Source organism: Amycolatopsis sp. Poz14 (genome assembly GCF_006704225.1).
Lineage (GTDB): Bacteria > Actinomycetota > Actinomycetes > Mycobacteriales > Pseudonocardiaceae > Amycolatopsis > Amycolatopsis nivea.
On the sequence record NZ_JACLHD010000001.1, the window covers coordinates 735,700 to 793,090 of the forward strand.

General features: G+C 69.4%; 55 protein-coding genes (2 of these 55 running past the window's edge). 30 read left to right on the forward strand and 25 right to left on the reverse strand.

The window, feature by feature from the left end; translation table 11 throughout:
• The 3 genes from FKO37_RS03710 to FKO37_RS03720 all read right to left on the reverse strand — a co-directional run.
• Positions 1–505, reverse strand: the 5' portion of a protein-coding gene (locus FKO37_RS03710; protein WP_240014466.1) for a transglycosylase domain-containing protein. It extends 1,826 nt beyond the left edge of the window; 505 of the gene's 2,331 nt are visible here — the first part of the coding sequence; it begins with the start codon at positions 503–505; its stop codon lies off the left edge, out of view.
• A 536-nt stretch (positions 506–1,041) separates the two neighbouring features.
• Positions 1,042–3,960 (reverse strand): transglycosylase domain-containing protein, encoded by a 2,919-nt coding sequence (locus tag FKO37_RS03715; RefSeq protein WP_238603733.1) that lies wholly within the window; start codon positions 3,958–3,960, stop codon positions 1,042–1,044.
• A 70-nt stretch (positions 3,961–4,030) separates the two neighbouring features.
• Positions 4,031–4,432: a DUF5318 domain-containing protein gene (locus tag FKO37_RS03720; protein ID WP_043831456.1), complete on the reverse strand. Its 402-nt coding sequence runs from the start codon at positions 4,430–4,432 to the stop codon at positions 4,031–4,033.
• 244 nt (positions 4,433–4,676) lie between these two features.
• On the opposite strand from FKO37_RS03720, the gene FKO37_RS03725 reads away from it, so the two are divergent.
• Both FKO37_RS03725 and FKO37_RS03730 read left to right on the forward strand, forming a co-directional pair.
• Positions 4,677–5,234, forward strand: coding sequence for a PadR family transcriptional regulator (locus FKO37_RS03725; protein WP_037716279.1), 558 nt, complete (start codon positions 4,677–4,679; stop codon positions 5,232–5,234).
• A 66-nt stretch (positions 5,235–5,300) separates the two neighbouring features.
• Positions 5,301–6,389, forward strand: coding sequence for an inositol-3-phosphate synthase (locus FKO37_RS03730; RefSeq protein WP_238603734.1), 1,089 nt, complete (start codon positions 5,301–5,303; stop codon positions 6,387–6,389).
• A 64-nt stretch (positions 6,390–6,453) separates the two neighbouring features.
• Here FKO37_RS03730 and FKO37_RS03735 read toward each other — a convergent pair whose 3' ends face one another.
• Both FKO37_RS03735 and FKO37_RS03740 read right to left on the reverse strand, forming a co-directional pair.
• Positions 6,454–7,311 carry an SAM-dependent methyltransferase gene (locus FKO37_RS03735; protein ID WP_238603735.1) on the reverse strand — a complete coding sequence of 286 codons (858 nt, stop codon included), beginning with the start codon at positions 7,309–7,311 and terminating at the stop codon, positions 6,454–6,456.
• A 107-nt stretch (positions 7,312–7,418) separates the two neighbouring features.
• Positions 7,419–8,057, reverse strand: a complete 639-nt coding sequence (locus tag FKO37_RS03740) for an HAD family phosphatase (protein WP_238603736.1) — start codon at positions 8,055–8,057, stop codon at positions 7,419–7,421.
• A gap of 85 nt (positions 8,058–8,142) precedes the next feature.
• Between FKO37_RS03740 and FKO37_RS03745 the strand changes: the two genes are divergently transcribed.
• From FKO37_RS03745 to FKO37_RS03770, 6 genes are all read left to right on the forward strand, one after another.
• Complete coding sequence (locus tag FKO37_RS03745) at positions 8,143–8,628, forward strand: MarR family transcriptional regulator (protein WP_238603737.1); 486 nt, start codon at positions 8,143–8,145, stop codon at positions 8,626–8,628.
• Positions 8,625–9,845, forward strand: a complete 1,221-nt coding sequence (locus FKO37_RS03750) for an MFS transporter (protein ID WP_037809052.1) — start codon at positions 8,625–8,627, stop codon at positions 9,843–9,845. The genes FKO37_RS03745 and FKO37_RS03750 overlap by 4 nt, the downstream gene beginning before the upstream one ends.
• 160 nt (positions 9,846–10,005) lie before the next feature.
• Complete coding sequence (locus FKO37_RS03755; RefSeq protein ID WP_238603738.1) at positions 10,006–12,087, forward strand: PhoX family phosphatase; 2,082 nt, start codon at positions 10,006–10,008, stop codon at positions 12,085–12,087.
• Positions 12,088–12,141: 54 nt separating this feature from the next.
• Positions 12,142–13,539 carry an SdrD B-like domain-containing protein gene (locus tag FKO37_RS03760; protein WP_238603739.1) on the forward strand — a complete coding sequence of 466 codons (1,398 nt, stop codon included), beginning with the start codon at positions 12,142–12,144 and terminating at the stop codon, positions 13,537–13,539.
• Between the two features lie 79 nt (positions 13,540–13,618).
• Positions 13,619–15,301, forward strand: coding sequence for a hypothetical protein (locus tag FKO37_RS03765; protein WP_238603740.1), 1,683 nt, complete (start codon positions 13,619–13,621; stop codon positions 15,299–15,301).
• 52 nt (positions 15,302–15,353) lie between these two features.
• On the forward strand, positions 15,354–16,031 hold the full coding sequence (locus FKO37_RS03770; protein WP_238603741.1) for an SDR family oxidoreductase: 678 nt from the start codon (positions 15,354–15,356) through the stop codon (positions 16,029–16,031).
• A 2-nt stretch (positions 16,032–16,033) separates the two neighbouring features.
• Here FKO37_RS03770 and FKO37_RS03775 read toward each other — a convergent pair whose 3' ends face one another.
• From FKO37_RS03775 to FKO37_RS03785, 3 genes are read right to left on the reverse strand one after another with little or no spacing between them, the layout of a single operon-like run.
• Positions 16,034–17,341, reverse strand: a complete 1,308-nt coding sequence (locus FKO37_RS03775) for an amidohydrolase family protein (protein WP_238603742.1) — start codon at positions 17,339–17,341, stop codon at positions 16,034–16,036.
• 30 nt (positions 17,342–17,371) lie between these two features.
• The gene (locus tag FKO37_RS03780; RefSeq protein ID WP_037809045.1) at positions 17,372–18,025 is read right to left on the reverse strand and encodes a response regulator transcription factor; all 654 of its coding nucleotides are present in this window, start codon (positions 18,023–18,025) and stop codon (positions 17,372–17,374) included.
• A complete protein-coding gene (locus FKO37_RS03785) occupies positions 18,022–19,824 on the reverse strand; it encodes a sensor histidine kinase (protein ID WP_037809044.1) in 1,803 nt (600 codons plus the stop codon). The genes FKO37_RS03780 and FKO37_RS03785 overlap by 4 nt, the downstream gene beginning before the upstream one ends.
• 187 nt (positions 19,825–20,011) lie before the next feature.
• Between FKO37_RS03785 and FKO37_RS03790 the strand changes: the two genes are divergently transcribed.
• The gene (locus tag FKO37_RS03790) at positions 20,012–20,707 is read left to right on the forward strand and encodes an ABC transporter ATP-binding protein (RefSeq protein ID WP_037809043.1); all 696 of its coding nucleotides are present in this window, start codon (positions 20,012–20,014) and stop codon (positions 20,705–20,707) included.
• Positions 20,704–22,974: an FtsX-like permease family protein gene (locus tag FKO37_RS03795; protein WP_238603743.1), complete on the forward strand. Its 2,271-nt coding sequence runs from the start codon at positions 20,704–20,706 to the stop codon at positions 22,972–22,974. Before FKO37_RS03790 ends, FKO37_RS03795 begins: the two co-directional genes overlap by 4 nt.
• 797 nt (positions 22,975–23,771) lie before the next feature.
• Here FKO37_RS03795 and trmB read toward each other — a convergent pair.
• The 8 genes from trmB to FKO37_RS03835 form a co-directional block, all read right to left on the reverse strand.
• The gene (trmB, locus tag FKO37_RS03800; protein ID WP_078870286.1) at positions 23,772–24,479 is read right to left on the reverse strand and encodes a tRNA (guanosine(46)-N7)-methyltransferase TrmB; all 708 of its coding nucleotides are present in this window, start codon (positions 24,477–24,479) and stop codon (positions 23,772–23,774) included.
• A 20-nt stretch (positions 24,480–24,499) separates the two neighbouring features.
• On the reverse strand, positions 24,500–24,994 hold the full coding sequence (locus FKO37_RS03805; RefSeq protein ID WP_220507610.1) for a hypothetical protein: 495 nt from the start codon (positions 24,992–24,994) through the stop codon (positions 24,500–24,502).
• 218 nt (positions 24,995–25,212) lie between these two features.
• On the reverse strand, positions 25,213–25,956 hold the full coding sequence (locus tag FKO37_RS03810) for an ABC transporter permease (protein WP_043831715.1): 744 nt from the start codon (positions 25,954–25,956) through the stop codon (positions 25,213–25,215).
• Positions 25,953–26,861 carry an ABC transporter ATP-binding protein gene (locus FKO37_RS03815; protein ID WP_238603744.1) on the reverse strand — a complete coding sequence of 303 codons (909 nt, stop codon included), beginning with the start codon at positions 26,859–26,861 and terminating at the stop codon, positions 25,953–25,955. Before FKO37_RS03815 ends, FKO37_RS03810 begins: the two co-directional genes overlap by 4 nt.
• A gap of 155 nt (positions 26,862–27,016) precedes the next feature.
• Complete coding sequence (locus tag FKO37_RS03820) at positions 27,017–27,763, reverse strand: ABC transporter permease (protein ID WP_037809034.1); 747 nt, start codon at positions 27,761–27,763, stop codon at positions 27,017–27,019.
• A 28-nt stretch (positions 27,764–27,791) separates the two neighbouring features.
• On the reverse strand, positions 27,792–28,727 hold the full coding sequence (locus FKO37_RS03825; RefSeq protein WP_238603745.1) for an ABC transporter ATP-binding protein: 936 nt from the start codon (positions 28,725–28,727) through the stop codon (positions 27,792–27,794).
• Between the two features lie 235 nt (positions 28,728–28,962).
• Positions 28,963–29,619 (reverse strand): response regulator transcription factor, encoded by a 657-nt coding sequence (locus tag FKO37_RS03830; protein ID WP_009085178.1) that lies wholly within the window; start codon positions 29,617–29,619, stop codon positions 28,963–28,965.
• Positions 29,616–30,824 carry a sensor histidine kinase gene (locus tag FKO37_RS03835; RefSeq protein ID WP_134664411.1) on the reverse strand — a complete coding sequence of 403 codons (1,209 nt, stop codon included), beginning with the start codon at positions 30,822–30,824 and terminating at the stop codon, positions 29,616–29,618. The genes FKO37_RS03830 and FKO37_RS03835 overlap by 4 nt, the downstream gene beginning before the upstream one ends.
• A 166-nt stretch (positions 30,825–30,990) precedes the next feature.
• Here FKO37_RS03835 and FKO37_RS03840 point away from each other — a divergent pair, with 166 nt between their 5' ends.
• From FKO37_RS03840 to FKO37_RS03900, 13 genes are all read left to right on the forward strand, one after another.
• Positions 30,991–32,535 (forward strand): dynamin family protein, encoded by a 1,545-nt coding sequence (locus tag FKO37_RS03840; protein WP_037809030.1) that lies wholly within the window; start codon positions 30,991–30,993, stop codon positions 32,533–32,535.
• Positions 32,536–32,567: 32 nt separating this feature from the next.
• A complete protein-coding gene (locus FKO37_RS03845; RefSeq protein ID WP_037809029.1) occupies positions 32,568–33,161 on the forward strand; it encodes a hypothetical protein in 594 nt (197 codons plus the stop codon).
• 79 nt (positions 33,162–33,240) lie between these two features.
• A complete protein-coding gene (locus FKO37_RS03850; RefSeq protein ID WP_037809028.1) occupies positions 33,241–33,720 on the forward strand; it encodes a hypothetical protein in 480 nt (159 codons plus the stop codon).
• Positions 33,721–33,727: 7 nt separating this feature from the next.
• Positions 33,728–34,330 carry a TetR/AcrR family transcriptional regulator gene (locus tag FKO37_RS03855; RefSeq protein WP_078870285.1) on the forward strand — a complete coding sequence of 201 codons (603 nt, stop codon included), beginning with the start codon at positions 33,728–33,730 and terminating at the stop codon, positions 34,328–34,330.
• 69 nt (positions 34,331–34,399) lie between these two features.
• The gene (gene grpE / locus FKO37_RS03860; protein ID WP_199817334.1) at positions 34,400–34,864 is read left to right on the forward strand and encodes a nucleotide exchange factor GrpE; all 465 of its coding nucleotides are present in this window, start codon (positions 34,400–34,402) and stop codon (positions 34,862–34,864) included.
• Positions 34,861–36,687 carry a dynamin family protein gene (locus tag FKO37_RS03865; RefSeq protein WP_238603746.1) on the forward strand — a complete coding sequence of 609 codons (1,827 nt, stop codon included), beginning with the start codon at positions 34,861–34,863 and terminating at the stop codon, positions 36,685–36,687. The genes grpE and FKO37_RS03865 overlap by 4 nt, the downstream gene beginning before the upstream one ends.
• 7 nt (positions 36,688–36,694) lie before the next feature.
• The gene (locus FKO37_RS03870; RefSeq protein ID WP_107050912.1) at positions 36,695–37,246 is read left to right on the forward strand and encodes a hypothetical protein; all 552 of its coding nucleotides are present in this window, start codon (positions 36,695–36,697) and stop codon (positions 37,244–37,246) included.
• A gap of 96 nt (positions 37,247–37,342) precedes the next feature.
• Positions 37,343–38,041 carry a hypothetical protein gene (locus FKO37_RS03875; protein ID WP_037809024.1) on the forward strand — a complete coding sequence of 233 codons (699 nt, stop codon included), beginning with the start codon at positions 37,343–37,345 and terminating at the stop codon, positions 38,039–38,041.
• Between the two features lie 437 nt (positions 38,042–38,478).
• Positions 38,479–40,299: a phosphoenolpyruvate carboxykinase (GTP) gene (locus FKO37_RS03880; protein ID WP_037809023.1), complete on the forward strand. Its 1,821-nt coding sequence runs from the start codon at positions 38,479–38,481 to the stop codon at positions 40,297–40,299.
• 87 nt (positions 40,300–40,386) lie between these two features.
• Positions 40,387–41,280 carry a TIGR03621 family F420-dependent LLM class oxidoreductase gene (locus FKO37_RS03885; RefSeq protein ID WP_051728649.1) on the forward strand — a complete coding sequence of 298 codons (894 nt, stop codon included), beginning with the start codon at positions 40,387–40,389 and terminating at the stop codon, positions 41,278–41,280.
• Positions 41,277–41,882: an ABC transporter ATP-binding protein gene (locus FKO37_RS03890; protein ID WP_037809432.1), complete on the forward strand. Its 606-nt coding sequence runs from the start codon at positions 41,277–41,279 to the stop codon at positions 41,880–41,882. Before FKO37_RS03885 ends, FKO37_RS03890 begins: the two co-directional genes overlap by 4 nt.
• Positions 41,876–43,144: a DUF6297 family protein gene (locus tag FKO37_RS03895; RefSeq protein ID WP_107050911.1), complete on the forward strand. Its 1,269-nt coding sequence runs from the start codon at positions 41,876–41,878 to the stop codon at positions 43,142–43,144. Before FKO37_RS03890 ends, FKO37_RS03895 begins: the two co-directional genes overlap by 7 nt.
• A 46-nt stretch (positions 43,145–43,190) precedes the next feature.
• Complete coding sequence (locus tag FKO37_RS03900) at positions 43,191–43,766, forward strand: EndoU domain-containing protein (protein ID WP_037809021.1); 576 nt, start codon at positions 43,191–43,193, stop codon at positions 43,764–43,766.
• 4 nt (positions 43,767–43,770) lie between these two features.
• Here the strand turns inward: FKO37_RS03900 and FKO37_RS03905 are convergent, their stop codons facing one another.
• The gene (locus FKO37_RS03905) at positions 43,771–44,484 is read right to left on the reverse strand and encodes an SDR family oxidoreductase (protein WP_037809020.1); all 714 of its coding nucleotides are present in this window, start codon (positions 44,482–44,484) and stop codon (positions 43,771–43,773) included.
• A 76-nt stretch (positions 44,485–44,560) separates the two neighbouring features.
• Here FKO37_RS03905 and FKO37_RS03910 point away from each other — a divergent pair, with 76 nt between their 5' ends.
• Positions 44,561–45,406 (forward strand): LysR family transcriptional regulator, encoded by an 846-nt coding sequence (locus FKO37_RS03910; protein WP_037809019.1) that lies wholly within the window; start codon positions 44,561–44,563, stop codon positions 45,404–45,406.
• A gap of 87 nt (positions 45,407–45,493) precedes the next feature.
• Here the strand turns inward: FKO37_RS03910 and FKO37_RS03915 are convergent, their stop codons facing one another.
• Entirely contained in the window at positions 45,494–45,763 is a 270-nt protein-coding gene (locus tag FKO37_RS03915; protein ID WP_037809018.1) for a helix-turn-helix domain-containing protein, read from the reverse strand.
• A gap of 304 nt (positions 45,764–46,067) precedes the next feature.
• Here FKO37_RS03915 and FKO37_RS03920 point away from each other — a divergent pair, with 304 nt between their 5' ends.
• Both FKO37_RS03920 and mctP read left to right on the forward strand, forming a co-directional pair.
• The gene (locus tag FKO37_RS03920) at positions 46,068–46,346 is read left to right on the forward strand and encodes a DUF3311 domain-containing protein (RefSeq protein ID WP_037809017.1); all 279 of its coding nucleotides are present in this window, start codon (positions 46,068–46,070) and stop codon (positions 46,344–46,346) included.
• Positions 46,343–48,007 carry a monocarboxylate uptake permease MctP gene (gene mctP / locus FKO37_RS03925; RefSeq protein ID WP_037809015.1) on the forward strand — a complete coding sequence of 555 codons (1,665 nt, stop codon included), beginning with the start codon at positions 46,343–46,345 and terminating at the stop codon, positions 48,005–48,007. Before FKO37_RS03920 ends, mctP begins: the two co-directional genes overlap by 4 nt.
• A gap of 7 nt (positions 48,008–48,014) precedes the next feature.
• On the opposite strand, the gene FKO37_RS03930 is transcribed toward mctP, so the two are convergent.
• Entirely contained in the window at positions 48,015–48,665 is a 651-nt protein-coding gene (locus tag FKO37_RS03930) for a hypothetical protein (RefSeq protein ID WP_037809013.1), read from the reverse strand.
• Positions 48,666–48,747: 82 nt separating this feature from the next.
• Here FKO37_RS03930 and FKO37_RS03935 point away from each other — a divergent pair, with 82 nt between their 5' ends.
• Positions 48,748–49,323, forward strand: coding sequence for a peroxidase-related enzyme (locus FKO37_RS03935; RefSeq protein ID WP_037809430.1), 576 nt, complete (start codon positions 48,748–48,750; stop codon positions 49,321–49,323).
• Here the strand turns inward: FKO37_RS03935 and FKO37_RS03940 are convergent.
• From FKO37_RS03940 to FKO37_RS03960, 5 genes are all read right to left on the reverse strand, one after another.
• Complete coding sequence (locus tag FKO37_RS03940; RefSeq protein ID WP_037809011.1) at positions 49,311–49,598, reverse strand: hypothetical protein; 288 nt, start codon at positions 49,596–49,598, stop codon at positions 49,311–49,313. The two genes, FKO37_RS03935 and FKO37_RS03940, sit on opposite strands and share 13 nt — an antisense overlap.
• A complete protein-coding gene (locus tag FKO37_RS03945) occupies positions 49,599–50,528 on the reverse strand; it encodes a bifunctional helix-turn-helix transcriptional regulator/GNAT family N-acetyltransferase (protein WP_037809429.1) in 930 nt (309 codons plus the stop codon).
• Between the two features lie 261 nt (positions 50,529–50,789).
• Positions 50,790–50,939 carry a hypothetical protein gene (locus FKO37_RS03950; RefSeq protein WP_162836041.1) on the reverse strand — a complete coding sequence of 50 codons (150 nt, stop codon included), beginning with the start codon at positions 50,937–50,939 and terminating at the stop codon, positions 50,790–50,792.
• A gap of 256 nt (positions 50,940–51,195) precedes the next feature.
• Positions 51,196–52,386: an ATP-binding protein gene (locus tag FKO37_RS03955; protein ID WP_037809009.1), complete on the reverse strand. Its 1,191-nt coding sequence runs from the start codon at positions 52,384–52,386 to the stop codon at positions 51,196–51,198.
• Between the two features lie 130 nt (positions 52,387–52,516).
• On the reverse strand, positions 52,517–53,275 hold the full coding sequence (locus tag FKO37_RS03960) for a MerR family transcriptional regulator (protein WP_238603747.1): 759 nt from the start codon (positions 53,273–53,275) through the stop codon (positions 52,517–52,519).
• Between the two features lie 185 nt (positions 53,276–53,460).
• Between FKO37_RS03960 and FKO37_RS03965 the strand changes: the two genes are divergently transcribed.
• A complete protein-coding gene (locus FKO37_RS03965) occupies positions 53,461–53,967 on the forward strand; it encodes a DoxX family protein (protein ID WP_009085133.1) in 507 nt (168 codons plus the stop codon).
• Positions 53,968–54,021: 54 nt separating this feature from the next.
• Here FKO37_RS03965 and FKO37_RS03970 read toward each other — a convergent pair whose 3' ends face one another.
• Positions 54,022–55,311: an acetyl-CoA C-acetyltransferase gene (locus tag FKO37_RS03970; protein WP_037809004.1), complete on the reverse strand. Its 1,290-nt coding sequence runs from the start codon at positions 55,309–55,311 to the stop codon at positions 54,022–54,024.
• Positions 55,312–55,406: 95 nt separating this feature from the next.
• On the opposite strand from FKO37_RS03970, the gene FKO37_RS03975 reads away from it, so the two are divergent.
• Positions 55,407–56,741, forward strand: a complete 1,335-nt coding sequence (locus FKO37_RS03975) for a 3-oxoacyl-ACP reductase (protein WP_238603748.1) — start codon at positions 55,407–55,409, stop codon at positions 56,739–56,741.
• Between the two features lie 3 nt (positions 56,742–56,744).
• Positions 56,745–57,391 carry the 5' portion of a MaoC/PaaZ C-terminal domain-containing protein gene (locus FKO37_RS03980; protein ID WP_238603749.1) on the forward strand. 193 nt of this gene lie beyond the right edge of the window, so 647 of the gene's 840 nt are visible here — the first part of the coding sequence; the start codon lies at positions 56,745–56,747; its stop codon lies off the right edge, out of view.

The following is a 57,391-nucleotide window of genomic DNA, read 5'->3' on the forward strand; positions in this document are numbered from 1 at the left end:
CCTTGCCGGTGAGCTGGTTGAACGCCGCGCGGAGCAGACCGGTGACGTCGAAGCCGGAGTTGGTCTCGAACGTCGAGTCCTCGGTCGCGATCACCGCGTGCTTCACCACGTCCGGGATCTGCGCCGGGGTGAGGATCTGCCGGTTGCCGCCGGGAGGCACGTCCTTGCCCATCGGGCTGCCGTCGGCGTAGAGGTAGGTCACGGCCTGGTTCTGGCCCTGCGCGATGCTCTGCGGCGAGGGCACGTCGACCATGAAGTAGGTGATCACGAAGGCGATCGCCGGGATCACGATGAAGATGCCGACGAACGCGTACGCACAGCGCCGGATGATCTTCCAGCGTCTCTTTTTGCGCTGCGCGGGCGTGCGGCCCTTCTTGTCCAGGTCTTCCGCCGGATACCCGTCGTCCGGGTCGAGCGGACCCTCGTCGCGGTACTCCGCGTCCCGGTAGCCGTCGTTGCGATAGCCCGGATCGCGGTAATCGTCCTCGATCATCCGGTGGGTCATCAGCTCCGGCTCGCGCTGCGGCGGCGGAACCGGGCGGCGGCCCGGAGGCGGCGGGCGGCGGCCGGGCGGCGGCGGAGAACCCGCCGGACCGGTCGGGCCGGCGGCGGGACGCTGCGGGCCGCGCGCCCACGGCGGCGGTCCGGGCTGGGACGGAGGTGGTTGACGCCGCGGGTCGGGATCCCGGTCGGGCCAGGAGCGGCTGCGGTCGTCGTTCACTGCGGATCCTCTTCTCGGACACGGGCAGCCTGCGGACGCAGAAGGCCCTCTGATGACCAGACGCGGCAACCCCGGTCGAGGTTCACTCTCCTGGCCGATCCCCTTCGCGGGGGAGGAGACCGTCGGTGAACCTACCGCACCCCCAGCCGGGCGGTACCGGCAAAAAGAGGCTCCTCTCCGCGGTGGAGAGGAGCCTCTTTTACTAATCCGACCAAAAGTAGGCCGACCCCGCAGCGGCACGTAACCGTTGCAGCGAAGTCATTCGGCCGTGGCTGTGGTCGGATTAGTAACGATCGGCACAGTCGGGGTTCGGGCGCGGGTCAGCCGGTGCGCCGCGGCGGTTCGCCGTTCACCACAGGACCGCCGCCGCTGCCGGGGTTGCCGCCGTCGGTGCCGCCGCCGAAGATGCCGCCCGGTCTGGTCGGGCTGGTCGTCGTCGAGGACGGCGGATGCGACGAGCTGGTCGGCGGTGCCGACGACGAGGACGTCGTGGACGGCGGCGGAGCCTGCTCGCTGGACGTCTCGCGCGGCGGCGGGGGCGCCTTGCTCGAGGTGACGACCTCGTCCGCGTCCTTGCCGATCGGCTGGACCTTGTCGAACTTCTCGCCCGGCTTGTCCTTCAGGTAGTTCGTGAGGAAGTCCTGCCAGGCCGGCCCCGCGACCGTCTTGCCGTAGATCGGCTTGCCGTTCTTGTCGTGCAGCGGCTTGTTGCCGTCGCCGCCGACCCAGACCGCGGCCGACACCGACGGCGTGTACCCGACCATCCAGGTCTGGGCGTTGCGGTCCCGGTACGAACTCGGGTCGCTGTCCTTCGGGTCGTACTGCTGGGTACCGGTCTTGCCCGCGCACTCGTGGCCGCTCGGGCACTTGAGGTGCGATTCGGCGATGACCGGGATGAGCGCGTCGGTCACATTGCCCGCGATCTGCTTGCTCTTGTCCGCGCTGTCGTCGAACGCGGGCTTTCCCTGCCCGTTGGTGTCGTCGAAGATGACCTCGTCCTGGGAGTTGGTGAGCTTCGCGACGAAGTGCTGGTCACGGCGCAGGCCGCCGGAGGCGAACGACGAATAGCCGGCGGCCATGTCCTCCGGGGTGACCGAGGTGGCACCACCGCCGAGGGCGATGTTGGCGTCGCTCGTACCGAGCTTGGCCTTGCCCTTCGGGGCGGGAATCACGCCCGCCTCCTTCGCGGCTTCCGCGACCCTGGCCGGTTTCGTCCAGTTCAGCACCATGTCGTAGAACACGGTGTTCGCCGAGACCTCCATAGCCTTCTTGACCGTGCACTGCGGACCGCAGCTGGCGCTCTCGCCCGCGTTGCGGACCACGCGCCCGCCGAGTTCGCGGTTGTTGGTGCCGTCGAAGGTTTCGCCGAGCCCCTTGCCCATTTTGAGCCAGGCGGTGAGGTCGTAGGCCTTCATCGACGAGCCGGGGTTCTGCGGGGTGTTCGCCCAGTCGGTGGCGAGCACGTCCTTGCCCGCGTCGTTCTTCACCGTGGTCGGCCCGCCGTAATAGGCGAGCACGCCCCCGGTTCTCGGGTCGACGGCGACCAGCGCTCCCCGGAGGTTCTCGTCGGTCTGGCCCTCCATGTTGTCCTGGACTGCCTGCACCGCAGTCTTCTGTGCGTTCGGGTCGATCGTGGTGTAGATCTTCGCGCCCGTGGAGTACAGCTTGTCCTCGTCGTAGCCCTTGTCTTTCAGCTCGTCGAGGATGCGCTGCTGGATAAAGTAGTCCAGGGTGCCCGCGTTTTCCTTTTTCTGCGAATCGCGCGGGATCATCGTGGGAAGCTGCGCGGCCTTGCGGTCGGCGGGCGAGAGCCAGTGGTTGGCCACCATCTGGTCCATCACGTAGCTCCACCGCTTCTGGACGTACGCGGTGTCGCGGTCGCGGCTCGGGCCCTGGATCATCCCGGCGAGCAGCGCCGCCTCGGAAGCGTTGAGCTGGCTGACGTCCTTGCCGAAGTACGCCTTCGACGCGGCGGCGATGCCGTTCGAGCCGCGGCCGAAGAAGACGATGTTCAGATAGCCGGTGATGATGTCCGATTTGGACGTCTCGTTGTTGAGCTTGAACGACTTCGCCAGTTCGGTCCATTTACGCGTCAGCGTCGGGGCGTCGTTCTTGGTCGCCTGCTTGATGTACTGCTGCGAAATGGTCGAACCGCCGCCGGTGCCGCCGGTCGCCTGGTTGAAGACCGACCGCAGGATCGCCATCACGTTGAAGCCCGAGTTGGTCTCGAAGGTCGCGTCCTCCGCCGCGTACACGGCGTGCTTGACGACCTCGGGCACCTGGTTGGGCTGCAGCAGCTCGCGGTCGCCGCCCTCCGGGACTACCCGGCCCATCACCGATTTGTCGCCGTAATAGAAGGTGATCGGCTGGCTCTGCTTCGCGAGCACTTCCTGCGGCGAGGGCACGTCGACGGTGAAATAGGTGATCACGAACGCGATCGCGGGCACCACGACGAACAGGCCGAACATCGCGTACAGCACGCGCCGGACGATCTTCCACCGGCGTTTGCGGCGCTGCATCGGCGAGAGCGGGATCTTGGACTTCTTGCCGTCCTCCTCGCCTTCCGGGTCGTCCTCGAAGTCCGCGTCGTCCGAGTACTGCGCGAGGCGGGTTTCCTCGTCGTACGGGTCGTAGTGGTCGTCGTCGTACCGGTCGTCGTAGGGGGCGTAGCCGTTGTGCGCGGCGTGCGTGATCAGGTCCGGTTCGCGCTCCGCTTCCGGATAGGACGGCGGAGGCGGCGGCGGGACCCGGCGGCCTTGCGGCGGCCGTCCGCCGGGCGGCGGCTGCCGGAAGCCCTGGGTGGCGTTCCCGTTGGGACCGCCGTTCGGGCCGCCATTGGGACCGGGGCGTCCGGCAGGCGGCTGGCGACGCGGAGGGGGCGCGCCCTGTCCGTCGAGGATCTGCGACGCACGGGTGCCCGAACCGCGGTCCTGCGGGCCGGGGCCCTGGGGCGGACGGCCTTGCGGCGCGCGGTTCTGCGGCAGGCGCTGCGGACGGCGCGGTTCGTCGGCGGGCCACTGCGGACCGCCTTCGTCGCCGCTCGGCCATTCGGGACCGGCTTCGGCTCGCGGGGCGCGCGGCGGGCGCGGGCCGCCCGCGGGGGGACGGCGAGGCGGTGCGGGGCGCCGGGGCGCGTCGTCGGCTGGCCAGGCGGGACCGGGGTCCTCCTGCGGTCGCCGGGCACGGCGAGGTGCATCTGGCTCCTGGCTCGGCCAGGAGCGGTTGCGGTCGTCGTTCACGAATGGGCCTCCGAAGGCAGCACTGTCTGCACTGGCGCCGCCCCGCGTTCTGCAGCGGTTGTGGTACTCGTCACTGCCCGGCAGTCCTTCGCGGCCGGGTCGGCTGGGGCTCTCCCGTGCCGAGGACATAGGACAGGACCAGATGGTTCCAATGGCACGTCCGGCACACCTCTACGTCATAGACGGTGAACTCCCCGAAAATCCCCGACATCCGGGCGAGCTCGGCGGGGGTGCGTGCCGATCCCGAGACGTGCTTCAGCTCGTCGCCGTACACCCAGGAGACGAGGTGCAGCGGAGCCCGGCGGCACATCGGACAGGCCCGGTCCTCGGGTCTGCCGTGGAATTTCGCCGCGCGGAGCAGGTACGGGCTCGCGTCGCAGACCTCGTGGTCTCCGACGCGCCCGGAGCGGACGCCGGCCAGCAGCGCACGGCGCTGCAAGGCGTAATCCACAACCTGCCGCTGGTTTCGCACGAGGACAGAGTACGGGCTCTTGCTGTGTCCGCGGTGCCCCCTGCTTTCCCGCACCCTGGGCGACCGTTCGGACACGCCGAAAGTTAGATAACGCTCTGATCACGGATCGGCGGGCGGATGCTGGTCGCGGGTTACTTCCGCCACTTCGATGTATCGGCGCGATATAATCGGCGAGTAGGTTGGCTGAGCCGGTCCCGGTGATCAACGAGGCTGGCCGCGGCGTATTCCCGGAATGGGGTGTGGTGTGCTCGAACTCGCGATCCTCGGATTGCTGCACGAGGCGCCCATGCACGGGTACGTGCTGCGCAAACGTTTGCACGAGACGCTCGGGATGTTCCGGACGTTCTCGTACGGCTCGCTGTATCCGACCTTGCGTCGGCTGCTGCGGGCCGGTTACCTCGTCGAGGAGTTCGACGAGGCGGACGACCGGGCGTGGTCCCGGCGCGGCCGCCGCGTCTACAAGCTCACCGCCGAGGGCAAGGAACGCTTCGCCGAACTGCTCGGCGACGCGGGACCGCAGACGTGGGACGACGAGGGATTCGGCGTCCACCTGGCGTTCTTCTCGCGGACACCGGCCGACGTCAGGATGCGAATCCTGGAGGGCCGCCGCCGCCGCGTCGAGGAGCGGCGCGAAGGCTTGCGGGACGCGCTGGCCAGGGCCGAGGAGAAGATCGACCGCTACACCCGCGAGCTGCACCGGCTGGGGCTGGAGTCGAGCGAGCGGGAGGTGCGCTGGCTCAACGAGCTGATCGCGCACGAACAAGCCGAGCAGCGCGGCCCGGAGCAGCCGGGACCGAGTTGAGCGGCGGGCCGCAACGGGGCGGCAGACCTGCAGATGCAAGTGAATGAGATTGAAGGAGAAACCGGCATGGGCGAGAACCGCCGCGTTCGGGTGGCCATCGTGGGCGTCGGCAACTGCGCCTCGTCGCTGGTCCAGGGTGTGCAGTACTACCGCGACGCGGATCCCGGTGCGCGCGTCCCCGGTTTGATGCACGTCCAGTTCGGCGACTACCACGTGCGCGACATCGAGTTCGTCGCCGCGTTCGACGTCGACGCGAAGAAGGTCGGCCGGGACCTCTCGGAGGCGATCTCCGCCAGCGAGAACAACACGATCAAGATCGCCGACGTGCCGCCGCTCGGCGTCACCGTCCAGCGCGGGCACACCTTCGACGGCCTCGGCCGCTTCTACCGCGAGACCATCGAGGAGTCCGACGAGGCTCCGGTCGACATGGTCGCCGCGCTGCGCGACGCGCGGGTCGACGTGCTCGTCTCCTACCTTCCCGTCGGGTCCGAAGAGGCCGACAAGTTCTACGCGCAGGCCGCGATCGACGCGAACGTCGCGTTCGTCAACGCGCTGCCGGTGTTCATCGCCTCCGACCCGGAGTGGGCGAAGAAGTTCGAGGACGCGGGCGTCCCGATCGTCGGCGACGACATCAAGTCCCAGGTCGGCGCCACCATCACGCACCGCGTGCTGGCGAAGCTGTTCGAGGACCGCGGCGTGCAGCTCGACCGCACGATGCAGCTCAACGTGGGCGGGAACATGGACTTCCTGAACATGAAGGAGCTCGAGCGGCTCGAGTCGAAGAAGATCTCGAAGACCCAATCGGTCACGTCGCAGGTGGACCGCGAGCTCGGCAAGGGCAATGTCCACATCGGACCGTCGGACTACGTGCAGTGGCTCGACGACCGCAAGTGGGCCTACGTCCGCCTCGAGGGCCGCGCGTTCGGCGACGTGCCGCTGAACCTGGAGTACAAGCTCGAGGTGTGGGACTCCCCCAACTCGGCGGGCATCATCATCGACGCGGTGCGCGCGGCGAAGATCGCCAAGGACCGCGGCATCGGCGGCCCGATCCTGTCCGCCTCGTCCTACTTCATGAAGTCGCCGCCGGAGCAGTACGACGATTCGACCGCCCGCGACGCGGTCGACGCCTTCATCCGCGGCGAAGTGGAGCGCTGATCCCAGCCTGACCGTCCGTGAAGGACTCCTTGCGGGAATGCCTGCAGGGAGTCCTTCTCGGCGTTTAGGGCAGGTCGGCGGTGACCAGTTCGGTTTTGGTCATGGCGTCGCCGAGCGGGTCGGGCAGGTGTTTGCCGTAACTGGCGGCGAGGTCGCCCGCGCGGTCGACGGTCGTCTGCCAGCCTTGCCGGGCGAGCCATTCGACCGGGTTGCGGCGCGGTTCGGTCGAGAGCACGTCGTTCACGTCGAGGCCGAGCCGCGCTCCCGCGTCCGAGGACCGGATGGTGTCGAGGATGTCGGTGCTGCCGAGGTCGGGAATGTGCTCGATGCCGATCCGGCTGCCCGGCGCGCTGCGGGCGTGCACGAGGTCGAACAGCAGCTCCTCCGCCCGCGGGGGCAGATACGGCAGCAATCCCTCGGCGATCCACACTGCCGGGCGGCCGCGGTCGAATCCGGCGTTTTCCAAGGCGGCGGGCCAGTCCTCGCGCAGGTCGGCTCCGATCGTGTGGCGGCGGCAGCGCGGGGCCGCGCCGAGTCCGTCCAGGACGTCCTGTTTGAACGCGAGCACTCGCGGCTGGTCGACCTCGAAGACGTCGCGGCCGGACAGGTCCAGCCGGTAGGCGCGGGCGTCGAGCCCGGCCGCGAGGATCACGACCTGCGGTGCGTCCGTGCCGGTGACCACCTCGTCGAAGAACCGGGACCGCACCGCGAGGTACGCGGCCATCGCCATCCAGAGCGCGTCGTCGACCGGTTCGACCGGCATCGGCCGCGGCGGATTCGCGGCGCGGACGAACTCCGCCGCATACGGGTCTTCGATCAGCCGATCCGGGGACACCGTCGCGATCGCCCGGCCCGCCGCGACCCCGAGCGCGGTCAGTCCGACGCTGCTGACGATGTCCCAATCCTGGTCCGGTGCAGCCATGTCCACCCCTTGCGCCGATCTTGTTGGCAGGCGTTCAGGATGGCACTGCGCGACCGGTCGGATACCGGCTGCGACCGATTTGGGGTTATTTGCCGCTGTGGGCTGCGTCACTCACGGAGCGCGGCGGGCAGCGCGGCCAGATTCGGCAACACCGTGGCGTCCCGCAGCGCCTCCGGGTCCGGCGGGAAATGCGGGTTCGGCACCGCGAACACCTTCATGTCCGCCGCAAACGCCGCGCGCAGGCCGTTGGTCGAGTCCTCCACCGCGGCGCAGCGGGACGCTTCGACGTTCAGCAGCATCGCCGCGCGCAGATAGACGTCCGGCGCCGGCTTGCCCGCGGCCACTTCCTCGCTCGACACCGCGACCGGGACCAGCGACGTCAGGTCGCACGCGGTCAGGAACGAGTGGATCAGCACCGGCGGCGACGAACTGGCGATCGCGACCGGCCAGTGCCGGGAGATCTCGCGCACGACCTGGTCCGCGCCGTCGATCACCGGCGGCCGGTCGGCGTAGCGGGCGGCCATCTCGTCGATCACGGTGCGCGCGATCTCGTCCGGGGTGAGCTGCGCGCCCAGGGTTTCCACCAGGTAGTTCGCCCATTCCGGCGTGCTCATCCCCTGCTGGGCGCGGGTCGCCCCGGGCCGCCAGGTCCCGCCGTGCTCGGCGACTACCGCGCGGCGCACCTCGTCCCACGTCGTCTCGGAGTCCACCAGTACGCCGTCGAGGTCGAAGATCACCGCATCCACTGGTCCAGCCTAGGGGTCCTGGACTGGACCACCTTGTGAGCCGAATTACTTCGCCACCCTAACTAATTTTTGTTAGCCTAGCTAAGTGACTTCCTCGATGGGCGATCTGGCGCAACGGCTGCGGCCGGTGGTGTTCCGGCTGTACTACCTGGTGCGCCGCGAATCCGCGCAGCTGCTGACCCTGACCCAGGGGTCGGTGCTGTCGGAGCTGGTCGGCCGGGGACCGAGCCGGATGAGCAGGCTCTCGAGCCTCGAGCGCGTGCGGATGCCGTCGATGACCGACGTCGTGCGCAGGCTCGAACGGCTCGGCATGGTGACCCGCCGTCCCGATCCCGACGACGGGCGCGCCGTGCTCGTGGAAGCCACCCCGGAAGGCGAGCGGTTCTACGCCGAGATGATCGCGGGCCGGGAGGCGGAGCTGCGGGCGCGGCTCGACCGGCTCGACCCGGACGAGCGCGCCGCCATCGACGCCGCGCTCCCCGCGCTCACCAAGCTGATCGCCGACTTCCACCGTGACGACCCCGCCGCGGAACTCGCTGTTATGTCTGAAGGAGGAACTGATCCGCGATGAGCGCTGAGCACCACTCGAGCCTGCTGGACGCGGTCAAGGGCCAGCCCAAACAGGTGTGGATCACCGCGTTCGCCGCGGTCATCGCGTTCATGGGCATCGGCCTCGTCGACCCGATCCTGCTGTCCATCGCCAAGGGGCTGAACGCTTCGCCGTCCCAGGTCACGCTGCTGTTCACGTCGTATCTCGGCGTGCAGGTGATCGCGATGCTCTTCACCGGCGCGATGTCCGCCCGGTTCGGGGCCAAGCGGACCGTGCTGGTCGGGCTGACCCTGATCGTCGCCGCGACCGCGCTGTGCGCCGCGGCGGGTTCGATCGAACAGCTCGTCGGCCTGCGTGCGGTGTGGGGGCTGGGCAACGCCTTCTTCATCGCCACCGCGCTGTCGGTGATCGTCGGCGCGGCGACCGGCGGCCAATCCGGCGCGATCCTGCTTTACGAGGCCGCGCTCGGCGTCGGGCTCGCCGTCGGCCCGCTGCTCGGGGCGCTGCTGGGCACGATCTCGTGGCGCGGTCCGTTCCTCGGCACCGCCGTGCTGATGATCGCCGCGCTGGTGCTGTGCTCGATCTTCCTGAAGAGCGACTCGCACGAGAAACGCGAACCGATCAAGCTGCTCGACCCGATCCGCGCGCTCAAGCACCCCGGTCTGCTGCGGACGTCGATCGCCTCGGCGCTCTACACCGCCGCGTTCTTCGCGGTGCTCGCCTGGTCCCCGTTCGTGCTCGGCTGGAACGCGATCGCGGTCGGCCTGATCTTCTGCGGATGGGGCCTGTGCGTGGCGATCGCCGGCGTGGTGCTCGCGCCGAAGATGGCCGCCCGCTTCGGCGAACGGCACGCGGCCGCGCTGGCGGTGACCGGGTACACCGTGCTGATGCTGGTGCTCGCCATCCCGAGCAAGCCGGTGGTGGTCGTCGGGATCATCGTGTCCGGGCTGGTTTCCGGGCTGCTGAACACGCTCTTCACCGGGACCGCGATGTCGATCAGCGACGCGCCGCGGCCGGTCGCGAGCGCCGGGTACAACTTCTGCCGCTGGTTCGGCGGCGCGATCGCGGCGACGCTCGTCGGGCACGTCGCCGAGTGGATGGGCTGGGAGCAGGGTCCGTTCCTGGTCGCCGCCGTGCTCTGCGTGATCGCCGCCGTGCTGCTTTCGCAGCGCGAGAAGAAGGCCGACCCACACACCGTGCCGAAGGAGGCCGCGCTCGTCGGCGACGAGGAGTTCTGAGCCGTTTCGCGACACTCGGCGATCGCCCCCGGACTGTCTGTTCGGGGGTGATCGCCGTCTTTGCGCGAATACATCCGCCGTTAACCTTTTGGTCTGATTCAGGGGGTTTTCGCCGCATACGGTCGCCGGGTTCCCACCGAGAAGCGACCCTGGAGGCCCCGTGTCCCTGGAGCCCGGACGACTGCTGCCCTTGTTCACCGCGCATTCCGGCGGCCGGTCACCGATCACCTGCGAGTACCGCTGCGGCAACGCGTGCGCGCACGAGGCCCCGAACCCGACCGGCAACGAATACTTCGGCGACATCGCCAAGGGCGTCTCGCGGCGCGGCGTGTTCAAGGCAGGCGCGGTGATGGCCGCGGCCGCGGGCGGGTTCGCCGCGCTGTCCGGCACCGCCGCCGCGGCCACGCCGAGCCAGGCTCCGGCGCCGTTGGCGAAGGGCCGCACCGTGCCCGGCACCGACTTCACGCCGGTGCCGCCGAACAAGCTCGACGCCGTCAGCATCCCCGACGGGTACGCCCAGCACGTGGTGATCCGCTGGGGCGACCCGGTGGTCCCCGGCGCGCCGAAGTTCGATTTCCGCAAGCAGACCGCGGCCGCGCAGGCCAAGCAGTTCGGCTACAACAACGACTTCGTCGGCCTGATCCCGCAGGACCCGCTCGGCCTGCGCAATCTGCTGGTGGTCAACCACGAGTACACCACCGAGGTGCACCTCTTCCCGGCCGATCAGTACGACCCGGCCAACCCCACCGAGGAACAGGTGAAGATCGCCTGGGCGGCGCACGGACTGTCGGTGCTGCAGACCCTGCGCGACCCGATCGGCGGCGCGCTGCGCACCGTTCCGAGCCCGCTGAACCGGCGGATCACGCTCGACACGATTTTCGAGGTGCGCGGTCCGGCGGCCGGTTCGAAGTACCTCAAGACGTCGGCCGACCCGTCCGGCAAGCGCGTGCGCGGCACGCAGAACAACTGCTCCGGCGGCGTCACGCCGTGGGGCACCGTGCTGTCCGGCGAGGAGAACTTCCACCAGTACTTCGCGCACGCGGACAAGGTGTCCGACCCGGCGCAGGCCGCGCGGCTCAAGCGGTACGCGATCGGCACCGGCGAGAGCACGCGCAAGTGGGAGCGCTTCGACCAGCGCTGGGACGTTTCGCGCGAGCCCAACGAGCCCAACCGGTTCGGCTGGGTCGTGGAAATCGACCCGAACGACCCGCATTCCACGCCGGTCAAGCACACCGCGCTCGGCCGGTTCAAGCACGAGGCGGCGAACGTCAAGATCACCGCGGACGGCCGGGTCGCGGTGTACTCCGGCGACGACGAGCGGTTCGAATACATCTACAAATTCGTGTCGAAGGGCAAGTACAAGAAGGGGCATTCCGCGCTCGCCCGGCGGCACAACTCGGCGCTGCTGGACGACGGAACCCTGTACGTCGCGAAGTTCTCCGGCGACAGCCCGGGCGAGATCGACGGTTCCGGCAAGCTGCCCGCCGACGGCGAGTTCGACGGCACCGGCGAGTGGATTCCCCTTGCCAGCGGCGACAAGTCCTTTGTGGACGGATTCACCGCGGAGGAGGTCTACGTGTTCACCCGCCAGGCCGCCGACCGCGCCGGGGCGACCAAAATGGACCGTCCGGAGGACATCGAGCCGAACCCGGTCAACGGCCGGATCTACGCCGCGCTCACCAACAACTCCGACCGCGGCGCGGCGGGCAAGGCGGGTCCGGACGAGGCGAACCCGCGCACCCGCAACAAAAACGGGCACGTTCTCGAATGGGACGAGGACCGCGGCGACTCGGCCGCGACCCGGTTCTCCTGGCGGCTGCTGCTGGTCTGCGGCGACCCGGCCACGGCCGACACCTACTTCGGCGGTTTCCCGAAGGACCAGGTCAGCCCGATCTCGTGCCCGGACAACGTGGCCTTCGACCCGCACGGCAACCTGTGGATCTCGACCGACGGCAACACCCTCGGCGCGAACGACGGCCTCTTCTCGGTCCCGGTGGCCGGGCCGGAGCGCGGGCACGTGAAGCAGTTCCTGTCCGTGCCGGTCGGCGCCGAGACGTGCGGTCCGGTCGTCACTGAGAACCTCGTGCTCGTCGCGGTGCAGCACCCCGGCGAGGACGCGCCGAGTTCGGCGAACCCGACCTCGCACTGGCCGGACGGCGGAAGCTCCCAGCCGCGGCCCGCGATCGTTTCGGTCTGGAAGAAGGGCGCCTTCGGATTGCCGGGCCGGATCGGGCACCGGTAACACTTTGGGGTGTTTCTTACCGCCGATCGGGCTTGCTGGGTCTAGCTTCACCGCGTGAGGCGGGCAAGGAAAGTCGCGATCGGACGCACGGCGGGCGCGGCGGCGGGCACTGCGATGCTGGTCGGCGCGCTCGCCGTCGTCACTCCCGGGTCGGCCCCCGCCGAGGGGGCTCCGGAGTGCGGCGGCATCGCGGCCAACCCGAGCGTGGAGGACGCCGGTTCGCCCGGCGGAGCGCCGCGCGGATACCTGTTCAGCCCCGCCGCGCCGGTTCCGCGCAGCACCCCGCCGGACCGGGTGCCGAAGCTCGTCACCAGCACCGCGCACGCGGTCGACGGGCACGTCAACGCCCAGATCCAGACGCCGGACGGCCGGGTCAGCTCGGCTGCCCAGCAGGTGAAAGCGGTGCCTGGCGGGCAATACTCGCTGTCGGTGTGGGCGGGGACGGCGCAATCCGGCCTCGGTTCGCGCGCGAGCGCGACCACCGGGCTGCGCTTCGCGGACCGCACTGGGCGCGTACTGGCGGAGAAACCGCTCGCGGTCACGCACGACGTCGCGTCCGACGGCAGGCTCGCGCAACAACAACTGCCGCCGTTCACCGCGCCGGACGACACCGCGGCGGTCTCGTTTTTCGCCAGCACCAACCACAACTGGGTGCTGTGGGACTGCGTGCACGTGGCCCTCGCCGCGTTCGCGGTGAAGATGGAGGTGCGGAATCCGGCGGACGGAACGTGGGGCCCGTCGGCTGCCATCCCGGCCGGCGACACCGCGCACTTCCGCATTTCCGTCTCCAACACCGGGTCCCAGCCGCTCACCGGATTGCTCGTGAAGGACCCGTGGTGCTCCAGTCTTCCCGGCGCGTTCGACCTCGCCGCCAACGCGTCGCGGGAACTCACCTGTGACCACCCGAACCTCACCGAGGACGACAACGGGCACGTCAACACCGCGAAGGTCACCGGCACCGGTCCGGGCGGCCCGCTCGCCGAGCAGAAGGCCACCGCGACGGTCACCGTCACGCCACAGCCCGCGGTCGGCAAGATCGGCGACCGGGCGTGGAAAGACCTGAACCGCAACGGCACGCAGGACGACGACGAACCCGGCTTCCCGGAGCTGCCGGTCACGCTCAAGGACGGCGCGGGCGGCACCGTCGCCACCGCGCGCACGAATGCCGACGGCAGCTACCTGTTCGATCAGCGCAAGGACGGCACCTACCAGGTGTGCTTCGACATCTCGAAGCTGCCGGACGGGCTCACCGTCACCCAGCGCGGCGCGGGCGCACCGGGTCTGGACTCGGCCGTCGACCCGGCGACCGGCTGCACCTCGCCGTTCACCCTCGGCGGCAAGGAGCGCGAGCGGATGGACCTGGACATCGGCCTCGCCCCGCCGGCGCCGACCGTCCCGCCCGCGCCGAGCGGACCGCCGATGCCGACCGCCTCCGCCTCGGCCGACCGCTGACGGCGACCGCGCGGCGTCGCTTCCCGGCGGATGCGAGACTGTGGCTGCACGTCACGTCTCGGGGAGGTCTGGACCAATCATGACCGCGGCCGCCGGCCTGCCCGCCGACCCGCTCCCGTGGTACCGCCGCCCGATGACCTGGACGTGGGCCGCCGCCGGGGCGGTTCTCGTGCTGTACACGGTGCTCGCCTGGCAGCGCCGGTGGATGAGCGACGACGGGCTGCTCGTGCTCCGCACCGTCCGGCAGATCCTCGCCGGGAACGGTCCGGTGTTCAACGTCGGCGAGCGCGTCGAGGCGAGCACGAGTCCGTTGTGGACCTGGCTGCTCGCCGGAATCGGCACGATTCCCGGACCGCCGCTCGAATGGATCGCGGTGATCACCGGCCTGCTGTGCGCCGTCGGCGGCCTGTTCTTCGGCCTCGACGGTGCCCGTCGGCTCTACGCCGGACCCGTGACTCCCGCCGGTGCTCTGATCGTGTGCGCGCTGCCGCCGTTCCGCGATTTCGCGACTTCCGGGCTGGAAACGGGACTGGTGTTGCTGTGGCTCGGACTGAGCTGGTGGCTGCTGGTGCGCGGCAAAACGCCGGTCGCCACGGCGATCGTGCTCGGACTCGGCCCGCTCGTCCGGCCGGACCTGGCGTTGTTCAGCATGGTCGGCTTCGTCGCCCTGGTGCTTTTGCTCCGCCCGCGATGGCTTGCCGCATTGGGCTGGCTCGGCGCGGGAATCGCGATTCCGGTGGCGTACCAGGTGTTTCGGATGGGCTACTACGGGCTGCTCACGCCGAACACCGCGCTCGCGAAGGAAGCGGCCAATAGCGACTGGCCACGCGGTTTCGCGTATCTGGCTGACCTGATCAGCCCGTACGTGCTGTGGATTCCGTTGCTGTTGCTGGTGATTGCCGCGATACTGGTGCGCCGGTCGCGGATCCTGTTGCTGACTCCGTTGATTGCCGCGCTGTTGCTCGCGCTGTACGTCGTGCGTGTCGGCGGAGATTTCATGCACGGCCGGATGTTGCTGCCCGCGTTGTTCGTGCTGCTGCTTCCGGTCATGGCGATCCCGCTGACCCGGAAGACCATCGCGTTCGTCGCCGGGGTCGCCGCGTGGTCGGTAGTCGCGGGCGGCTGGCTGCGCGTGCCGTACGAAGGCACCCACCAAGCGGTGAGCGTCACCGACGAACGCGGCTACTGGGCCTGGGCGACCGGACACGAACATCCGGTGCTGGCGACGGATTACCTCGGCCAGGACATCATCCGCCACGCCGTCGACGCGGTGCAGGCGACGAAGCAGCCAGCTGTGCTCGTTTACAGCTACGGCGACGTGAAGCAGTGGTTCCGCTTCCCGACCACCCGGCCGTACGTGACCATGGCGGCCGACAGCATGGGTGCGATCAGCAACATCGTGTCGCTCGACGTGCGCATCCACGACGGCTACGGCCTGGCCAGCGACCTGGCCGCGCACTCGTCGTCGATCCCCAATGGCCGTCCCGGACACTCGAAGTGGCTGGTCGCGGCCTGGGAAATCGCCGAAGCCGGGTACGGCGACTACGCCACCGACGGCGAGATCCGGATGTTCCAGCCCGCCGAGATCGACGCCGCCCGTGTCGCGCTGCGCTGTCCCGACGTGCAGAACATCCTGGCTTCCACCCGCGAACCGCTCACCTGGAGTCGGTTTATCGACAATTTCACCGGCTCGTGGGACCGAACGGAGATCCGCTACCCGCGCGATCCGTGGGCCGCGGTCCGCTGCGCCCCGGCGAAGTGATCGCCGACTCCCCGGGCTGGCGATTCAGCGGCGGACGCCTACCGTGGCCGGTATGACCGACCTTCCGCTCGCCCTGATCACCGGTGCCTCGCGGGGCATCGGCGCGGCTATCGCGCATCAGCTCTCCCCGACGCACCGTCTTCTCCTCGGCGGCCGCGACACCGACGCACTCGCGAAGGTGGCCGAGGAACTGCCCGGCGCCGAGCCATGGCCGGTCGACCTCACCGACGCCGCTTCCCTGGAAGCCGCCGCCAGCAAGATCGACCGCCTCGACGTGCTGGTCCACTCCGCGGGCGTCGGTAAGATCGGCACGGTCGCCGACGCGCCGTCCTCGGTGTGGCGCACGAACCTTGAGGTCAACGTCATCGCGGTCGCCGAGCTGACCCGCCTGCTGCTGCCCGCCCTCCGCAACGCCAACGGCCACGTCGTGGTGATCAACTCCGGCGCCGGTTACACCGCCCGTCCCGGCTGGGGGCCTTACGCGGCAAGCAAATTCGCCGTCCGGGCCTTCACTGACTCACTCCGCGCGGAAGAACCGGGCCTGCGCGTGACGTCGGTGTTCCCCGGCCGCACCGACACCGATATGCAGCGCGAAGCCCGCGCCCAGGAAGGCGGCGAGTACGAAGCCGAAAAGTACCTGCGCCCGGACTCCGTGGCGACGGCCGTGCTCACCGCGGTGACCGCCACCCCGGAAGCCCACTTCACCGAGATCCAGGTCCGTCCTCGCTGAGGTCAGGCCCGCAGCCGGGCGGCGGTGTCGGCCACCGCCGCCTGGACCTCGCGGCGGTCGACCCGCGTCGGTTCGGCGTCGGCGACGACCTGCTCGCCCGCGACCCACACGTCGCGCACCCGGCGCGACCCGGCCGCCCACACGAGGTTCGCCAGCAACTGCTCGTCCGGCACGTCGAGACCGGCGGCGAAGGCCGGGTCGTCGAGGTCGACGTGCACCAGGTCGGCCCAGCGCCCCGGCTCCAGCGCGCCGAGGTCGGGGCGGCCGAGCGCTTCGGCACCGCCGCGGGTGGCCATCAGGAACACGTCCTTCGCGGTCACCACGGTCGAATCGTCGTTGGCCAGCCGAGCCAGCATCGCGGTCAGCTGAAGCTCTTCCCACAGGTCGATGTCGTCGTTGGACGCCGGACCGTCGGTGCCGAGCCCGATCGCGACCCCGGCCGCCCGCAGATCCTTGATCCGCGCGATCCCCGAAGCCAGCTTCGCGTTCGACCCCGGACAGTGCGCCATCCCGACGCCGCGGGCGGCGAAGATCGCGATGTCCTCGTCCGACAAATGCACCGAATGCGCCGCCAGCGTCCGTCCGTTGAACATGCCCAGCGAATCCAGCAGCTTCGGCACCGACCCGTGCTCCTTGCGCTGCTCCAGGTCCTCCGCGGCCGCCTCGGCCACGTGGATCTGCACCAGCGCCCCCCGGGCCGCCGCGGATTCCGCGGTAGCGCGCAGCCCGTCCGGGTTCAGCATGTACGCCGAATGCGGCCCGTAGCCCAGCTCGATCCGCTCGCCGGGACCGAACCGCAGCCCGTCGGCGTCGATCCACCGGTCGATCGCCGCGAGCGTCGCGCGCCAGTCCAGTCCGGGCAGTTCGATCACCGGCGGCGCGACGAGCACCCGGCCACCGGTGGTGAGCACCGCGTCGACGAGCTGCTCGCCCTCGAAATACATTTCCGCGCTGGTCGTCACGCCGTGCCGGAGCATTTCGACCGAGCCCAGCAGCATGCCGGTGCGCACGTCCGCGGGCTTCAGCTTCGCCTCGGTCGGCCAGATGATCTCGCGCAGCCAGCGCAGCAGCGGCAGGTCGCCGCCCATGCCGCGCAGCAGCGTCATCGGGCTGTGCGCGTGCGAGTTCACCAATCCCGGCAACAGGATTCCGGTCAGCCGGGTCACCTCGCCGGCGAACTCCGACGCGGTCGAAGCCGGTCCGACGAACGAAATCCGGCCCTCGTCGTCGACATCGACGACGGCGTCGCGGAGCAGCGAGCAGGACGGGTCGGCGGGCAGAACAACCGGGGCGTGGAATCGACGCGACATAACGAGATAGTACGGGCGTCCCAGTAGCGGTTAATCGACTACGCCGCTACGCCAGGCCCAAGCCGCGATTTCCACTCGGTTGCGCGCGCCGACTTTGCCCTGCACCGAAGCCAAATGCGTCTTGACCGTCGACAGCGACAGGAACAGCTCCGCGCCGATCTCGGTGTTGGTGAGCCCGCGGGCGGCCGCCTTCACCACGTCCAGTTCGCGCGCGGTCAGCGGCTCCGACGGCGCCGGGGCCTCGCGCTTGGCGGTGGTCCCGCCGTCGAAATGCTTCAGCAGCCGCACGGTGATCTGCGGAGACACCAGCGCGTCGCCGCGGTCGGCCGCGCGCACCGCCTCGATCAGCAGGGCCGGTCCGGCGTCCTTGAGCAGGAAGCCGCTCGCGCCGTTGCGCAGCGCGGTGTGCACGTATTCGTCGAGGTCGAAGGTGGTGACCACGACGACCTTCAGCGGGTCGGCGACGTCCGGGCCGGCCAGCTGGCGGGTGACCTCCAGCCCGTCAAGGCCCGGCATGCGGATGTCGAGCAGGCAGACGTCCGGGCGCAGTTCGCGCGCCTTGGCGACCGCGGAGATCCCGTCCGGCACGTCCGCGACCACCTCGATGTCGTCCTGGGCGTCCAGGATCATGCGGAAGCCCATCCGCACCATTTCCTGGTCGTCCGCGATCAGTACCCGGATCACCTGTCTGTCTCCCCGTTCGCCTCGAGCGGCAGCCACGCCTCGACCCGCCAGCCGCCGTCCGGCTCGCGGCCTGCCGAAAGCCTGCCGTGCAGCAACGCGACGCGTTCGCGCATGCCGACCAGACCGTATCCGCCCGACCCGCCCGCCGGACGGTGAGTCTGCCCGGTGCCGTTGTCGGTCACCCGCAAGTGCAGTTCGCCGTCGACGACCTCGGCCAGCACGAGCGCCTCGGTGGCGTCCGAGGCGTGCTTGCCGACGTTGGTGAGCGACTCCTGGATCAGCCGCAGCGCGGACCGGCCGACCTCGTGCGGCAGGTCGGCCGGAAGGTCGAGCCGCAGCTGCGTCGGGATGCCGTGGTTGCCCGCGTCGACGAGTTTGCGCAGGTCAGCGGCCAGGTCCGTGGTCGCCTGCTCGTTGAACTCGCCGGAACCGGCCTGTGCGTCGCCGCGCATGCTGCGGACCAGGCGGCGCATCGCGGCGAGCGCCTCGACGCCCGCGTTCTCGATCCGGCCCATCGCCTCCAGCGCGAGCTCCGGGTTCTTCTCCCCCATCATCCGCGCGGCCTGCGCCTGCACGACGATGCCGGTCACGTGGTGCGCGACGACGTCGTGCAGTTCCCTGGCCAGCGCCATCCGCTCGGACGTCTGCGCGTCGGTGACCGCCGATTTCACCACCTGCGCGCGCTCGGAATCGCGCGAACGCAGGTAGAGGCCGATCGCGATGGCGATGCCGAGCAGCAGGACCGCGACGGTGGCGAGCATCCCGAGCGTGATCGGGTCGGTGAGCAGCCGTCCGGTGCGGTACTGGCTGAAGTTCAGCACCGCGCCGACCGCGACCACGCCGGACAGCAGCACGATCCGCGGCCAGGCCCGCGCGAGCGGCACCGCCCGCACCACGTTCACCACGACGCCGAAGGCGGCCACGATCTGCGTCGGCGGGATGCCGCCGAGGAGCTGGTAGCTGTGGCTGGGGTGCAGGAACGGCGTCGCGAGCGCGGAAAGCAGCAGAAGCCCGGCCACCACCAGGATCGAATCGCGTGGCCGGCGCGGCGACAGGGTGGTCACCGCGGCGGCGCCGATCGAGCAGGCCAGCAGCGGGAACCCGCGGCTGCCGCTTTCGTAGGTGTAGCCGAATTCGATCAGCACGCCGATGCTGAGCATGCCGATCAACGGCCACTGGCCGCGCACCAGTTCGGTGAACCGGTGCATGCTGCGCAGGCGTTCCGCCGTCGCCGGATCCCGTTCGCGGCGCGGGCGGCCGACCACCCCGGTGAGCACCGCCGCGACGAGGAACAGGAAACCGAAAAGCAGCGCCTGCACGATGGCGCTGCCGTAGAGCCTGCCGTCGTATTCGCGGCCGAACACCGCGGTGAGCGCGCCCATCACCAGCGCGCAGATCACCGCGAAGGCGACCCCGGGCCGGGCCCGGCGGGCGAGGAAATAGACCATTTCTACCCCGGCCACGACCTCGGTGATGGTGAGGTTCGCCAGCACGCTGGAGTAGGTCGGGATGTGCAGATAGCGGATGGCGAAGGTGCAGAACATCAGCGTCAGCGCACCGAATACGCCCGCGACCGCCGCGCGTTTGCGGGCCCAGAACGCGCACGCCGCCATCACGAAAATGCCGGGGAAAAGACCGAGATCGACGAACCTCGGGCCCACGTTGTCGAGTGCCGCGTCGGTCACGAACACGAGGTCGAACGCCAGCGCGCCGAACAACACGAGCACGGACATGTCGAGGCGGCGGGCGAGTTCGGTCGCCCGCGCGGCGAACGTTTTCGACGGCGGGGTGTGCGGCACACCGTGACGGTAGATGATCCGCGGCCTCGCGCACCTTGGCCACGTGGTTCGTCGCCATCGGCCGATCGGCCGATGGCGGGCCCGCGGGTACCGGCCGTCTGCCCGAAGTGGACACCCGCCCGGATCCGCGAAGCTGCTTTCCGTCGCAGCCGAAGACGCATGACGGAGACAGGGAGAGAGCTGGCGGATGACGAATCCACAGTGGAGCGCCGGACCGGTGTTGTCGGGGCGCGGGCTGGTGAAGCGCTACGGGCAGCAGCACGCGCTGGCCGGAATCGACATCGACGTCCAGCCGGGCGAGGCGATCGCCATCGTCGGCCCGTCCGGCTCCGGCAAAACGTCGCTGCTGCACGTGCTGGCGGGCATCCTGCGCGCCGACAGCGGCGAAATCTGGTTGCAGGGACAGCGGATCGACCAGTTCGGCGAAAAGCGGCGCAGCGAACTGCGGCGCACCGAATTCGGTTTCGTGTTCCAGTCCGGAATGCTCGTGTCCGAGCTGACCGCCGAAGAGAATGTCGCACTTCCGTCGCTGCTGGCCGGCGGAACTCGTGGCGAAGCCATTGCCGCGGCACGGGAATGGCTCGGCAAACTCGGCTTGGCCGGCAAGGAAGCGCGCCGTCCCGGAGAGCTTTCCGGCGGCGAGGCGCAGCGCGTGGCGATCGCCCGCGCGCTCACCCACCGGCCGAAGGTGATCTTCGCCGACGAGCCGACCGGCGCGCTCGACACCCGCACCGGCCGCGAGACGATGGACGCGCTGCTGGCCGCCGCGCAGGCGTCCGGGGCCGCGGTGCTCGTGGTGACCCATGACCGGGAACTCGCCGAATCGATGCCGCGCACCGTAGCGATCCGCGACGGCCTGATCGCGACGAGGCTCGCGGCATGAACCCGTTCCAGCTCGCCCTGCGGGTCCTGCGCGGCGACCGGCGGACCCGCACCTCGGCGATCCTCACCGCGGTCGGCGTCGCCGTCGCGACCGGGCTCGTCCTGCTGCTGGCGACCCTGCCGTACGCCACCCAGGCGCGCGAGCAGCGGGCGCTGTGGCAGAGCAGCGGCCGCTACGACTCCGGCCAGCAGAACGCGCTGCTGGTCAACTCGTCCAAGGACTACTTCGAGGGCAAGCAGGTCGCCCGCGTCGACATCGCGGTGACCGGCCCGGCCGGCTCGCTGCGCTTGCCCCCGGGCATCCCGCAGCTGCCCGGCCCCGGCGAGACGATCGTGTCGCCCGCGCTCGGGAAACTGCTCAACACCACCCCGGCCGACCAGCTCGGGAACCGCTTCGGCAAACCGGTCGCCGCGTTCGGCGAGGAGGCGCTGCGGTACCCGGAACAGCTCGTCGCGCTCGTCGGGCACAGCCCGCAGGAGATGCGCCCGTACGGGCACAAGGACCAGCCTGGCCAGGACGCTTTCCCGGCCACGGCCTTCCCGACCGGGCAGGGGCATCCGGACGGCCTGCTGACGGTGTTGTCCTGGGTCGGCATCATCGTGCTGCTCGTGCCGAGCCTGGTGCTCGTCGCGTCGTCCGCCCGGCTCACCGCGGCCCGCCGCGAACAACGGCTCGCCGCGATCCGCCTGGCCGGTGCGACCCCTGGTCAGGTGACCGCGATGGTCGCCGCCGAAACCGGACTGTCCGCGGGCGTCGGGGCCTTGCTCGGCTTGCTGCTGAGCCCGGCACTGCGCGGGTTGGCCACGTTCGTGCCGTGGGACGGCGGAACCTGGCTGGCCTCGGACTTCGCCCTGCCGGTGGGACTGACCGTGCTCGCCGTGCTGCTGGTCCCGCTGCTCGTGGTGCTCGCCGGGGTGCTCGGCCTGCGCCGGGTCGTGCGCACGCCGCTGTTCGCGACCGGCGGGCACACGGTGAAGCCGTTGCGCTGGTGGCGGCTGCTCGCGCTGCCCGCGGCCGGATTGTTCTTCTTCTACACCGTTTTCGGCGCACGCAGCGGGGGCAGCGGCAACCTGGTGCTGTTCGGCCTGCTGCTGGTGGTCGCCTCGGCGATGGTGGTCGGACCGTGGGTGACCTCGGCGGTCGGCGGCACGTTCGTCCGGATCTGGCGGCGGCCGTCGTCGCTGCTGGCCGGACGTCGGCTGCGCAACGACCCGAAGGGCTCCTACCGCGCCTCGGCCGGGATCGTGCTCGCGGTGTTCACCGGGTCGATGGCGCTCACCCTGCTGCCGTCGATCGAATCCCTCGCCGGCGGCGGACGCCAGTACGTGGACTCGGCGCTGTACGTCGACGTCACCGCGGACCGGGCTCCCGAAGCGATCGAGCGAACCAACGCCACGCTCTCGAAGGCGGGACTGTCCGAACGCGTCATCCCGGTGGCCAGCGTCTACGTGATGCAGGGCGAGGGGAACTACCAGTCGATGCAGCGTGCATACGTCATGACCTGCGCCGACGCCGCCAAGCTGACCCGGCTGGGGATCACCGAACAGGACTGCAAACCGGGCGTTGGCCTGTACGCCCCGTACCAGCTGGACACGAACAACCTGCGAGTCGCGCGGTACGGCGGCGAGGACAGCACGGGCACCCCGCTCGGCGCGGTCAACCTGGGCACGTATCACCCGGAACGGCACAACAACTTCGGCGAATACGTGATCGACCCGTCCGCGGTGCCGGCCGGGGTCAAACCGAGCCAGGTCACCCTGGTCGTGCCGACCGCCGAGACCGACCGAGAGAGCGTGCGAACCGCACTGGTGCCCAACGCGGTCGGAGCGGAGATCGGCAGCCGCGAGCAGCACCTCTACGGACAGCAAGTGCAGCTCAGCGACCTGCGGCGGGTCACCGTGATCGGCCTCATCGCAGCAGGCATCCTCGCCGGCTGCAGCGCCGCAGTCGCGACGGCGGGATCGGTCATGGACCGCCGACGAACGTTCGGCGCCCTGATGGCGGCGGGCACACCGGTGCGAGTGCTGTCCCGTGCGCTGCGAATGGAAGCCGCCTTACCCGCACTCGTGGCGACCATCGGCGCCGGTGTGGTGGGCGTCGCGGTCGGACTGGGGTTGTTCATGGCAACCATGGAACGGGGTTCGGTCGTGTTCAGTCCGTGGATCGCCGCACCGGTGGTGCTGGGCATCGGGGTCGCCCTGCTCGGCGCGTCGGTGTGCACGCCCGCGCTGAAGCGAGTGCAAGCGGAGCCACTGGCCGACGAATAGCTGGCCGCCGCCCCTCGTCGGGGGAGGGGCGGCACCGGGGGTGAAGGAAACGAAGGGCCGTCACCGGGGATGGGAACCCGGGGGCGGCCCTTCGTCGCTTTCCTGCTGCTTCGCTCGGTGGGCTGGTTACGGCTTGCTTCGTCTGCCGCGATGACTTCGCCTGCTTCGCTGCTTCGCGGTTCTCGGGCGCTTCACCGCCGCGGGCCGTTTCGCCGCTTCGCCAGCCTCGCGTGCTTCGCGATGCAGCGGGCGTTTGCCAGCATCGCTTGCTCCGCTGCTTCGCCCGCGCGGCCTGCTTCGCTGCTTCGCCGATCTCGGGCGCTTCACCGCACAGCCGATGCTCGCCAGCGTCGCGTGCATCGCTGCTTCGCCGCCGCGGGCCGTTTCGCCGCTTCACCAACTCCGCGCGTTCCGCCGCTTCGCGGTCTAGCGGAGCTTCACAACATCGCCGCCGTTCGCCAGCTCCGCCCGCGCGGCCAACTTCGCCTCGCCGTCCGCCCCAATGCCGCATTGGGTGCGCTCAACGCAACGAACGCCACATTGGGTGCATGCGACGCACCCAATGTGGCATTGGGGCGCTTTGGACCCGGCCATCCCCGCCAGCCTCAGCCCCGCCAAGACTCGCCAGCCCTGGCCCAGCCCCGTCCGCGCCCATCAGAAAGACCGACCCGAGCCCATCCCGGCACCCAGCTGAAAGACCAGCTCGAGCCCCGCCCGCGCCCAGGTGAAAGACCAGCCCGAGCCCAGCGCAGCGCCCAGGCGAAAGACCAACCCGCCGCCAGCCCTCTCCCAACGAATCAGCGCTTCTCAAAGATCAAATCGTGCGAAACCCGCCCCTCCCGGTCCGCTCGTTGTTCGAACTTCGTCACCGGCCGCCATTCCGGCCGAGGGGCCCACCCGCCAGGCTCGTCGGCGTACCGGTTCCGCAGCGCAGGCTCCGCCGAGCAAACCTCCAGCATCTGCTCCGCGTAGTGCTCCCAGTCCGTCGCCATGTGGAACGTCCCACCCGGAGCCAGCCGCGACGCGATCAGTGCCACGAATTCCGGCTGCACGATCCGCCGCTTGTGGTGGCGCTTTTTCGGCCACGGGTCCGGGAAGAACAGCCGCACGCCGGACAGCGTGTCGGGCGAGACATGCGACGTCAGCAGGACCACCGCGTCACCGTGCATGAGCCGCAGGTTCGTCACTCCGAGCTTCTCCGCGCGCAGCATCAGCTGCCCGAGCCCGGGGTCGTACACCTCGGCGGCCACGTAGTTCAGCTCCGGCGCGGCGGCGGCCAGTTGCGATGTCGTCTCGCCCATGCCGGAACCGATCTCCAGCATGACCGGCGCTTCGCGGCCGAACCATGCCGTGAAGTCGACTGGTCCGGGAGGCAACTCCGACACCGTCCGGCCGAGTCGCGGCCAGTGTTCTTCCCAGGCTCGCTGCTGGCCGACGGTCATCCGCCCGCCGCGTTTGACGTAGCTGACCACGCTGCGCAGCCGTGGCTGGTCCTCGTTTTCCACCCGGACAACATACGGGCGCGTCAGCGGACCGCTTCGAACTCCCCGAGCCGGGAGCGCAGTCCGGCGAGTCCGGCGACCGCGACCGGCTCCGGTGCGCGGGCAGAGTGCGCGGGCAACACGTCGATCCAGCCGTCGTGCCGGTCGGTGTTCAGCACGGTCGTCGGGATGGAATGGCCGGACTTGCCGCGTTCGGACGGCATGAACTCCCAGTACCCGGATTCGCCGTCGGCCGCCCACGGGACGAACTCCCAGCCCATCCGCTTGCCGAGCAGCTGCGCCACCCGGTCTTCGATGCGGAAGCCGAGTTCGCGCGATTCGAGCCGTCCGCTCGCGACCGCGCGCAGCCACCACGGCGCGGGCAGTGCGTCGTCGGCTCCGCTCGCCCGCCGGTACAGCCCGAGCACCGCGTCCTCGGGCGCGCGGTGCACCCACGCCTGGCGCAGTTCGGCGGGCCGGGTCGCGGGCAGCGCGAACCGAGGCAGTTCGATCGCCTGGGACCATTCGAGGTCCAGCATCGGCTCGAGCCGAGGGGTTGGTACCGCAGCGTCGCGGGAAACGAGATTCTGATCAACGTCCACCGTCACGGTTCACCTCCGGAGAGCTGAGACGGGGCTCTGCTGTGAATATCCGTGGCTTTCCGACAGTATGTCCGCTCCCTGTGAGAGAAGCCACACCGGTTTACGCGAATTTAATCCGATTGCCTGCCGCGCAATCGGGAATGTGCACGTGCAGGTCAGGCGTCGCGCCGATTCGCGGTGGCCACGCCCGCGGCGAACAACACCACGCTGATCGCCGCGAAATACGCGAGATAACCCCACGGTCCGAAAGGCGGCGACAGTTTCAGCGTCGTCCTGGTGAAATCGCCACCGGCGAACTGCGAGGCCGCGTAGAACGGCATCCACTGGTAAAGATCGCTGCCGATCTTGGGGATCAGCAGCACCAGGCCCTCGACCAGCTGGGTCCACACCAGCACGATCGCCAGGGCCAGCGCGGAACTGCGCAGCAGCAGTCCGACGCCGACGCCGAGCAGTCCGGTGAGCGCGAAGGTCAGGATCTGGCCGAACACGATGCGCCAGTCCGCTCCGGAGTGCAGGCTGAGGTCGGCGTCCGGGCGCACGAGATGCGCCATGCCCCACGAGCCGACGCCGGCGAGCAGGCCCAGTGCCGCGCACGTCGCGAACGCCACGGCGCCCTTGGCGAGCAGCGCGGGCGTCCGCGTCGGCACCGCCTGGAAGGTGAGCCGCAGCGTGCCCCAGTTGAAGTCGGCCGTCGCGGCGAGCACCGCGAGCACTAGCGCGACCGTGCGGCCGGTGCTCGTGGCGAGCTGGGTATTGCTCACGTCCGCGGTGATTTCGGCCCCGGAAAGCCCGAGGAACAACGCGGTGAACGCGATCGGCGCGGCCACCGCGATGAGCGCGCACCACCACGGCGCGCGGGTGCTGAAAAGCTTGATCCGTTCCGCCCGCAGCACATTCACCGCGCACCTCCACTGGTGAATTCGGCCGCCTGGCCGGTCAATTCGAGGTAGGCGTGCTCGAGCGAACCGGCCAGCGGGCTCAGCTCGTGCAGCGTGGCGCGCGCGGCGAAAGCGAGTTCGCCGATCGCGTCACTGTCCATTTCGGACACCAGGAACGCACCGGAATCCTCGGTGAAAACCGCGCGCGCTTCGGTGAGCGCGGTGCGCAGCGCGTCGGCGTGCGGCGTGCGCACCCGGACCCCGCGCGATCCGGCGCGCTCCACGAAATCGGCCATCGTGCCCTGATAGATCAGCTGGCCGCGGCCGATCACCACGAGATCCTGCGCGGTCTGCTCCATTTCCGGCAGCAGATGGCTCGACACGAACACCGTGCGGCCTTCCGCGGCGAGCCCGTGCAGCAACTGGCGGACCCAGTGCACGCCTTCCGGGTCGAGGCCGTTGACCGGTTCGTCGAACAGCAGCACCCGCGGGTCGCCGAGCAGTGCGCTCGCGATGCCGAGCCGTTGCAGCATGCCGAGCGAGAAGGTGCCCGCGCGTTTGCGTGCCACCGCGGACAGCCCGACAAGCTCCAGCACCTCGTCGGCACGCCGGTCCGGCAGCCCGTTCGTCGCGGCCAGGAAGCGCAGGTGCTGCCGGGCGGAGCGGCCCGGATGCCGCCATGTCGCGTCGAGCAGCGCGCCGACCGTCCGCAGCGGATCGGACAGCTGCCGGTACGGCTTGCCTTCGATGTGCGCGGTGCCCGTGGTGGGCGCGTCGAGCCCGAGCAACAGCCGCATCGTGGTGGATTTGCCTGCCCCGTTCGGACCGAGGAATCCGGTGACGCGACCGGCCTCCGCGGTGAATGTCAGGTCCCGCACCGCGACGGTGTCGCCGTAGGACTTGGTGAGTCCAGTCGCTTCGAGCACGCCGCCCCCCTTCTCGTGGCACCGAACTCTACCGAAACGGAAAGATCCGGGCCGCCCCCCGAATGGCGACCCGGATCTTGTTCCCCTTTTCCCTTTTTCCCCTTGTTCGGCTCCGCCGGCCCCCGCCTGACTCGCCCGAACGCCCCTGTGGGTCTTTACGCGTCGCGCTTCTTCGCGACGCCGATCGCGATGGCCAGCAGCACCACGGCCACCCCGGCGAAGTAGGCCAGCGAGCCCCACTGCGACAGGACCGCGTCCGGCATGCCCGGTCCGCGCGAGGAAGCCGAACCGCCGAGGAAGCGCTCCGCGACGTTGAACGGCATCCACTGGTGGATCTTCGGGCCGATCGTCGGGATCAGCTGCACGAGGCTTTCCACCGCCAGCACGTAGATCAGCAGCAGCGAGAGCGCGCCTGCGCTGTGCCGGATCAGCGTTCCGACGGCGACCGCGATGACCGCGGCGAAGGCGAACACGACGCCGACTCCCGCGACGTTGATCCAGTCCGCGGAGGTGTGCAGCGCCACCGAGTCCGACGGGCGGATCGCGTAGCCGAGCGCCCACGCGCCGAAGGCGGCGATCTCGCCGATCACGAGCGACAGCAGCGCGACGACGGTGGCCTTGGCGACGAGCACCGAACCCCGGTGCGGCACCGCCTGGAACGTGGTGCGGATCGTGCCGAAGCGGTACTCGGTGGTGACCGACAGCGCCGCCAGCACCATGATCACCGCGATGCCGAACTGGTGCCCGGCCTGGGTGTTGGCGACCGAGATCGTTTCCCCGCTCGGCAACGCGGTGGCCATGAGACCGGCGAAGCCGACGGTGAGCGCGACGGCGATGAGGGCGCACCACCACGGCGACCGGGTGGTGAAGAGCTTGATGCGTTCGACCGCGAGCAAAGTCATGAGTTTTCTCTTCCCAACGAGAGTGTGGTCAGCGGATGGCCGCGGCCTGCTGCGCCTCAGCTTCGAGCCCGGTGTGGTACTCGACGGAGTCGCCGGTGATCTGCATGAAGGCTTGTTCGAGCGAGCCGGTCTGCGGGCTCAGCTCGTGCAGCACAAGGTTCGCCGAAGCGGCGATCTCGCCGATCTTCGAACTGTCCATTCCGGACACAATGAGCGCTTCGCCGGAATCGGTGACCTGTGCGCTGGCGGAGATCAGCTGCTGGCGCAGCGCCGGAAGCTGCGGCGAGCGCACCTTCACGGTGTTTTCCGCGGCCCGCGCCACGAATTCCTCAGTGGTGGACTGCGCGATCAGCTGGCCCTTGCCGATGACCACGAGGTCGGTCGCGGTGAGCGCCATCTCCGAAAGCAGGTGGCTCGACACGAACACGGTCCGGCCCTCTGCGGCGAGGCGCTGCATGAACTTGCGGATCCAGAGGATGCCCTCCGGGTCGAGGCCGTTCACCGGCTCGTCGAACAGCAGCACCTCCGGGTCGCCGAGGAGCGCGGCGGCGATGCCGAGCCGCTGCGACATGCCGAGCGAGAACCCGCCCGCCCGCTTGCCCGCGACGCTGGTGAGGCCGACGGTGTCGAGCACCTCCTCCACCCGCGCGGCCGGGATCCGGTTGGACCGGGCCATCCACTGCAGGTGGGCCCGCGCGGAGCGGTTGGGGTGCACCCATTTCGCGTCGAGCAGCGCACCGACCGTGCGCAGCGGGTCCTTCAGCTCGCGGTAGAGCTTCCCGCCGATCCGGACCTGGCCCGCGGTCGGGTTGTCCAGGCCGAGGATCATGCGCATGGTCGTGGACTTGCCGGCGCCGTTCGGGCCGAGGAATCCGGTGACTTTCCCCGCTGCCACGCTGAACGACAGGTTGTTCACCGCGAGCGTGCTCCCGTAACGCTTGGTGAGACCTGTTGCCTCGATCATCCCCTGCTCCCTCTACGGCGGTGCTAACGGAATTCATCCTGTCTCAGCGCGGCCGTTTTCGCGTCATCCTGTGGATCGAACCGGCTACCCGACCTGAGTAGTACTCAATCGTGTCGCAGGGTGGAGCGCGATGGGGGATGCCCCTGAGCCGACCCTGAACTTTCCCCCGTACGCGCGGACCCCGCTGCGAAATCCGCGGCGGGGTCCGGTGTGGACAGTGTCCGAACGGGACGGTTCAGCCGATCCCGGGACGGGCGAGCCCGGTCTCGTACGCGAGGACGACCGCCTGCACGCGGTCGCGCAGGTCGAGCTTCGACAGGATCCGCCCGACGTGGGTTTTCACCGTAGCTTCGGAAAGGAACAGGGTTTCGGCGATTTCGACGTTCGACATGCCTTTCGCGATCAGCACGAGCACTTCGCGTTCGCGGTCGGTCAGCACGTCGAGTTCGGCCGGATCGCGCATTTCCGAACCGCCCGAGCCGACGAACCGGTCGAGCAGCCTGCGCGTGACCGAGGGCGACATCACCGCGTCGCCGTCGGCGACCGAACGCAGCGCGGACACCAGGTAGTCCGGCTGGGTGTCCTTGAGCAGGAAGCCGGACGCACCGCCCTGCAGCGCGGCGTAGACGTACTCGTCGAGGTCGAAGGTGGTCATCACGAGCACCCGCGCGGTGCCGGCCGCGACGATCTGTTTCGTCGCCTCGACGCCGTCGAGCACCGGCATCCGCACGTCCATCAAGACGACGTCGGGCCGCAGTTCGGCGGCCATCCGCACGGCTTGCGCGCCGTCGCCCGCCTCGCCGACCACGTCGATGTCGGCCTGCGCGCCCAGCACCATCCGGAACCCGACGCGCATCAGTTCCTGGTCGTCGACGACCACCACTCGGATCACGAGTTCAACCTAACCGGCAGCACCGCTCGCACCTGCCAGCCACCGCCGGCGGCGGGGCCCACCTCCAGTGTCCCGCCGTACACGTGCGCCCGCTCCCGCATCCCGATCAGCCCGTTCCCGCCCGCGACCGACAGCCGCGGCGCAGGCTGCCGAACCGTCGCCGCCGTCGCCGACCCGGTCGCTCCATTCGCGCCCACCTGTTCCAGCCGCCGCGCCCGGCCCGCGCCGTCGTCGCGCACGAGCACCTCGACCTGGTCGCCGGTCCGGTGCACCCGGACCGCGGCGCTCGCCCCGGCCCCCGCGTGCTTGAGCGTGTTGGTGAGCGATTCCTGGACGATCCGGTAGATCCCGAGCGACACCCCGGCGGGCAGTTCGTCCAGTCCGTCGCCGAGGGCGAGGTCGACCGGGACGCCCGCGGCGCGCATCCGCTCGGCGAGGTCGCCCAGCGCGGTCGCGTCCGGCTGCGGCACCCGGGGTTCGTCGTCGCCGCGGTCGTTGCGCAGCACGTCGAGCAGCCGGCGCAGTTCGCCGAGCGCGCCGCGACCGGTTTCGGAGATCGTCCCGAGCGCGCGTCCGGCCAGCTCCGGATTGGACTTCAGGGCGAGCGCCGCGCCGTCGGCCTGCACGACCATCACGCTCACCGAATGCGCCACCACGTCGTGCAGTTCCCGGGCGATCCGCCCGCGCTCCTCGGCCACCGCGATGCGCGCGGCCTGGTCGCGTTCGGTCTCCAGCAGATGCAACCGGGCCTCCAGTTCGCGCTGGTAGGCGCGGCGGGCGTACATGAATTCGCCGAGCAGCCAGCAGAAGGCGATGGTGAAGGCGCTGAACACCAGCTGCGCCAGCATCGACGGCTCGGGCTTGACGATCGCGGTGACGATCATGGCCACCACGAACGCGCCGCCGTAGAGCAGGCCCTGTTTGCGTCCGACGTAGACCTGGACCGAGTAGAGGCTGATCGCGAGCGCGGCCAGGCCGGACACTCCGAGGTCCAGCGCGCCGTGCGCGTACGAAATGACGTACACGATGTACGCGGCGAGGACCGGCCGTTTGCGGCGGAAGACCAGCGGCGCGACCACGGCGAGGTCGATCGGGATCGCGAGGTACCACTTCGGGCCGGGCAGTTCGGGGTCGAGGCTGTTGGTGGCGAACACCAGGATGTCGAACGCCGCGAGGAACAGCGCGAGCAGCGAGTCCCCGACCATCGGGTGAGCACGCATCCAGAGGCTGAGCCGTCGCACGACTCAACAGTAGGTCGCGACCCGGGCGGCCGCGTCGGTCCCGGGTAGCACCTTCGGTGCGACCGAAGGATGACCGGCATGCGACGATTCCTGCTCGGGTGAGCGAACGAGCCGGAAGGGGGCCGGGGCGGTGACGGCAGCGGCGGAACGGGGACGACTCGCCGGCCCACTGTCCGCGTCGGTGGCGGAGCTGTGCCACCGGCTGCGGTCCCAGGTGTCCCCGCGCACCGCCGCCGGGTTCGCCGAGGTGCTGCGACGGCTCGGCGCGCCGTTGCAGGTCGCGGTCGCCGGGCGGATCAAATCGGGCAAGTCGACGCTGGTCAACGCGTTGATCGGGCGGCTGGTCGCACCCACCGACGTGGGCGAGTGCACGCGGCTGGTGACGCGGTTCCAGTACGGCACCGTCGACCGGGTCGAGGTGGTGTTCCTCGACGGCCGCAAGCAGGTGCTGCCCTTCGCCGCGGACGGTTCGATCCCGGCCGAGCTCGGCGTCGACATCGCCGAGGTCTCGCACCTCGAGGCCTACCTCACCAACGCGGTGCTGCAGGACATGACGGTGATCGACACCCCCGGCCTCGGCTCGCTGGACGCCGCGTCGGTGTCGCGGACCGAACAGCTGCTGGGCGCGGCCGAGCAGGACGAGGGTTCCGACGACCTCGACGACACCTCGCGCAACGCCGTCGCGGGCGCGGAGGCCGTGCTTTACGTGGTGACCCAGGGCGTGCGCGCGGACGATCAGCAGGCGCTGGCCGCGTTCACCGCCGCGACCGCGAGCCGGGACGCGGGGCCGGTCAACGCGATCGCCGTGTTGAACAAGGCGGACACGGTCGTCGCGGAAACTGTCGAAGGCTCCGGCGGAGACGTCTGGAAGGCCGCGCAACTGCTCGCCGAGAAGCAGGCCGCGACGCTGAAGCCGCGTGTCGCGGACGTGCTGCCGGTGATCGGCCTGATCGCCGAATCGGCCGAGTCCGGCGGGTTCACCTCCGCCGACGCCGAAGCGCTCGGCCAGCTCGCCGCGCTCGACGACGACGTCCTCGAAACGATGCTCATCGCGGCCGACATCTTCACCAGCTGGGAGTGCGACATCCCGACCGGAATCCGGTTGCGGCTGCTGGAGAAGCTCGATCTCTTCGGAATCCGCTGCGCGGTCGACGCGATCCGCGCGGAACCGGAGATCACCGCGGGAGCGTTGCGCCGCAAGCTTCTCGACATCTCCGGTCTCGACGCGGTGCGCCGCCGGCTGTCGATCGTCTTCGCCGCGCGCGCGGACGGGATCAAGGCCGCGGCCGCGCTGGCGTCGGTGACCGCCCTGGCGCACGCGTCCGGCGACCCGGGCGAACGGCAGCGCGTGCACGACGCGATCGAGGTGCTGCTGGCCCGTCCGGAAGCGCATCAGCTGCGGCTGCTGGAAGCGTTGACGCTCGTCGCCTCGGGCGCGGTCGAGATGCCGGAAGACCTGGCGGAAGAGGTGCTTCGGGTCGGCAGCAACGCCGACCTCGGCGCGCAGCTCGGCCTTCCCGGTGCTTCGCGGCCGGAGCTGGCGGCACACGCGCTGGAACGCGCCGGCTGGTGGCGGTCTTTCGCGTCGTTCGGCGCGACTCCGGCGCAAAGCCGCGTGGCCCACGTCGTGCACCGCGCCTATTTCCTGATCTGGCAACAGATTCGCGAACAGTAAACAACCCGTCCGCGACGCGTAGGCTGAATGTCGTGCGGCTGGAGGACACCACCTCGTGGCGGGTGAACTGGGGGAGCGACCACGACGTCGACGTGGCGTTGTTCCTCCGGGACGTGCTCGCGCTCTCGATCGCCGACGGCCAGCTGCTGCCGCCGGTCGAACCCGCCGTCCCGGTCCACGTCCCGCCCGCCCTCGACCGCGCGGCGGTGCAGGCGCAGTGGGAACCGTGGTGGAACGGCCTGCTGACCTTCCTCCGCGAGCGCGGTTCCGCCCGCACCCGCCGGAAAAGCCCTGCTCCCGGCGACGGTTCGGCGATCGACCTCGCGGCCCAGCACTTCGCCCCGGCCGCCGCCGAACACTTCGCCGCGGCCCGCCGCCCGGTCTCGTCCGGCTTCCACCGTCGCCAGATCCTCGCGAGCGAACGGATCGGCCGGCTCGTCCGCGAAACCGAGGTCGAGCTGGGCCGCCGCGCGCGGCCGTTCCGGCTGTCAGTGCTGGAGATCCCGGTCGCGGGCCGGGTGTGGCTGCGGACAGCTGAGCACCAGCTGCTGGTCTCGTCCCAGCTGGCGGCGGACGTCCCGGCGCTCGACCAGGCGATGCGCTCGCTGATCCACGAACTCGCCTGACCCTCGCGCAAACGCTTGCCCCAGGGGTTTCGCGCACCCTGTTTTGATAAACCGAGCACTCGGTCTAATAATGGTCCCCATGGAGACAGTGGTCGACGAACCGGCGTGGGTGCGCCGCGGGTCCTGGCTGGTCTGCCCGGTCGCCGGGGCACTGCTGGGCTGGGGCGTGCAGGCGCTCGCCGACTGGATCACGTCCTTGCCGTGGTTCCCGGTGCAGGGCCCGTTCCGGCTGCTGCATTCGGTGCCGCAGCCGTGGCGGCTGATCGGTGCGGTCGTCGTCGGCCTGCTGCTCGGGGTCGCGTTCGCCTGGTTCTGGGCTTGGGACCGGCTGATCGTCACGGTGTCCGCCACGCGCGTCACGCTCGAACGGCGTGAGCGGCGCCGGCGCATCGACACTCCCCTCACCTCCGTGTTCGTCGACGACGGCAAGCTCGTGCTGCTCGGCGAAAACGACCGGGAAATCGCCAGGGAGAAGACAGACCTGTCGCGCCGGCAGTTGGCCGAAGCGTTCACCGCGCACGGCCGCCCGTGGCTCGACGAACCGCCGCCTGAGCGATGATGTTCCTGTGGTGAGGACCGTCGATCCGGAAAAGCACGCGGCGAAACGACGCGCGATTCTCGACGCGGCAGCGGGATGCTTCGCCCGCGACGGGTTCGAAAAGACCTCCACCGCGGACATTTGCCGCGCCGCCGGGATCAGCTCCGGCAGCCTGTTCCACTACTTCCCCAGCAAGCGTGCGGTCTTCGTCGGCATTTTCGAGGCGGACACCGCCGACAACGAGGAACTGCTCGCCACCGCGGTGGACATGGCCGACCCGTGGGAAGGCGTGCTCGCGGTCGTCGAGCGGATGACGGTGGCGATCGTGCTGCCCGGCGTCGTGCGGCTGATCCTCGAAGCGGCCGCGCAGGCCGCGCGCGATCCGGAGTTCAACGAGCTGATCCGCAGCAACGACGACCGCATGCGCGTCGGTCTCGCGGACTTGATCGAGCGCGGGGCCCGGACCGGCCGGTTCTCCCCCATGCTGTCCCCCGTCGACGCGGGAAACTGGGTCGTCGCGCTGGTCGACGCCCTGCTTTCCCGTGCGAGCCTCGATCCCGACCTGGACGTCGAGCACGAGCAGGCGGTGCTGCGGCAGTTGCTGACCCGGATTCTCGGCCCGTCTGAGTGATCCGCCCCCGCCGCGCACCGCATTGCCGCAAACTGGTGAAATCACCCGGACGACCAGGGGAGGGTCTCAATGGCGTGGTTCGGCCACGAGGAACCTGCCGACGCGGCCGAAGCGCCGACCGGCGAGATCAGCGCGGACGCTCTCGCGCGGATCATCGCCGAGGCGGACGGAACCGCCGCCGCGGCGGATGCGTCGGATCCCGATGTGGACCTCGTAGCTGCCCCGGGTGACCTCGAACGCGCGCTTTCCGACCGGCAGGCGCTCATCCAGCTGTGTCTGTACGCGCTGGACCGCGCCCGCAGCAGCGGCGTCGTGGAACGGCTCGAACACGGGCTCGCCGACATCGGCGTCACCGCGTTGCGCGCCGAGGGAGAACGCTTCGACCCGTCTCGCCACGAGGCAGGCGGCGCGGTGCCCACCGACGATCCGGAGCTGGAAGGCGTGGTCGCGGAGACCGAGGTCGTCGGGTTCGCCGACCAGGACCGGCTGTTGCGCGCGCCGATCGTCACCGTCTACGCGAAGCGGGCGCAGTGACCGCACCGACGCTTCCCGCTCAGGTCCAGGCCGCTCGCGAACAGCTGCTCGGCGTCGTCCGCGAGGCCGATCCGCAGGCCGCCAAATGGGTCGAGGACCAGCGCAAGGCCCGTTCGGAGAAACCGTCCGTGGTGGTCGTCGGCGAGACGAACCGCGGGAAGAGTTCGCTGGTCAACGCCCTGCTCGCGACCCCGGGACTGTCCCCTGTGGACGCTGACGTGGCCACCGCGACCTACCTCGTTTTCGAGCACGCGCAGCAGTGGGGCGCGCAGGCCTGCTACCCCGGTCAGCTGGCGTCGGTGCCGTTCGACCTGACGCAGCTGGTCGACTGGGTGTCCGCCGCGCACGAGCTGCCGCCGGGACAGCTGCCGCCGCGCTACGTCGAGGTGTCCGGCCCGGTCCCGCTGCTGGAACGGCTGACCCTGGTCGACACCCCGGGCGTCGGCGGGCTCGATTCGCTGCACGGCGAGCTGGCCAAGGAAGCCGCCGCGGGCGCGACCGCGCTGGTGTTCGTGGTCGATGCGTCGGCCCCCTTCACCTCCACTGAGCTGCAGTTCCTGCGCGAGGTCGCGGACCGCGTCGAGACGGTGGTCTTCGTACTGGCCAAAACCGACGCCTTCCGCGGCTGGCGCGAGATCCTGGAAGCCGACCGGCAACTGCTCGCCGAACACGCGCCGCGCTTCGCCGACGCGGTCTTCCACCCGGTGTCGGCGCGCGTGTTCGAGACCGCCGCGAAGGCGCCGAACGCACAGGTCGCCGCGATGCTCCGGGAGAAGTCCGGCATCGCCGCGGTGCAGGTCGCGCTGCAGGAACTGCTGGTCGGCCGGTCGATGATGCTTAAGGAAGCCAACACGCTCCGCTCGTTGTCGAGCGCGCTGGCCGGGATCAAGGCGAAGCTGCAAGCCGAAAGCCGGGCCCTGTCCGCGGGCGAAGCGGAAGCCGAACAACTCCGCGCCCGCCGCGACGATCTGCAGTCCCAGCGCCGCACCTCCACCCGCGGTTGGCAACTGCGCCTGCGCGGCGAAATCCAGCGCACGCGGGTCGAGGTCGGCCACGAGAGCAGCCGCGAAATGCGCGAGGCGCAGGCGCATTTCCGCCAGCGCATCGACGCGGCCAAACGCGACGAACTGGCCGCGCTGCCGCAAGAAGTCGACATCGCGCTGCAGACCGCGTCGCAGCGGGTGTCGATGCAGTTGTCGAGGCGGCTGAACCAGGTGACGAACACGGCGCTGTCGGAGCTGTTCTCCGCCGAGGAGCTCGACGTGATCCGCGCCCAGTTCGCCCGCGCCGGCGGCCCGCCGGTGGTGCTGCGCCCGCCGGACAAGAAACCGCCGACCGCCGAAGACAAACTGCTGGTGTTCATGGGCATTTCCGGCGGCGTCGGCGCCGGGAAGATCGCCGCGTTGCCGCTGGCGGGCGTCGCGATCCTCAACCCGGTCGTGCTCCCGGCGACGATCGTGATCGGCCTCGGCGCGGGCTGGTGGATGGCCCGCACCCGCAAACACGCCTCGGACAAACAACATCTGAAGCAATGGCTGGTCGAAGCGATCGCCGACGCCCGTTCGACGCTCGACCAGCTGATCGCCGAACAGCTCATCGAAGCCGAGCAGCAACTGTCGCTCGCTCTCGACGAGGCACTCGGCCGCCGCATCGAGGCGATCGAGGCGGAGCTGAAAGAGGTGGACCAGACGATCAAGATGAGCGCGCAGGAGCGGGCGAAGAAGATCGCGATCGTCTCGAAACGCCTCAAGGACGTGACCGAGGGCCATACCCGGGCCGAAACTCTGCTTTCCCGCATTCGCACGGTCCGCGATCGGGCATGATCAGCGGGTGACGTACGGACCTGGATCGCCGCAGCCACCGCAGTGGGGAGCACCGCCGCCCGCTCCGCAATGGGGCGGCCCGCCGCCGCAACAGTGGCAGCCACCGCAGCCGCCGAAGAAGCGCCGCCGGATCGGGCTGATCATCGGGATCTGCCTGGGTGCCGTAGTGCTGCTTGCTGGTGGCGGCGTCGCCGTCTTCATCGTCGCGACCGACGACAGTGTCGAGGTGCACCGCCCGGCAGGCGGGCCCGAGGTCGTGGTCAAGGCGTACGTCGACGCGGTCAACAGGCGCGACCCGATCGGCCTGCAGAACGTCGACTGCCACGCCTCCACCGAGTATCCGGCGACCCGGTCGGTCCAGCGCTTCGACGAGGACAACGTCCGGATCCGCCTCGGCAAGCCGACCACCGGTCCCGGCGACGGCGCGTTCTTCGAGGTCGAGGTCACCCGGAACGCCCATCCGGCGACGACCACGCGGCTGGATCTGAACCGCGAGGAAGCCGGGACCTGGTGCGTTTTCGTCACCGGCGACGGGCTTCCGGCCAACCTGCCGCCGTGAGCACGTGATCGGCTTGTGGACGGGAACCGAACCGGCCTAACGTGAGTCATACCGAGCGAGAAACGGCAGACCCGGCGTACTAAGGGGGACCAACCCATGTGGGTCGACGAGAGCGGCGGCACCGACGCGACCGGCCCGGAGGCCTTGACCGTCCACGTCGACGGCCAGGAGTACCAGGCCGAGGTCAACTACGACACCGACCACGACGGGGTCTCCGACACCGCGGTCGTCGAGCACGACGACGGCTCCGCGCAGGCGTTCGCCGACACCGACCACGACGGCGTCGCCGACCACTACGCGGTGCTCGATTCGACCGGGCACGTCGTGGACCAGGCGGTTTACGACGAGCAGAGCGGCAGCTGGGTCGAATCCGGCCACGGCCAGTCCGGCTCCGACGGCACCGACACGCACTCGCAGGACACCTCGACCACCGGGCACATCCACGCCGACCTGCCGGACGGCAACGTCGACGCCGGGGTCGCCACCATCGACACCGACCACGACGGGCACAACGACACCGCCGTGGTCGAGACGAAGTCCGGCGGCACGATCGCGTTCACCGACACCAACGGCGACGGCCAGGCCGACGTCGCGGTGCAGGTCGGCGCGGACGGCTCCACTCACACGTTCGAGCACACCGGCCAGGGCCAGTGGACCGAGGCCGACGGCGGCTCGAACCACGCGGCCGCGGCCGACCCGGGCAGCGACTCGGCCTGGGGCGGCGAGGGCGCCCAGCTGCTCAGCGGCGTCGCGAAGATCGACAGCGGAACCGGGCAGTGGATCAGCCCCAACTGAGCACTCGGTAACTGACGTCACACGAACGGGTCCGGCCGCGCGCCGGGCCCGTTTCGCTGTCTCCAGGGGCCGCCAAATCCCGACGCGATCCGCCCGGCTCCAGCGAACCGGCGCCCGGCAGCGTCCGCGCAAGATCAGGACTGCTCAACCCTCTCCCGGCATCCGGCACGAATGCGACGCGGGCCACGCGGAAAGATTTTCGGCGCTGGCCCGTTCCGGTGAAACTGAATCGATTCCCTTATCGTTCTTGTGAGAGAACCGACAGGTCAGCTCTCGGTTACCTGCCGTCCATCCGGCTACAGTCGGGGAATCCCAAAACCCGCACACCGGTCTTCCGCCGGTGTGCGAAGCCATTCGGTCGCCGGCAACGAAGCCCGCACCAAGAACACTGTCGTTCGCGGTGTGGGCTCTTTTGTCGTCGGAAGTCAGGAGTAGAGATGACCGCAGTCGCCATCCCCGGACTGGACAACGCGCCGACGACGCACAGTGGCGTGCTGTCCTGGGTCCGGGAGGTCGCCGAGCTGACCACCCCGGACCGCGTGGTGTGGGTCGACGGGTCTGACGAGGAAGCCGCCCGGATCAACCAGGAGCTGGTCGACGCCGGCACCTTCGTGAAGCTGGACGCCAAGCCGAACTCCTACTGGGCCACCTCGGACCCCGACGACGTCGCGCGGGTCGAGAACCGCACCTTCATCTGTTCGAAGGAAGAGAAGGACGCGGGCCCGACGAACAACTGGGTCGACCCGGCCGAGATGAAGGCCACCATGACGGAGCTGTACCGCGGCTGCATGGCCGGGCGCACGATGTACGTCATCCCGTTCTGCATGGGCCCGCTCGGCGACGAAAACCCCAAGCTGGGCATCGAAATCACCGACTTCGCCTACGTCGTCGCGTCGATGCGCGTGATGACCCGGGCAGGCAAGGCCGCGCTGGACAAGTTCATCGCGCCGGACGGTTCGGAGCGCGAGTTCGTGCCCGCGCTGCACTCGGTCGGCAAGCCGCTGGCCCCGGGCGAGAAGGACGTCGCCTGGCCGTGCAACGAGACCAAGTACATCTCGCACTTCCCGGAGGAGCGGCTGATCTGGAGCTACGGCTCTGGCTACGGCGGCAACTCGTTGCTGGGCAAGAAGTGCTACTCGCTGCGCATCGGCTCGGTCATCGCCCGTGACGAGGGCTGGCTCGCCGAGCACATGCTGATCCTCAAGCTGATCTCGCCCGAGGACAAGGTCCACTACGTCGCGGCGGCGTTCCCGAGCGCCTGCGGCAAGACCAACCTCGCCATGCTGCAGCCGACCATCCCCGGTTGGCGCGCGGAGACCCTCGGCGACGACATCGCGTGGATGCGCTTCGGCGAGGACGGCCGCCTGTACGCGGTCAACCCGGAGTACGGCTTCTTCGGCGTCGCGCCGGGCACCGACAACCACACGAACCCGAACGCCATGCGCACGATCGAGAAGGGCAACACGGTCTTCACGAACGTGGCGCTCACCGACGACGGCGACGTGTGGTGGGAGGGCATGGAGAACAAGCCCGCGCACGCCACCTCGTGGAAGCACCAGGACTGGACGCCCGACTCGGAGGAGAAGGCCGCCCACCCGAACTCGCGTTACTGCGTGCCGATGTCGCAGTGCCCGATCCTCGCGCCGGAGTGGGACGACCCGAAGGGCGTGCCGATCTCGGCGATCCTGTTCGGCGGTCGGCGCAAGACGACGGTGCCGCTGGTGAACCAGGCCCGCGACTGGCAGCACGGCGTGTTCATGGGCGCGACCATGTCGTCGGAGACCACCGCCGCTGCGGTCGGCGCGGTCGGCAACGTGCGCCGCGACCCGATGGCGATGCTGCCGTTCCTCGGCTACCACGCCGGCGACTACTTCAACCACTGGCTGGACCTGGGCAAGAACGCCGACGCGAACAAGCTGCCGAAGATCTTCTACGTCAACTGGTTCCGCCGCGGCGACGACGGCCGCTTCCTGTGGCCGGGCTTCAGCGAGAACTCGCGCGTGCTCAAGTGGGTGCTCGAGCGCGTCGAGGGCAAGGGCAACGCGGTCGAGACCCCGATCGGGTTCGTGCCGAACGCCGAGGACCTCGACCTCGAGGGCCTTTCCGAGCCGGTCGAGGACATCCAGGCCGCGCTGGAGGTGCGCAACGAGGAGTGGCGCGAGGAACTGCCGCTCATCGAGGAGTGGTTCGCGAAGATCGGCGAGGTGCCGTCCTCGCTGCGCGACGAGCTGGACGCGCTGGCCCAGCGGCTGGGCTGACGCCGTCGCACTGCCGTAGGAAGGGGACGTTCGCACCGGGCGCGGACGTCCCCTTCTTCGTTGCCGGAAAACGGTAGCGTGGGCCGCATGGCCTCTGTTGGGGAGAAGACTTTCCGGTTCGGCGTGAACCTGGTGCAGCCGGGCCCGCGTGACGAGTGGGTCGCGAAATGCCGCCGGGTCGAGGAACTCGGCTACGACGTGCTGAGCGTGGCCGACCATCTCGGCATCGCGCCGCCGTTTCCCGCGCTCGTGCTGGCCGGTGCGGTGACCGAACGGGTGCGGCTCAACACTTTCGTGCTCAACGCGCCGTTCTACAACCCGGTGCTGCTTGCGCGCGACGTCGCGGGCACGGACCAATTCGTGTCCGGGCGGCTCGAACTCGGGCTCGGCGCCGGTTATGTCAAAGCGGAGTTCGAAGCGGCCGGAATGCCGTTTCCCAGTGCGGGCGCCCGGGTCGATCACCTCGAACTCGCGATCAAGGAACTCGCGCGGCTGTACGCGGATCCGGAATACGCGCCGAAACCCGTGCAGTCCGGCGGTCCCCCGTTGATGATCGGCGGCCGCGGCGACCGGTTGCTTTCGCTCGCCGCCGAACACGCGGCGACGATTGCCTTCAGCGGCATGGCAAAGGTGCGCGACGGTGCGCCGCTGATGCTGGCGACGGCGGACGCAGTGGAAGAACGCACGCGGTTTGTCACTGAGCGGCTCGCCGGCCGCGAAGCGGAATTCAACCTGCTCGTGCAATTCGTCCAGATCACTGATGATCGCGAAAGCGCGCTGCGCGAAATCCATGCGCGCCTCAGCGACACGCTCACGCTGGACGAACTGGCTGAAGTGCCCACTGTCCTGGTCGGCACCGTCGAGGAAATCGCCGAGCAGCTGGTCGCGCATCGCGCTCGGTTCGGTTTCAGCTATTTCACTGTCCTTGAGCCGAATCTCGAAGTGCTGGCCCCGGTGGTGGAGCTGCTGTGTCGCCGATAGTGGACGCGCGCGGGCTCGGCGTGAAGGCCGGTGACCTGTGGCTGCTGGAGGATCTCGATTTCTCCGTCGACCGCGGCGAATGCGCGGTGCTCGTCGGGCCTAACGGCGTCGGGAAATCCACCTTGATGCGGTGTCTGTACGGGATGCAGGAACCGCAGCGGGGCCGAGTGCTGATCGACGGAGCCAAACCGGACGAACGCAGTGTTTCCTTCCGCCGCAAGGTTTCCGTGCTCTTCGACGATTCGGACTTCTTCGCCGAACTGACTCCGATGCAGCACCTGGAACTTCTCTCCGGCTCGTTCGGCGAAGACCTCGGCGATTACGACGAACTGCTCGCGGACGCGGGGCTCGCCGAACGCGCCCGCGTCACCGCCGGGCATTTCTCGGCCGGACAACGTCGCCGGTTGCTGCTGCTGGGCGTCACCGCGCGGCCGCATCGGGTGCTGTTGCTGGACGAGCCGGAACGCGCGCTCGACACCGCGGGCAAGGAATGGCTGGTCAAACTGATCGGCCGCTCCACCGCCGCGGGGGCGGCAGTTGTCGTTGCCACGCACCATCAACCGTTGCTGGACACGGCGGACAGCGTGCTCGAACTGTGGTGACCCGGATGCGTGTGCCCGGCCGTAAACGGTTCGGTGGCATTTTCAGCGGTGACAGTCCTACGTTCGTGCTGATCTTCGGGGTCGGCTTCCTGTTCACCGCCTTTTTCCGCACCGACGCCTGGCATCGAGTCCTCTTTGGACCGTCCGCAGTGGACTACTCGGCGGTGCTCGGCCTGGTCGCGTTGTGTGCCGCCGTGGGCTGGCGAAGCCTGCTGCGCCGCGGGTTCGTCTGGGCCGAACCGGCCGAGCTGACCTGGATGGATTTCGCGCAGGTGGACCGTCGCCGCGTCGTGGCGACCCGGCTGGCCGGCGTGCTCACCGGATTCGTGGTGGTGATCGGATATCTCGCCGCGCTGATGCTGGCGGTCGGCGGCAGTTCGGTCGACTGGTGGCGTGCCGCCGCAGCCCTCGTCGCGGGCGGCACGATCCTCGCGTTCACCACCGCGCGGCGCACCGCGTTCCTTTTCGAAGCTGCCGGACCGCTGCTGCTCGCGGTGGCTGGTGTCGTCATCGCTGCGGCGAGGCTCGACGCGATGGCGGTGCAGTACGTCGGCGCGGCGCTCGCGTTATGCGGGCTGTTGCTGGCTTTTGGCGGCAAAGCGGTCAGCGGCGCCGGTCGCGCGGTGCTGCTGGACGGCTGGAACGCGCGGGTCCTGCGCGCGATGGCGGTGACGTTCCTCGACCCGATGATGATGCTGCCGGAGTCCGCGCCCGCCGGTTCGTGGTCGCTGCGCCCGCCCACCGCGTTCCGGCTCGCGTGGGTCGGGATCGTGGGCCGTTCCCGGTACGCGGGCGCGGTTTTGTTAGTGGCTTTCGCGGTAGCCGTCGGACATGTTGCTGTTCCCACTCTGCCGGGACCGGTGCTCATCGGCATCGGCGCGTACGTCGCGCTTACTCCTTTCGGGGCTGGTCTCGGCGTGCTGTGGCGGAATCCGGGTCGGCGACGGTGGCTGGGTTCGTCGTCGCAGGAGCTGGTGATCGCCCACGGTGTCGCGCTGACGGTGGTCGCGCTGGTCTGGTGCGCTCTGCTCTCAGTGGCGCTTTTGGCTTTGGGCACCGCGTTTTCGCCGCTCTCGTGGGTGACCGTCGCCCTGGCGGTGCTGTCGGTGTTGCGCACCGTCACGCGGCAACCGGTCGACTACAGCAGCGCGGGTTTCGTCGACACCCCTGCTGGCCCGATGCCGGCAAACCTTATGCGGCAACTGTTCCGCGGTCCGGACCTGCTGGCGGTCGGAATCCTGGTGCTGGCACAACTCGGCTGAACGGCGTAGTCCGGGTTAGGCTCCGTGCCGACGAGAGGAGCCGAACGTGGGCGGTGGACACGCTTCCGGCATCGGACGCAGGGCGACGTGCGAATTCCCGCCCGGCTGGAGCGACGAGCAGATCATCGCGGTGGTCAAGGACGTCGCCAACGATCCGGGCGAACCCCGGCGGCAGCAGTACAACGGCCGCTGGCGCTGCGTCGGCGAACGCTACGGCGTGCGCGTCGTCGTCCTGGTCAACGGCGACGGGAACGTGCACACCAGCTACCCGCTGCCGGGCCCCGGCGTCGTCCGGAACGCGGACGCCGCGCGAGACCCGGCGAACCCGACCGTCGACGACCGCGCGGGCAACCGGATCAGCTACTTCGTCGACAGCGTCCTGCGCCTGCTCGCCGACCGGATGCCTGCCGAAGACCTCGAGCACTACCGCGATCTGCAGTGGTCCGGCGAATGGGAGGAGCTGGCCGACACCCTGGCCGCGCACTTCGAGGTGACCGGCATCCAGCTCAACCCGGACGAGTACGCGGACTTCGAGAAGCTGCTGAACTCGTTCGAACTGCCGGTCCGCGACTGCCGCTACCTCAACGACCGCGAACGGGTCCTCGCAGACCTGCGCGGCTGAGGCGTCACCAGGGGACCTCCCCGGCGTCGTCGAAGAACCCGCCGCGCGGCCCGTCGTCCGGCAGGGTCGCGAGTTTGACCGCGATCGCCGCGCCCTCCTCGGGCGTCCTGGTTCCGGCGTAGCCGTTGAAATCCGTTGCCACGTAACCGGGACACGCGGCGTTGATGATGACGTTCGTGTCGGCGAGCGCGCGGGCGTACTGCACGGTGATGCTGTTGAGCATCGTCTTCGAGGGCGCGTAAGCGGCGAGGATCGGTCCGGTCCGCAGCTTCAGCGAACCCATGTTGCTGGACAGGTTGACGATGCGCGGCGACTCGGCGCGGCGCAGCAGCGGCAGCATCGCGTTCGTGACCCGGACGACGCCGAAGACGTTCGTGTCCAGGACCGTGCGGAGGACGCCGAGGTCGAGTGTCGTCGGATCCTGGGCGCCGCCGTCGAACGGGCCGCTGATGCCGGCGTTGTTGACCAGGACGTCGAGCCGTTCGATGGACTTGGCCGCGGCGGCGACGCTGTCCTCGGAGGTGACGTCGAGCGCGACCCCGAACGCGTCGATGCCCGCGCCGCGCAGTTCTTTGACGGCCTGCTCGCGGTTGTTTTCGTCCCGCGCACCCACGGCGACGGTGAAGCCGATCGAGCCGAGGCCGTGCGCGATGGCGAGGCCGATTCCCTTGTTCGCGCCGGTGACCAGCGCGGTCTTCGTGTCGTTCACTCCGTCCATGGTCGGCGCGGGTTTCTGCCGCGTCCAAGATCAAGTGAGTCCGCTGTGATACCCGAGAGGTATTACGCTGCCGCTGGTGGACGACCTCGAGACCCGCGAACTCCGCTACTTCGCCGCGGTCGCCGAAGAACTGCACTTCGGCCGCGCCGCCGAACGGCTCGGGATCGCTCAGCCGCCGCTCTCGCGCGCGATCGCCCAGCTGGAGCGACGGCTCGGCGTGCAACTCCTCGAACGCAACCGCCGCGGCGTCGCGCTGACCGAGGCAGGCCGGGTCCTGCTGCGCGAATCCCGGCTGGCCCTCGCCGCCGTCGCGGCCGCTGCCCGGCGCACGCGTCGAGCCGGGAATCATCCGCTGGTGCTGGCGACCAAAGCCGGAGCGTCGCACGATCTTCTGCAGCGGCTCTTGGCCGCGGGTCCGCCGGTCGAGATCCTGTTGTGCGAGGTCGGCGAGCAAGCCGGACTGCTGCGCGACGGTTCGGCGGACGTGGCGATCATGCACCGCCCGTACGACGACCTCGCCGGCTTCGACACCGAGGATCTCCAGGTCGAGGGCCAGGTCGCGATCCTCCCGGCCGCCCATCCGCTCGCCGCGCGGGAAACGCTGACCCTGGCCGAGGTCAGCGACGTGCCGGACCTGCCGATCGCCCGCTGGCCTCGCCTCGACGGCAGCTACCCGGACGGCCCTGGACCGGAGGTGCGCACCCAGTCGACGCTCGCCCAGCTCGTCGCGCTCGGCCGGACACTGCTGGTGATCCCCGCGTCGAGCCGGGCCTGGCAGTGGCCGGAACACGTCGCGGTCCCGGTCGTCGACGCCCCGGACGTCACCACGGTGATCGGCTGGCCGCCGAACAGCCGCTCCCCCGAGGTGGCCGCACTCGTCCGCGCCGCGGTGGCGCTACGCGAAGAGTCGCCGGTCAGCTGAGCTGCCGGACTTGTCCACAGGGGAATCCCTCAGCCCACGGTGCCCGCTCAACCGTCCCGCAGTACTGCCCGATCAGCCTGGAAAACCTCAGCTGGCCTGCGAAAACGCCGCCGCGTCGCCCTCGCACGCGACGCGCACCCGGTCCAGCGGCATCCCCACCGCGTCAGCGATCGCGGCCACGGTGAAGAACGCGGGCGTCGGGATCCGTCCGGTCTCGATCTTGCGCAGGGTTTCGACCGAAATGCCCGCTTCCGCGGCCACGTCGACCATGCTGCGTCCGGCCCGGGCGGCGCGCAGCACCAGGCCGAGCCGCTCGCCGCGGGAGCGTTCTTCGTCGGTGAGGGGCACGCGGACCATGCCGTTCAGTTTAGCCACAGAGTTGTCCACTGCCTGTGGATAACTCTGTGCACAAGCTGCCCAACCCCGTGGACAACCGCCGTCCGGCACAAGCTCTTGGGGCATTCGGGGCGACCCGGTCCCGCCGATAGGGGTAGCGAACGGCTCGAAGGGGCCGCGCGGAAGCGGGTTGTCCCCGAGGTTGTCCACACCCTGGAACGTGTTCGTAGTGCTGATCGAATCGATATCGAACTCGTATGACGGCGGGATGACCGGGGTCTAGGGTCAGGCGGTCGCGTGTCACGTAAGTGTTAGGTGAGGTTCGATGTCCACTGCCAAACCGGGCGGTCGGGTGCGCGGGTTCCAGTTCAGTGCTTGGAACCTGCTGTTGCTGATCCCGTTGCTGATCCTGGTCACGCCGCTGTACAACTTCGACGGGCCGCGGCTGTTCGGCCTTCCGTTCTTCTACTGGTTCCAGCTGGCGTTCGTGGTCCTGGGCGTGCTGTGCACCGGCATCGTCTACCTGGCCACCAAGAACAAGCCGCGGGGCGGCGGCCGGGACGAGCTGAGCGTTGACGACCTGGACGAGGGGGACGCCCGATGAGCAACATCCAGTGGGTCGAACTCATCGTCTTCGCGTTCCTGTTCGTCGTCGTCACCGTGCTCGGCTTCGTCGCCTCGCGGTGGAAGGCCGGCGGCGGCCTCGACCACCTCGACGAATGGGGCCTCGGCGGCCGCAAGTTCGGTTCGTGGATCACCTGGTTTCTGCTGGGCGGCGACCTCTACACCGCGTACACCTTCGTCGCCGTGCCCGCGCTCGTGTTCAGCGCCGGCGCGCTCGGCCTGTACGCGCTGCCTTACACGATCGTCGTCTACCCGATCGTCCTGCTGCCCGCGCTGCGCATGTGGTCGGTCAGCCGTTCGCGCGGCTACGTGACCCCCGCCGACTTCGTCCGCGGCCGCTTCGGTTCGCCGACGCTGGCGCTGCTGGTCGCGATCACCGGCATCGTCGCGACCATGCCGTACATCGCGTTGCAGCTGGTCGGCCTGGAAGCCGTGCTGCGCACGATGGGGATCAACGGTTCCGGCATCGTCGGGCACCTGCCGCTGCTGATCGCGTTCGTGATCCTGGCGCTCTACACGTATCAGTCCGGCCTGCGGGCCCCCGCGCTGATCGCGTTCGTCAAGGACATCCTGATCTACATCGTGATCATCGTGGCGGTCATCTACCTGCCCTCGAAGCTCGGCGGCTGGGACCACATTTTCAACACCGCCAAGGAAACGCTCGCCAAGCCGAATCCGAAGACGGGCAAGCCGTCCGGTTCGATCCTGCTGACCTCGAGCAACCAGTTGCAGTACGCGACGCTGGCGCTGGGTTCGGCACTCGCGCTGTTCCTGTACCCGCACTCGCTCACGAGCGTGCTCGCCTCGCGTGGCCGCAATGTGATCAAGCGGAACATGGTGGCGCTGCCGGCCTACTCGTTCGTGCTGGGCCTGCTCGCGCTGCTCGGCTACGTCGCGATCTCGGCGGGCGTCAAGCCGCTGACGAACGCCGCCACCGGAAAGCCGGACGGCAACACGATCGTCCCGCTGCTGTTCGACTCGCAGTTCGCGAACTGGTTCGCGGGCATCGCCTTCGCCGCGATCGGCATCGGCGCACTGGTCCCCGCCGCGATCATGTCGATCGCCGCGGCGAACCTGTGGACGCGCAACATCTACAAGGAGTACATCCGCAAGGACGCGACGCCGAAGCAGGAGGCGAAGCAGGCCAAACTGGCGTCGCTGGTGGTCAAGCTGGGTGCGGTGCTGGTGATCATCCTGATCGACCCGCAGTTCTCGATCGACCTGCAGCTGATCGGCGGCGTGCTGATCCTGCAGACCCTGCCCGCGGTGGCGATCGCCCTGTACACGCGCTGGTTCCACAAGGCGGGCCTCATCGCCGGCTGGATCGTCGGCATGGGCTGGGGCCTGATCATGCTGTACGGAATCCCCAACCCCACCAACGGAAAACTCCACTTCGGCGGTTCCGCGCTGGCCATGGGCAACCTGTCGATCTTCGGCTGGCACCCGTTCAGCGGCACCGCACTCGCCGTGGTCCAGATCTACCCCGGTTTCGTGGCCCTGATCGCGAACATCGTGGTGGCCGCGGTGGTCTCGGTCATCGCACGGGCCCTGAAGTGGAGCCCGGGCAACGACGAAACCGCGCCCGAGGACTACCACGCCGACGAACACGACAAGGACCTGCGCCCGATCGGCGCGCACTGAGTCCTTTTTAGACAGAGGCCTCCGCGTCGGTTTCCGGCGCGGGGGCCTCTTCTGTTTTGCCGATCATCGCCTTCGCGACGACGTACAGCAAGACCGCGTTGAGCAAATGCCAGAGGAAATGCGTGCCCGCCGGGAAGTCTCCGCAGATCACCCCGTCGACAGTCCGGAAGGACAACGACAACGCGAACACCGCGGCGGCCATGGTGAAGTGCAGCCAGTACGGATCGCGCTTTACCGCCAACGCGATCGCGAACCCGGCGAGCCCCGCGAGTGCGGGCAGATACAGCCCGCCGCCGAGTGCCGCCGACGCACCGGTGACGGCCAGGAACGCCGGTGCCCCCAGCCAGGACCACTTGGCTTTCGCCTGCAGGAACACCCGGGGAAAGGCCGCGGCGTAGAACAAGGTGAAGACCAGGATAGCCGCGGAGTCGGCGACCGCTCCCCACCGCGTGGCGACCAGGTGAAACACGCTGCTGGCAACGAAGATCAACCCGATCAGCGCAGCGAGCACCCGCCCGATGCGCTGCCCGCCGGCCCGCCACCAGACCATCCCGGCGGCCACGAGAAAGGCCAGGTTGGCCAGGTCGTTGAGCGGCTCTCCCCAGAGTCCGGGCGCGGTGCGCTCGCAGTAACCGTCCACGTACGCGGTCCAGTTCACGGGGTAAGCAAACCCCTTCCGGGTGAACGGGGCGCATCCGACCCCCTCCCGTACGCGAACCGCGCGGGTTAGCGTGGGCGGCATGACCAACCCCGTGAGCCGGTTCCCCGTGACGGAACTCGAAGACCTTCCCGACGATCTCCGCGAGCGCATCGGCGCCATCGCGGAGAAATCCGGCTTCACGCCGAACATCTTCCGCGCCCTAGGCCACCGTCCGGCCGAGCTGCGGGCCTTCCTCGACTACCACGACGCGCTCATGGAACGCGAAGGCGGACTCACCAAGGCCGAACGCGAGCTCGTCGTCGTAGCCACCTCCGGCGCGAACCACTGCACCTACTGCATCGTCGCGCACGGAGCCATCCTGCGGATCCGCGCCAAGGACCCCGAACTCTCCGATCAGGTCGCCGCGAATCCGTGGCAGGTCGAACTCGACGAGCGCGGCCGGGCGATCCTCGATCTCGCGCTCGCGTTGTCCCACGAGTCCGCGTTGTTCGGCGAGGGCGACCTGGAGGCGGCCCGCGAGGCGGGGCTGACCGAGGACGAGATCTGGGACGTCGGCGCGATCACCGCGTTGTTCGCGATGTCCAACCGGCTCGCGCATCTGACCGCGCTCAAGCCGAATCCGGAGTTTTACTTGATGGGGCGTCAGAAGCGATAGAACGGGCCCGGCAGGTCGCGGCTCATCTGGAACCTCGTGCGCAGCCAGCCGCGCAGGCGGTGCACCGGTTTCGTCCACACTCGCGGCGCGGGCCCGAAATACCTCGGGTCCGCGTGCGGGGTGAACGCGTCGCCGGTCAGGATGACCGCGTCGTGTCCCAGCGGGCAGTGGCCGGACACCGAGATCACGCCGCGCGTCAGGTTCTCGACCCAGTCGACCTCGTCGACGCCCAGCAGCGTCCGGCGATCGCACACGGCGCAGTACAAGACGAACATCTATAACTCCCGCCGCCAGGTCTCGCCGGTCACCAACGGCCCGAACGCGTCCGTCTCTTCCTCGCCGACAAGTTCGAACCCGGCACTGCGGTAGATCCCGCGCGCGGCGGCGAGCAGCGACAGCGTCCACAGCTCCATCGACCGATACCCCTGCGCGCTGGCGAATTCGACGCATTCCCGCACCAGTCGTTTGCCGACACCGTGTCCGCGCGCGGCCGGTTCCAGCAGGAGCAACCGGAGCTTCGCGGTGCCTTCCTCGTCGCCGGGGGTGCAGAAAATACTGCCGACTCGTTCGCCGTCGAGTTCGGCGATCCAGCCGGCTTGGCGCGGGTCGCCGCGGTGGTCGGCGAAGTCGGCGATCACGCGCGCGACGAGGGCTTCGAAGCGTTCGTCGAGGCCGTACTCCTCGGCGTACAACGCACCGTGCCGGTGCACCACCCAGCCGAGGTCGCCCGGGCGTGGGGCGCGCAGGGAGATCGTCGGTTCCGGCGCCGATTCGCCGACGAGTGCGGTGATGGTCCCCATCGCGCGGAGCAGACGGCGCTGGTCGGCGTCCGCGAACTGGTCGAGAAGGCTGCCGATCTGGCTGGCCGAACGGTGGTCGAGATCGGCGAAAGCGGCGCGGCCCTCCTCGGTGAGCGTGACGAGCTGGCGGCGCGCGTCGTCAGCGCAGCGTTCCCGGGTGACGAGACCGCGGGTTTCCAGCCTGCCGAGCAGCCTGCTCGCGTAGCCGCCGTCGAGGGACAGCCGTTTGCGCAGATCACTGACCTGCAGCCGGTCCTGTTGGGCGAGTTCGAACAGCACCCGCGCTTCGCTCAGCGAGTATTCGGCGTCGGCGGGTCCCTCGTCGAGGACACCGATCACGCCGGTGTAGAGCCGGTTGAATGCGCGAACCGTGGCAACGCGTTCGGTGAGGACGGAATCCGGCATGGGGACCACCTTGACTCGATCGTTGACTGAGTCAAGCATCGCCCCGCCGTCCGCTCGGGGCAAGGGAATTCCCCCGGTGGTGGGCGAGCGTCCGAAATGGTCCAGACATATGGAAACCCCGTGATGCTGCCAGGTCGGGGGTCCGCCAGCATCACGGGGTCGTAGTGGGTATCGACGCGGCTCTCCGCGGCGTTACACCCAGGATTCACTGTGGTCTAGATCACTCACGTGAGTGACCCACCAACAGGTTATCCGTGCAGGTCAGCGCATGAACGGCTGACGCGCCTGGGCGAGGGCGATGAGCTCCTGGCGGACCGTCGAGGTGGCCGCGGTGTCGATCGCCCGGTTCAGCGCCCGGCGAGTGCGAGCCTCGGCGCGACGGGCACGGAGCTTGGCGGCGATGTTGCTCATTGTCTTCTGCATCCCCTTCAGAGGTCTTCGGTGGCTGTGTCTCTAGTATGCACCTTTTTTCACAAGGAAGCCAACGAATCTACGGTGACATGGGGCACTTGCCGAATAATCATCGGCAGTCACCAGGATATCGCCGGACAGATCTCGTGTTGGCGGTCACAAATCGCTAACGCGCTAACTTCTTCTACGGATATCTAGCAAAATCGCTAGAAACAGCTAGGCAGTCGCATAGACCGGTAGCGAAGGGAAGATCTGCTCAGTCGCGGCCGAGCAGGTAGTGCCCGAAGTGCGGCACGGTGAAGGCGATCTGCCCGCGTTCGGCGGAGTAGACCAGGCCTTTCTTCATGAGGCTGTCGCGCGCCGGCGACAGCGACGACGGCTTGCGCCCCAGATAGACGGCCACATCGGCGGTGCCGGCGGCCTCGTCGCGGCCTTGGGTCAGCTCGGCCATCGCGAGCAGGTACTCGCGTTCGGCGGGCGTCGCGCGTTCGTAGCGCGACCCGAAGAACCCGACCGCCAGCTCCGACTCCGCCTCGGGCGCGGCGACCTGCACGTCCTTGACCGTGATCGGGTCGGCGGGCGCGGCGTCCCAGGCGGCCTTGCCGTAGGCCTGGATGAAATACGGATAACCGCCGGACGCGTCGAACAGCGCGTCGAGCGCCTCCGGTTCGATCCCGGCGTCCTCGCGTTCGATCGGAGCCATCACCGCGTAGTCGGCGTCCTCGCGGCTGAGCCGGTCGATGCGCGAGTAACGGAAGAGCCGCTCGGAGTACGACTTCGACGCCGACAGCACCGCGGGCACGTGCGGCAGCCCTGCCCCGACCACGACCAGCGGCGCGCCGGACTGCGACAGCTCATGGCAAGCCGCGCACAGCGCCGAGACGTCGTCCGGCTGCAAGTCCTGAATCTCGTCGATCAGCAGCGCGACGCCGGTGCCGACGTCCGCGGCCAGTTCGGCGACGTCGGTGAACAGCTCGACCAGGTCGATTTCGATGTCGCCGGAGTCCGCCCGGCCCTGCGCGGCGGGCACGTCGATGCCGGGCTGCCAGCGGTCGCGCAGCTTCGCGTCCGGCTTGTTCGCCTTGAGCGCGAACGCCTTCAGCACCCCGAGCACCTCCTCGACCCGGTCCGGCGCGCGATGCCGCACGGCGAGGTCGCGGATCGCCCGGTGCAACGCCGCCGACAAGGGACGCCGCAGTTCCGCGTCCGGCCGCGCTTCGATCTTGCCCGCACCCCACCGGTGCCGGACGGCCATCGACCGCAGCTCCCCCAGCAGCACCGTCTTGCCGACCCCGCGCAGGCCGGTCAGCACGAGACTGCGCTCCGGCCGTCCGCGAGCGACGCGTTCGAGGACGACCTCGAACGCCTTCAGCTCCCTTTCCCGGCCAGCCAGCTCGGGCGGCCGCTGCCCGGCGCCGGGCGCGAAGGGGTTGCGGATGGGGTCCACTCTGTCACCGTATCGAGGTATCTAGCGTGGGCCCGATATTCCGCCATATACAGCTAGTGCGTGTCGCCGAAGGATGGCCGGGTCTGCAGCCCCGTCCATCCTTACCCCCAGCGCCCACTCTGACGGAGCGTTAGTCCGTCAGGTTCCGCTCCGCGTAGATCTTCATCGCGTCGCGGATGTACTCGGCCGTGCCGGGGCCGTGCTTCTCGTCGTACGAGCCGTACCGCGGGTCGTCGACATACATCTGCCCGAGACCGGCGAAGTAGCACTTCGAGATCTCCATCCCGGTAGCCTTCAGCCACTCGTGCAGCCGCGCGGTGACCGCCTGCGTTTCGGCCGAACCGGCGTCGTGACCAGCGTCGCGAGCGGCTCCGAACGCGAAGCCGATGTCGACCTGCTCCTGCTGGTGGGCCTTCTTCTCGGCCTCGGACAGCGACCGCCACCACTGGTCGCCCTTGCGGTAGGCGTCGGCGCCCCAGCGCTGGGTGACCTCTTCCTTGTACTGGGTGTGGTCGAACCCGTCGAACATTTCCTCTGCCATGAGTTGTTCACCTCCCTTCAGTTTCCGGAGCGTGGTCCGCACGGACTCGATCTGCCGCCCGATCCGCTGCCGCTCCTTCTCCAGCAGCGCCAGGTGCGTTTCGAGGGCCGCGGCGCCGTCGCGTTGGCCGTCGAGCACCTCGGCGATCGCGGGCAGACCCAGTCCCAGTTCGCGCAGCAGCAGGATCCGCTGCAACCGGACGAGCGAGTCCTCGTCGTAGTAGCGGTAGCCGTTGCTGCCGATCCGCGTCGGCGGCAGGAGCCCGACGGCGTCGTAATGCCGCAGGGTCCGGCTCGTCGTGCCCGCGGACCGGGCGATGTCCTGGATCGACCATTCCGTCCTGACCACGGCTTCGACGGTAGAGGTTGACGTAGCGGCAAGGTCAAGCACGAAGTCCGCTAGAACTGTCTAGGAGAATCTAGAATAAAAGCAATATTCGCCTAGGTATCGCTAGCTCGGTTCGGCGGGGAGCGTGGCGGGCAATCCCGGTTGTAGGTTCAACTCCAGGGATTCCAGATCAGAGAGGCGAGACCGTGATACTGCGCCGGGTGGCACGTCCACTGCTCGCGTCGATCTTCGTGTTGGGCGGCATCGGTGCCCTGCGTGACACCCAAGGCCACGCGAAGGCGGCCGAACCGTTCCTCACCGAGACCTTCGACAAGGTCGAGGGCCTGGTTCCGGACCAGGTCCCGCGCGATCCCGCCACGCTGGTGCGGATCGACGCGGCGGTCAAGATCGGGGCCGGGCTCGCGCTGGCGAGCGGCAAGGCCCCGCGACTGGCGGCGGTGGCGCTGCTCGGCTCGCTGGTGCCGACGACGCTGGCCGCGCACCGGTTCTGGCAGCTGTCCGATCCGGGCGAGAAGCAGGCCCAGCAGATCCAGTTCTTCAAGAACGCGTCGCTGGCCGGCGGGCTGCTACTGGCCGCGAGCGACACCGCGGGCAAGCCGTCGCTGGGCTGGCGGGCCCGGCGCGCGGCGAAGAAGGCGGGCAAGCGCGCCGACAAGCTGGCCAAGCGCGCGGAGAAGTCGCTTACCGACTGAGTGCGCGAACAAGGCCGCCACCCGGGTTTCCGGGCGGCGGCCTTGTCGGCGTGCTTACTTCTCCAGAATCGCGGTGACGCCCTGGCCGCCCGCCGCGCAAATGGAGATCAGGCCGCGCCCGGAACCCTTCTCGTTCAGCAGTTTCGCGAGCGTCGCGACGATCCGGCCGCCGGTCGCGGCGAACGGGTGCCCGGCCGCGAGCGAGGAGCCGTTCACGTTCAGCTTGGTGCGGTCGATCGAGCCGAGCGGCGCGTCGAGGCCGAGCTTCTCCTTGGCGAACGCCGGGTCCTCCCACGCCTTGAGCGTGGCGAGCACCTGAGACGCGAACGCCTCGTGGATCTCGTAGAAGTCGAAGTCCTGCAACGTCAATCCGGCGCGCTCGAGCATCCGCGGCACCGCGTACGCGGGGGCCATGAGCAGGCCCTCGTCGCCGTGCACGTAGTCGACAGCCGCGGTCTGGCTGAACGTCAGGTACGCCAGCACCGGCAGTTTGTGCGCCTTCGCCCACTGCTCGGTCGCGAGCAGGACGGTCGACGCGCCGTCGGTGAGCGGGGTCGAGTTGCCCGCGGTCATCGTGCCGTCCGGGCCGCCGTAGACCGGCTTGAGCTTGGCGAGCTTTTCGACTGAGGAGTCCGGGCGGAGGTTCTGGTCGCGGGCGAGCTTGAGGTACGGCGTGACCAGGTCGTCGAAGAAGCCGCGGTCGTAGGCGGCGGCGAGGTTGCGGTGGCTGGTCGCGGCCAGTTCGTCCTGCGCCTCGCGGGTGATGTCCCAGACCTGCGCGGTGAGGGCGGCGTGCTCCCCCATCGACAGTCCGGTGCGCGGTTCGGCGTTGCGCGGGATCTCCGGCACGATGTGGCCAGGGCGGATCTTCGCGACCAGCTTGAGCCGGTCGGCGAGCGTCTTCGCCGCGTTGAGCTGCACGAGGATCTGGCGCAGGTTGGCGTTCACCGCCAGCGGGGCGTCACTCGTGGTGTCGACGCCGCCCGCGATCGCCGAATCGATTTCCCCGAGCGCGATCTTGTGGGCGACGTTGATGACTGCCTGCAATCCGGTGCCGCACGCCATCTGGACGTCCGATGCTGCCGTCGCGGGCGAGAGCTTGCTGCCGAGGACGCTTTCGCGGGCGAGGTTGAAGTCCTTGGAGTGCTTGAGCACCGCACCGGCGGCGACCTCGCCGATCACCTCGCCCTGCAGCGAAAACCGGCTGACCAGACCGTCCAGCGCGGCGGTGAACATGTCCTGGTTCGAGGCCCGGGAGTACGGGCCGTTCGACCGTGCGAAGGGGATCCGGTTCCCGCCGACGATCGCGACCTTGCGCACCGCCGGGGTTTTCCTGGTCGCCATGCCGTCCACCTCTCTGGAGTCGTGCCTTTCACACTGTAACCTACTAGCGAGTAGGTTAGACTGCGACGTGACGCAGACTGCACGGGAGGCACGTGATGGCGGACAGGTACCAGCAGTTCACGAAGACCCCGCTGGGGAAGTTCGTGGTGCCGAAGCTCGGCCTGCCCAACCCCGCGACGTTGCGCCGGTACCGTCCCGGCCAACCCGCTCTTGAGGGTCCCGCACTTCTCGGGGCCGCGCCGGGCGGACGGCTGGAGAAGACTGTCCGGGCGCAGCTCACCGAGGCGGGCATCGAGGTGATCAGCGCGCCCGCCGACCGGAACGCGGCGCTGGTGTTCGACGCCACCGGAGTGAAGGACCCGGGCCAGCTGCGTGAGGTCTATCGGTTCTTCCACCCGGTGATCCGGAAGGTCGGTTCATCCGGCCGGGTGGTCGTGCTCGGCACGCCGCCGGAACTGGCCGAGGGCCGCGAGCGGATCGCGCAGCGCGCGCTGGAGGGGTTCGTCCGCTCGGTCGGCAAGGAGCTCAAGCGCGGTGCGACGGCGCAGCTGGTGTACGTCGCCGAAGGGGCGGAGGACGCGGCCGAGTCGACGCTGCGGTTCCTGCTGTCGGCGAAGTCGGCGTTCGTGGACGGCCAGGTCATCCGCGTCGGCACGCACGCCAAGACCGCGCCCACGCCGGAGAACTGGGAAAAGCCGCTGGAAGGCAAGGTCGCGCTGGTGACCGGTGCGTCGCGGGGCATCGGCGAGGCGATCGCCGAAACGCTCGCCCGCGACGGTGCGCACGTGGTCGCGCTGGACATCCCCGCGCAGGGCGGCGATCTGTCCACTGTGGCCAACCGGATCGGCGGTTCGGCGCTGCAGCTGGACATCACCGCCGCGGACGCGCCCGCCAAGCTCGCCGAGTACCTGACTTCGCGCCACGGCGGGGTGGATGTCGTGGTGCACAACGCCGGCATCACCCGCGACAAGACACTCGGCAACATGACCGAGGGCGGCTGGGATTCGGTCATCGCCGTGAACCTCGCCGCGCAGCTCGCGGTGAACGACAAGCTTCTCGGCGACAAGATTTTGCGCGAAAACGGCCGCGTCATCGGGGTTTCCTCGATCGCGGGCATCGCGGGCAACGTCGGCCAGACGAACTACGCGACGTCGAAGGCGGGCGTGATCGGGATGGTGAACGTCGGCGCGCCGCAGCTCGCGGAGTACGGCGGCACGATCAACGCGGTCGCGCCCGGGTTCATCGAGACCAAGATGACGGCCGCGGTACCGCTGTTCATCCGCGAGGCCGGACGGCGGCTGTCGAGCCTCGGCCAGGGCGGGCTGCCGGTGGACGTCGCGGAAACCATTGCCTGGTATGCCAACCCGGCGTCGGCCGCGGTCAACGGGAACCTGGTCCGCGTGTGCGGCCAGGCGCTGCTGGGGGCGTGAGGGATGGCTGTTCGTGAAGTGACGAGCGCGCCCAGCCTGGCGACGCTGTACCCGAAAGCCCTGCTGCGCCGCGGCGGCGGCTCGACCCTGCCCAGTACGGAGTTGGTGCGCCCCGAGGTCGTCGTAGACCCGGCACACGTCGCGGCCTACAACGAAGTCTGCGGATTCCGCTTCTCGGACGAGCTGCCCGCGACGTATCCGCACATGCTGGTCTTCGGACTGCAGATGGCGTTGATGACCGAGCCGGGGTTCCCGTTCCCGCTGCTGGGTTTGGTGCACGTCGAGAACCGGATCACGCAACACCGTCCGTTGCTGCTGGGCGAGACGTTCCGGGTGAGTGTGCGCGCGGAAAACCTGCGCCCGCACGAAAAAGGCAGTCAGTTCGACATGGTGAGCGAGGTCCACGCGGGCGCGGACACCGTGTGGAGCGAGGTGTCGACTTATCTCCGCCGCACCGGCTCGGGCTCGGGTTCGTCGGGTCCGCGCACCCAGCTGACGCCGCCGAAACCGTCCGCGCTGTGGCACGTCCCGGGCGACATCGGCCGCCGCTACGCCGAGGTTTCCGGCGACCGCAACCCGATCCACCTGCACCCGCTGACCGCGCGCCTGTTCGGCTTCCCGAAGGCGATCGCACACGGCATGTGGACGAA

Coding starts and splice junctions, on each gene's coding strand:
- FKO37_RS03730 (WP_238603734.1), top strand. CDS start 5,301: ATGGGCGAGAACCGCCGCGTTCGGGTGGCCATCGTGGGCGTCGGCAAC.
- FKO37_RS03735 (WP_238603735.1), bottom strand. CDS start 7,311: ATGGCTGCACCGGACCAGGATTGGGACATCGTCAGCAGCGTCGGACTG.
- FKO37_RS03750 (WP_037809052.1), top strand. CDS start 8,625: ATGAGCGCTGAGCACCACTCGAGCCTGCTGGACGCGGTCAAGGGCCAG.
- FKO37_RS03765 (WP_238603740.1), top strand. CDS start 13,619: ATGACCGCGGCCGCCGGCCTGCCCGCCGACCCGCTCCCGTGGTACCGC.
- FKO37_RS03770 (WP_238603741.1), top strand. CDS start 15,354: ATGACCGACCTTCCGCTCGCCCTGATCACCGGTGCCTCGCGGGGCATC.
- FKO37_RS03775 (WP_238603742.1), bottom strand. CDS start 17,341: ATGTCGCGTCGATTCCACGCCCCGGTTGTTCTGCCCGCCGACCCGTCC.
- FKO37_RS03790 (WP_037809043.1), top strand. CDS start 20,012: ATGACGAATCCACAGTGGAGCGCCGGACCGGTGTTGTCGGGGCGCGGG.
- FKO37_RS03795 (WP_238603743.1), top strand. CDS start 20,704: ATGAACCCGTTCCAGCTCGCCCTGCGGGTCCTGCGCGGCGACCGGCGG.
- FKO37_RS03805 (WP_220507610.1), bottom strand. CDS start 24,994: ATGCTGGACCTCGAATGGTCCCAGGCGATCGAACTGCCTCGGTTCGCG.
- FKO37_RS03820 (WP_037809034.1), bottom strand. CDS start 27,763: ATGACTTTGCTCGCGGTCGAACGCATCAAGCTCTTCACCACCCGGTCG.
- FKO37_RS03825 (WP_238603745.1), bottom strand. CDS start 28,727: ATGATCGAGGCAACAGGTCTCACCAAGCGTTACGGGAGCACGCTCGCG.
- FKO37_RS03835 (WP_134664411.1), bottom strand. CDS start 30,824: ATGGTCGGGGACTCGCTGCTCGCGCTGTTCCTCGCGGCGTTCGACATC.
- FKO37_RS03850 (WP_037809028.1), top strand. CDS start 33,241: ATGGAGACAGTGGTCGACGAACCGGCGTGGGTGCGCCGCGGGTCCTGG.
- grpE (WP_199817334.1), top strand. CDS start 34,400: ATGGCGTGGTTCGGCCACGAGGAACCTGCCGACGCGGCCGAAGCGCCG.
- FKO37_RS03875 (WP_037809024.1), top strand. CDS start 37,343: ATGTGGGTCGACGAGAGCGGCGGCACCGACGCGACCGGCCCGGAGGCC.
- FKO37_RS03880 (WP_037809023.1), top strand. CDS start 38,479: ATGACCGCAGTCGCCATCCCCGGACTGGACAACGCGCCGACGACGCAC.
- FKO37_RS03885 (WP_051728649.1), top strand. CDS start 40,387: ATGGCCTCTGTTGGGGAGAAGACTTTCCGGTTCGGCGTGAACCTGGTG.
- FKO37_RS03905 (WP_037809020.1), bottom strand. CDS start 44,484: ATGGACGGAGTGAACGACACGAAGACCGCGCTGGTCACCGGCGCGAAC.
- FKO37_RS03915 (WP_037809018.1), bottom strand. CDS start 45,763: ATGGTCCGCGTGCCCCTCACCGACGAAGAACGCTCCCGCGGCGAGCGG.
- FKO37_RS03920 (WP_037809017.1), top strand. CDS start 46,068: ATGTCCACTGCCAAACCGGGCGGTCGGGTGCGCGGGTTCCAGTTCAGT.
- mctP (WP_037809015.1), top strand. CDS start 46,343: ATGAGCAACATCCAGTGGGTCGAACTCATCGTCTTCGCGTTCCTGTTC.
- FKO37_RS03935 (WP_037809430.1), top strand. CDS start 48,748: ATGACCAACCCCGTGAGCCGGTTCCCCGTGACGGAACTCGAAGACCTT.
- FKO37_RS03940 (WP_037809011.1), bottom strand. CDS start 49,598: ATGTTCGTCTTGTACTGCGCCGTGTGCGATCGCCGGACGCTGCTGGGC.
- FKO37_RS03945 (WP_037809429.1), bottom strand. CDS start 50,528: ATGCCGGATTCCGTCCTCACCGAACGCGTTGCCACGGTTCGCGCATTC.
- FKO37_RS03950 (WP_162836041.1), bottom strand. CDS start 50,939: ATGAGCAACATCGCCGCCAAGCTCCGTGCCCGTCGCGCCGAGGCTCGC.
- FKO37_RS03970 (WP_037809004.1), bottom strand. CDS start 55,311: ATGGCGACCAGGAAAACCCCGGCGGTGCGCAAGGTCGCGATCGTCGGC.
- FKO37_RS03975 (WP_238603748.1), top strand. CDS start 55,407: ATGGCGGACAGGTACCAGCAGTTCACGAAGACCCCGCTGGGGAAGTTC.